This is a genomic window from Pseudomonas sp. GW821-FHT09D08, assembly GCF_059416305.1.
Genome location: NZ_JBWKOX010000013.1, coordinates 1 through 57,671 on the forward strand (window position 1 = coordinate 1; position 57,671 = coordinate 57,671).

General features: G+C 62.2%; 40 protein-coding genes (1 of these 40 running past the window's edge). 11 read left to right on the plus strand and 29 right to left on the minus strand.

Translation table 11 applies throughout. The annotated features are described in order from the left end of the window. From AC07OP_RS20565 to AC07OP_RS20580, 4 genes are all read left to right on the plus strand, one after another. A partial coding sequence (locus AC07OP_RS20565; protein ID WP_495109918.1) for an immunoglobulin-like domain-containing protein occupies positions 1 to 1,259 on the plus strand: 1,259 nt, incomplete at its 5' end. Between the two features lie 292 nt (positions 1,260 to 1,551). Next, on the plus strand, positions 1,552 to 2,793 hold the full coding sequence (locus tag AC07OP_RS20570) for an exonuclease SbcCD subunit D C-terminal domain-containing protein (protein ID WP_495102327.1): 1,242 nt from the start codon (positions 1,552 to 1,554) through the stop codon (positions 2,791 to 2,793). Next, positions 2,790 to 6,428: an AAA family ATPase gene (locus AC07OP_RS20575; protein ID WP_495102328.1), complete on the plus strand. Its 3,639-nt coding sequence runs from the start codon at positions 2,790 to 2,792 to the stop codon at positions 6,426 to 6,428. Before AC07OP_RS20570 ends, AC07OP_RS20575 begins: the two co-directional genes overlap by 4 nt. Then, complete coding sequence (locus AC07OP_RS20580) at positions 6,425 to 7,018, plus strand: glutathione S-transferase (RefSeq protein ID WP_495102329.1); 594 nt, start codon at positions 6,425 to 6,427, stop codon at positions 7,016 to 7,018. Before AC07OP_RS20575 ends, AC07OP_RS20580 begins: the two co-directional genes overlap by 4 nt. On the opposite strand, the gene AC07OP_RS20585 is transcribed toward AC07OP_RS20580, so the two are convergent. The 4 genes from AC07OP_RS20585 to AC07OP_RS20600 form a co-directional block, all read right to left on the minus strand. Beyond that, positions 7,015 to 7,140, minus strand: coding sequence for a hypothetical protein (locus tag AC07OP_RS20585; RefSeq protein WP_256097795.1), 126 nt, complete (start codon positions 7,138 to 7,140; stop codon positions 7,015 to 7,017). The two genes, AC07OP_RS20580 and AC07OP_RS20585, sit on opposite strands and share 4 nt — an antisense overlap. Positions 7,141 to 7,310: 170 nt before the next feature. After that, positions 7,311 to 7,490 carry a hypothetical protein gene (locus tag AC07OP_RS20590; RefSeq protein ID WP_027608577.1) on the minus strand — a complete coding sequence of 60 codons (180 nt, stop codon included), beginning with the start codon at positions 7,488 to 7,490 and terminating at the stop codon, positions 7,311 to 7,313. 156 nt (positions 7,491 to 7,646) lie between these two features. Then, entirely contained in the window at positions 7,647 to 8,822 is a 1,176-nt protein-coding gene (locus AC07OP_RS20595; protein WP_495102330.1) for a lactonase family protein, read from the minus strand. After that, positions 8,809 to 9,099 (minus strand): DUF5629 family protein, encoded by a 291-nt coding sequence (locus AC07OP_RS20600; RefSeq protein WP_027608579.1) that lies wholly within the window; start codon positions 9,097 to 9,099, stop codon positions 8,809 to 8,811. Before AC07OP_RS20600 ends, AC07OP_RS20595 begins: the two co-directional genes overlap by 14 nt. 139 nt (positions 9,100 to 9,238) lie before the next feature. Here AC07OP_RS20600 and AC07OP_RS20605 point away from each other — a divergent pair, with 139 nt between their 5' ends. Both AC07OP_RS20605 and AC07OP_RS20610 read left to right on the plus strand, forming a co-directional pair. Next, the gene (locus tag AC07OP_RS20605; protein WP_495102331.1) at positions 9,239 to 14,095 is read left to right on the plus strand and encodes a hypothetical protein; all 4,857 of its coding nucleotides are present in this window, start codon (positions 9,239 to 9,241) and stop codon (positions 14,093 to 14,095) included. Positions 14,096 to 14,133: 38 nt separating this feature from the next. Next, positions 14,134 to 18,789 (plus strand): dermonecrotic toxin domain-containing protein, encoded by a 4,656-nt coding sequence (locus tag AC07OP_RS20610; protein WP_495102332.1) that lies wholly within the window; start codon positions 14,134 to 14,136, stop codon positions 18,787 to 18,789. Between the two features lie 142 nt (positions 18,790 to 18,931). Here AC07OP_RS20610 and AC07OP_RS20615 read toward each other — a convergent pair whose 3' ends face one another. Next, positions 18,932 to 21,307 (minus strand): efflux RND transporter permease subunit, encoded by a 2,376-nt coding sequence (locus tag AC07OP_RS20615; RefSeq protein WP_495102333.1) that lies wholly within the window; start codon positions 21,305 to 21,307, stop codon positions 18,932 to 18,934. A gap of 15 nt (positions 21,308 to 21,322) precedes the next feature. Beyond that, positions 21,323 to 22,351 carry a WD40/YVTN/BNR-like repeat-containing protein gene (locus tag AC07OP_RS20620; RefSeq protein WP_421534951.1) on the minus strand — a complete coding sequence of 343 codons (1,029 nt, stop codon included), beginning with the start codon at positions 22,349 to 22,351 and terminating at the stop codon, positions 21,323 to 21,325. A gap of 298 nt (positions 22,352 to 22,649) precedes the next feature. On the opposite strand from AC07OP_RS20620, the gene AC07OP_RS20625 reads away from it, so the two are divergent. Further along, positions 22,650 to 23,765 carry a Gfo/Idh/MocA family protein gene (locus tag AC07OP_RS20625; protein WP_495102334.1) on the plus strand — a complete coding sequence of 372 codons (1,116 nt, stop codon included), beginning with the start codon at positions 22,650 to 22,652 and terminating at the stop codon, positions 23,763 to 23,765. 70 nt (positions 23,766 to 23,835) lie between these two features. On the opposite strand, the gene AC07OP_RS20630 is transcribed toward AC07OP_RS20625, so the two are convergent. The 12 genes from AC07OP_RS20630 to AC07OP_RS20685 form a co-directional block, all read right to left on the minus strand. After that, positions 23,836 to 24,660 carry a hypothetical protein gene (locus AC07OP_RS20630; protein ID WP_147296050.1) on the minus strand — a complete coding sequence of 275 codons (825 nt, stop codon included), beginning with the start codon at positions 24,658 to 24,660 and terminating at the stop codon, positions 23,836 to 23,838. A 142-nt stretch (positions 24,661 to 24,802) separates the two neighbouring features. Beyond that, positions 24,803 to 26,506, minus strand: coding sequence for an AMP-binding protein (locus AC07OP_RS20635; protein ID WP_495102335.1), 1,704 nt, complete (start codon positions 26,504 to 26,506; stop codon positions 24,803 to 24,805). Positions 26,507 to 26,537: 31 nt separating this feature from the next. After that, entirely contained in the window at positions 26,538 to 27,836 is a 1,299-nt protein-coding gene (locus tag AC07OP_RS20640) for an acetyl-CoA C-acetyltransferase (protein WP_495102336.1), read from the minus strand. Continuing rightward, a complete protein-coding gene (locus AC07OP_RS20645) occupies positions 27,833 to 28,723 on the minus strand; it encodes a MaoC/PaaZ C-terminal domain-containing protein (protein ID WP_495102337.1) in 891 nt (296 codons plus the stop codon). Before AC07OP_RS20645 ends, AC07OP_RS20640 begins: the two co-directional genes overlap by 4 nt. 3 nt (positions 28,724 to 28,726) lie before the next feature. After that, on the minus strand, positions 28,727 to 30,070 hold the full coding sequence (locus AC07OP_RS20650) for a 3-oxoacyl-ACP reductase (protein ID WP_495102338.1): 1,344 nt from the start codon (positions 30,068 to 30,070) through the stop codon (positions 28,727 to 28,729). A gap of 223 nt (positions 30,071 to 30,293) precedes the next feature. Further along, positions 30,294 to 32,819, minus strand: a complete 2,526-nt coding sequence (locus AC07OP_RS20655; protein WP_495102339.1) for an acyl-CoA dehydrogenase — start codon at positions 32,817 to 32,819, stop codon at positions 30,294 to 30,296. Positions 32,820 to 33,111: 292 nt separating this feature from the next. Next, on the minus strand, positions 33,112 to 34,530 hold the full coding sequence (locus AC07OP_RS20660) for an outer membrane protein transport protein (RefSeq protein ID WP_115488182.1): 1,419 nt from the start codon (positions 34,528 to 34,530) through the stop codon (positions 33,112 to 33,114). A 94-nt stretch (positions 34,531 to 34,624) separates the two neighbouring features. Next, positions 34,625 to 35,125 (minus strand): alkane oxidation protein activator PraB, encoded by a 501-nt coding sequence (praB, locus tag AC07OP_RS20665; RefSeq protein ID WP_413771014.1) that lies wholly within the window; start codon positions 35,123 to 35,125, stop codon positions 34,625 to 34,627. Positions 35,126 to 35,242: 117 nt separating this feature from the next. Continuing rightward, positions 35,243 to 35,767 (minus strand): alkane oxidation protein activator PraB, encoded by a 525-nt coding sequence (gene praB, locus AC07OP_RS20670; RefSeq protein WP_115488183.1) that lies wholly within the window; start codon positions 35,765 to 35,767, stop codon positions 35,243 to 35,245. 125 nt (positions 35,768 to 35,892) lie between these two features. Further along, on the minus strand, positions 35,893 to 36,387 hold the full coding sequence (praA, locus tag AC07OP_RS20675; protein WP_495102340.1) for an alkane oxidation protein activator PraA: 495 nt from the start codon (positions 36,385 to 36,387) through the stop codon (positions 35,893 to 35,895). Positions 36,388 to 36,504: 117 nt separating this feature from the next. Next, on the minus strand, positions 36,505 to 37,785 hold the full coding sequence (locus AC07OP_RS20680; protein ID WP_495102341.1) for an alkane 1-monooxygenase: 1,281 nt from the start codon (positions 37,783 to 37,785) through the stop codon (positions 36,505 to 36,507). A 294-nt stretch (positions 37,786 to 38,079) separates the two neighbouring features. After that, positions 38,080 to 39,078, minus strand: coding sequence for an alpha/beta fold hydrolase (locus tag AC07OP_RS20685; protein ID WP_495102342.1), 999 nt, complete (start codon positions 39,076 to 39,078; stop codon positions 38,080 to 38,082). A 275-nt stretch (positions 39,079 to 39,353) separates the two neighbouring features. Here AC07OP_RS20685 and AC07OP_RS20690 point away from each other — a divergent pair, with 275 nt between their 5' ends. From AC07OP_RS20690 to AC07OP_RS20700, 3 genes are read left to right on the plus strand one after another with little or no spacing between them, the layout of a single operon-like run. Then, positions 39,354 to 40,892 carry a flavin-containing monooxygenase gene (locus tag AC07OP_RS20690; RefSeq protein WP_495102343.1) on the plus strand — a complete coding sequence of 513 codons (1,539 nt, stop codon included), beginning with the start codon at positions 39,354 to 39,356 and terminating at the stop codon, positions 40,890 to 40,892. Continuing rightward, the gene (locus AC07OP_RS20695) at positions 40,889 to 41,779 is read left to right on the plus strand and encodes an SDR family NAD(P)-dependent oxidoreductase (RefSeq protein WP_495102344.1); all 891 of its coding nucleotides are present in this window, start codon (positions 40,889 to 40,891) and stop codon (positions 41,777 to 41,779) included. The genes AC07OP_RS20690 and AC07OP_RS20695 overlap by 4 nt, the downstream gene beginning before the upstream one ends. Positions 41,780 to 41,794: 15 nt before the next feature. After that, the gene (locus tag AC07OP_RS20700) at positions 41,795 to 42,628 is read left to right on the plus strand and encodes a metal-dependent hydrolase (RefSeq protein WP_115488189.1); all 834 of its coding nucleotides are present in this window, start codon (positions 41,795 to 41,797) and stop codon (positions 42,626 to 42,628) included. Here the strand turns inward: AC07OP_RS20700 and AC07OP_RS20705 are convergent. Then, on the minus strand, positions 42,625 to 44,700 hold the full coding sequence (locus AC07OP_RS20705) for an EAL domain-containing protein (protein WP_115488190.1): 2,076 nt from the start codon (positions 44,698 to 44,700) through the stop codon (positions 42,625 to 42,627). The two genes, AC07OP_RS20700 and AC07OP_RS20705, sit on opposite strands and share 4 nt — an antisense overlap. Before the next feature lie 209 nt (positions 44,701 to 44,909). Here AC07OP_RS20705 and AC07OP_RS20710 point away from each other — a divergent pair, with 209 nt between their 5' ends. After that, on the plus strand, positions 44,910 to 45,239 hold the full coding sequence (locus tag AC07OP_RS20710) for a DUF6388 family protein (RefSeq protein WP_281114247.1): 330 nt from the start codon (positions 44,910 to 44,912) through the stop codon (positions 45,237 to 45,239). Here the strand turns inward: AC07OP_RS20710 and AC07OP_RS20715 are convergent. The 10 genes in view from AC07OP_RS20715 to tssH are tightly spaced (at most 42 nt apart) and all read right to left on the minus strand, a layout consistent with a single transcriptional unit that may run on beyond the window. Beyond that, positions 45,215 to 46,090 (minus strand): serine/threonine-protein kinase, encoded by an 876-nt coding sequence (locus AC07OP_RS20715; protein ID WP_495102345.1) that lies wholly within the window; start codon positions 46,088 to 46,090, stop codon positions 45,215 to 45,217. The genes AC07OP_RS20710 and AC07OP_RS20715 overlap by 25 nt on opposite strands. Then, positions 46,087 to 46,815, minus strand: a complete 729-nt coding sequence (locus tag AC07OP_RS20720; RefSeq protein ID WP_495102346.1) for a PP2C family protein-serine/threonine phosphatase — start codon at positions 46,813 to 46,815, stop codon at positions 46,087 to 46,089. Before AC07OP_RS20720 ends, AC07OP_RS20715 begins: the two co-directional genes overlap by 4 nt. Further along, entirely contained in the window at positions 46,812 to 50,183 is a 3,372-nt protein-coding gene (gene tssM, locus AC07OP_RS20725; protein WP_495102347.1) for a type VI secretion system membrane subunit TssM, read from the minus strand. The genes AC07OP_RS20720 and tssM overlap by 4 nt, the downstream gene beginning before the upstream one ends. Positions 50,184 to 50,198: 15 nt before the next feature. Continuing rightward, positions 50,199 to 51,062, minus strand: coding sequence for a type IVB secretion system protein IcmH/DotU (gene icmH / locus AC07OP_RS20730; RefSeq protein WP_495102348.1), 864 nt, complete (start codon positions 51,060 to 51,062; stop codon positions 50,199 to 50,201). Between the two features lie 5 nt (positions 51,063 to 51,067). Beyond that, positions 51,068 to 52,396 carry a type VI secretion system baseplate subunit TssK gene (tssK, locus tag AC07OP_RS20735; protein WP_495102349.1) on the minus strand — a complete coding sequence of 443 codons (1,329 nt, stop codon included), beginning with the start codon at positions 52,394 to 52,396 and terminating at the stop codon, positions 51,068 to 51,070. A gap of 1 nt (position 52,397) precedes the next feature. Further along, complete coding sequence (gene tssJ / locus AC07OP_RS20740) at positions 52,398 to 52,883, minus strand: type VI secretion system lipoprotein TssJ (RefSeq protein WP_065942124.1); 486 nt, start codon at positions 52,881 to 52,883, stop codon at positions 52,398 to 52,400. A 5-nt stretch (positions 52,884 to 52,888) separates the two neighbouring features. Beyond that, a complete protein-coding gene (gene tagH, locus AC07OP_RS20745) occupies positions 52,889 to 54,058 on the minus strand; it encodes a type VI secretion system-associated FHA domain protein TagH (protein ID WP_495102350.1) in 1,170 nt (389 codons plus the stop codon). A gap of 15 nt (positions 54,059 to 54,073) precedes the next feature. Further along, complete coding sequence (locus tag AC07OP_RS20750) at positions 54,074 to 54,205, minus strand: type VI secretion protein (protein ID WP_083236517.1); 132 nt, start codon at positions 54,203 to 54,205, stop codon at positions 54,074 to 54,076. Positions 54,206 to 54,247: 42 nt separating this feature from the next. After that, a complete protein-coding gene (locus AC07OP_RS20755) occupies positions 54,248 to 55,780 on the minus strand; it encodes a sigma-54 interaction domain-containing protein (RefSeq protein ID WP_115488196.1) in 1,533 nt (510 codons plus the stop codon). Beyond that, positions 55,777 to 57,671, minus strand: the 3' portion of a protein-coding gene (gene tssH, locus AC07OP_RS20760) for a type VI secretion system ATPase TssH (RefSeq protein WP_495102351.1). Its footprint extends 673 nt past the window's final position; the window shows 1,895 of its 2,568 coding nt (coding positions 674-2,568); its start codon lies beyond the right edge, outside the window — the gene reads right to left on this strand; the stop codon is at positions 55,777 to 55,779. Before tssH ends, AC07OP_RS20755 begins: the two co-directional genes overlap by 4 nt.

Below are 57,671 nucleotides of genomic sequence, written 5' to 3' on the forward strand. Positions count from 1 at the left end.
TTCCCTCGACGTTGCCGGCCCCGGCGTTCGCCAACCTGGTTGCCCCGACCCTGAGTATTTACCCGCTGGATTACGAGCATAACGCCTCGGTGACGGTGGCCTATACCGGGATGAAGAGCACACAACTGATCACCTTACAGTGGATTTACCCCAACACTACGATGGCCAGCATTCCAGCAAAATATGGTCTGGATGGCGGTCGTGTGGATTTTGCAATCAGCCAGAGGATCCTGGCAGACAGCGTCGGTAAAGCCATTACATTAAGATATGTCGCGGTTATTAATGGTCAAGAGGTGGATTCCTTCACCCAAACATTGAACGTAGAAAATATCCATGCGTCGGACTTGCCTGAACCATTGATCAATAACCTTCCCAACGGCACAACACTGGACCTCAGAACCTTCAGCGGCAACGCCATGATATCGCTGCTCAAATGGCGTTTGAGCCAACAAGGCCAGCGAGTGTGGCTCGAATGCCTCAGTGTCGGCGCCACAAGGATGTTGGTGCTTGATGGTGTTGCCATCACCGCTTCTGAAGCGGCGAATGGGCTGATAAACAAACCGGTCTTAAGGACCTGGCTTAACCAACTACGCAGTGGCGCCGAAGTTATTGTGGTTTGTCGAGTTTCGTTTGATGGCAGTGCCTCCTATGCCACCTCCACCGCTTTTCCGCAAACACGGTACATTGTAGTAGGACAAATACCGCAGCTGGTTATCCCCTCGACGCCAATGGTACTGAATGGAATATCGGTGAGAATAAACTGGCCAAGAACAGGCTTGGAATCCATTAACAATACGGCCACTCGAGTAGCCAGTGGCGGTGTTCCACCTTATAGCTATACAAGCAGTAATTCGGCGATTGCCACCGTCGGCGCCACCACTGGCTTTGTCATCGGCAATGCAAACGGAACAGCGACGATCACTGCCCGCGACCAAAATGGAGCAACAGCTTCGTATGTTGTTCAGGTCAGTAACGTATTCCGTCTCCTTCAAAATAACTTTCCACTTAACTTCGGTGCTGCTGTCAATTGGAGAGCCGCCAACCAAGCAATCCCTATGAATTCCGGCGAGGCTGACATGTTGCGCAGGTATCTTTTCCCATGGCCGGCCGATAGGAACTATTGGTATTGCGACGATAGCGGAGCCGGTTGTGCGCCTTATCACTCTGTGTATTATGACCATAACTATCGCAGCGCACTTTGCATGAACATACTTAACCCTGACGCTTTATTTGGTGCATGGTGTTTGCAAAGGATCTGAACATTAGCCCCCTAAGTTAAACGCACAAACGGGAGAAAAAAGGGCCTGGTCTATTTAGCAATTGACCGGCCCTTTTTTTCACTATGAGTTCGCCACGACCACGGTGACGGATGTATTTGATCGCGCTCTGGGCGACTGGCTGCGACCTGCTGCGCAACCTGCAGGAACCAAGGCCTGAGTGGCAATCTTCAGCAAAGCCCTGGCCAACCGGGCGCTAAATTGCTTGCCCACCGCCCCTTCCAAAAATTTATAGGTAAACTCCCTCCTTTTCATCTTCTCCACGGAGTTCGCCTTGCGTCTGTTTCACACCTCCGACTGGCACCTTGGCCAAAACCTCCACGGCCAGGAACGCGACTTCGAACACGCCTGCTTCCTCGAGTGGCTGCTGCGCCAGATCGCGGCCCAGCACCCCGATGTTCTGTTGATCGCCGGCGATATCTTCGACACGGTCAACCCGCCGCTCAAGGCCCAGGAGCGCCTGTACGATTTCATCATCAGCGCCCACGAACAAAACCCCAAGCTGACCATTGTGATGATCGCCGGCAACCACGACTCCGGCTCGCGGATCGAGCTGCCCGCGCCGTTGATGCGGCGCCTGCGCACCCATGCGCTGGGCCGCGTGCTGTGGCTGGACGACGGCCAGCTGGACGCCGAACGCCTGCTGATTCCCCTGCCGGATGCCAAGGGCAAGGTCGCCGCGTGGTGCCTGGCGCTGCCGTTCCTGCGCCCGGCGGAAGTCACCGGTGCCCACCTGGGTGACGACTACCTGCACGGTATCGGCCAGGTCCATGAATGGCTGATCGCGGCGGCCAACGCCAAACGCAAGAAAGGCCAGGCGTTGATTGCCATCAGCCATGCACACATGGCCGGCGGTTCGGTGTCGGAAGATTCCGAGCGCAGCCTGATCATCGGCAATGCCGAGGCGCTGCCGGCCAAACTGTTCGACAAAAGTGTCGGCTATGTTGCCCTCGGCCATTTGCACAAGCCGCAAAAGGTCAATGGCGAGGAGCGCATTCGCTACAGCGGCTCGCCGATACCGCTGTCGTTTTCCGAAATTGGCTATAAGCACCAGATCCTCGATGTGACGTTCCAGGGCGAACGACTGGTCAGCGTCGAACCGCTGCTGATTCCCCGCTCGGTCAACCTGCAACGCCTGGAAGCCGCGCCCCTGGCGGACATCCTCAAGGCCCTGGAGGCGCTGCCCGACATCGACCTGCTCGCCGAAACCCAGCGCCACCCCTGGCTGGAAGTGCGCGTACGCCTCGACGAACCGCAACCGGACCTGCGCCAACAGATCGAAACCGCCCTGCAAGGCAAGGCCGTGCGCCTGGTGCGCATCGCCGCCGAATACGCCGGCCAAGGCCGTCGCGACGACAGCAACGAAGACGCACTGATCGAACTCGACCAGCTCACGCCCCAGGAATTGTTCAGCCGTGCCTGGCAGGACAGCTACGGCAGTGAAGTGGATGAACAGACCTTGAAGGATTTCGCCGTGCTGCTCCAGGAAGTGCAACAGGCAGGTGAACAGCCATGAAGATTCTTGCCATCCGCCTGAAAAACCTCGCCTCCCTGGCCGGACCGTTCGAGATCGACTTTACCGCCGAGCCCCTGGCCAGTGCCGGGCTGTTCGCGATTACCGGGCCGACCGGCGCCGGTAAAAGCACCCTGCTCGATGCCCTGTGCCTGGCGCTGTTTGGCGCCGTGCCACGCCTGGGCGATACCGGCCAGGCCAAGATGCCGGATGCCGACAGCGATATTTCCATCGGCGATCCACGCACCCTGATCCGGCGCGGCACCGGTGGCGGCTACGCCGAAGTGGACTTTGTCGGTGTCAGCGGCCGTCGCTACCGTGCGCGCTGGGAAGCCAATCGCGCCCGCGACAAGGCCAGCGGCAAGTTGCAGAACAGTCGGCAGAGCCTGATCGACCTGGACAGCAACCAACTGCTGGCCAGCCAGAAGACCGAATACAAGACCCAGCTGGAACTGGCCCTGGGCCTGAACTTCGAGCAGTTCACCCGCGCGGTGTTGCTGGCGCAAAGCGAGTTCAGCGCCTTCCTCAAGGCCAACGACAATGAGCGCAGCGAACTGCTGGAAAAGCTCACCGACACCGCGCTGTACACCCAGCTCGGCCGCCGCGCATTCGACAAGGCCAAGGAGGCCAAGGATACGCACAAATACCTGCAGGACCAGGCCACCGGCGTGGTGCCCCTGGCCCCCGAGGCGCGCGCCGAACTGGACCGGCAATTCGACGCGGCCCAGCAACAGCTCAAGACCCAACAGGCCCAACTCAAGCAATTGGAGTTGCAGCACACCTGGCTCAAGGAACTGCGCGAATGGCAGGACCGCCAGCGCAGTGCCACCGAACAGTTGCAGAGCGCGCAAGCGGAGTGGGACAACCAGGCCACACAGCGCCAGGACCTGAGCCGCCTCGACCAACTGGCACCGCAGCGCCATCAGTTTGCGCGCAGGGCTGAACTGCTCACCTTGCTGACGCCACTGGCCGCGCAGATTCAGCAGTACACCGAGCAACAGGCTGAACTGCAGACCCGCCAGGCGCAACTGCAACAACAGCAGACCGCAGCCCAGACGGCGCTGGTTGACGCACAGCAGCAACAAACTGCCGCCGCGCCCCTGCTACGCCAAGCCTTCGATGCGCAAAACACCCTCGCCCACCTGACCGAGAGCCTGGGCAAATTTGCGTCTGAAAAACAGTTGGCGCAAACCGCCTGCACTGAAGGTCAAGCCAACTTGAATGGCTTGCTCGACAAGCAAAAACAAGTCGACGAGCGCCTGCAACGCCTCGCCGCCGAACTGGAGCGCAGCAGCGCCCTCGCGCCGCTGGGCGATGCCTGGAACGCCTACCGCGATCGCTTGCAACAGTTGATGCTGATCGGTAATCGCCTGAAAAAAGGCCAGGCCGAACTGCCAGACCTTGAACAGCGTGCTACCAGCGCCGCAGAAAAATTTGCCCAGCAACGCGAAGCCCTCGACCTGCTGTATCAAGAAGCCGGCGCCGAACCCCATGCCGTGGCCGAACAGGTGCAACTGCTGGCCAGCCTGTTGCAGGACAATCGCAAGCAGCAGCGCGCCTTCGAAGACCTGTCACGCCTGTGGGACAGCCAGCAGCAGCTGGAGCAGCAAGCGGTTGCCCTCACGCAAAAGCTCGCCGATGCCGCCCGGCAACGCGACCAACTGAACCAGACCGGCCTGCAAACCAAGGCCGAGCTGGCCGTGGCTGAACAGACCCTGACGGTGACCAAGCAACTCTTGGAGCGCCAGCGCCTGGCCCGCAGTGCCAGCGTCGAGGAATTGCGCGAACAATTGCAGGACGGCCAGCCCTGCCCGGTGTGCGGCAGCCACGAGCACCCGTACCACCAGCCCGAAGCCTTGCTGCAGAGCCTCGGGCGCCACGACGACAACGAAGAGGCCACGGCGCAGAAAGCGGTCGATACCCTCAAGGAAAAACTCACCGAATTGCGCGGTGAAGTCGGCGGCCTGATCGCCCAGCAAAAAGAATTCCTGCAACAACAGGAACACCTGGTCACTCAACAGCAGGCGCTCCAGCCCAGCCTGGACGCGCACCCACTGGCAGCCTCGCTGTTCAATCAGGACGCAGCCAAACGCAACCATTGGTTGGCCCAGCAACTCAGCCAACTGAGCCAAAGCATCACCCAGGACGAACAGCGCCAGGGCGCCCTGCTCAACCTGCAGCAAAACGCCGGGCGCTTGCAGCAACAACTGCAAGCCGCCCAGGACGCGAGCCAGCAGGCGCGCCAATTGCTGGTGGACCAGCAGCGCGAGCTGTCCAACGACCGCGAGCGCCTCGACGAAGAACTCAACGCCTTCGCCAGCCTGCTCCCCGCCGACACCCTGGAAGGCCTGCGCAGCGACCCGGCCGCGACCTTTATGCAGTTGGACCAGCAGGTCAGCCAACGCCTTGAACAACTGGGCCATCAGAAGGATGAGCTGGCCGAGCAGCAGGAACGCCAGCAGGCCATCGAGAAAGAACAGACCCATCAACAACATCGCCAACAGCAACTCGAGGCCCTGAACCAGCAATTTACCGAGCTGGCCACGCAGCAGCAGGCCGCCCAGGAAAAACTCGGGGCCTTACTGGGCGAGCACGCCAGCGCCGAACACTGGCAACAGCAACTGGAACAGGCCGTGGAGCAGGCACGCCAGAGCGAGACGGACGCCAACCAGCAGTTGCAGGACATCCGCAACCAACTGATCCAGCTGGCCGCCGACCTCAAGGCCCAGCAGGAGCGCAAGCAAGCTTTCGAAGCCGAACAGCACAGCCTCGATGCCCGCACCACCGAATGGCGCGCCCTGCACCCCGAGCTGGATGACGAGGGCCTTGCGCGTCTGCTGGCGTTCGATGACACACACATCGCCACGCTGCGCGAACATCTGCACAGCAGCGAAAAAGCCGTCGAGCAAGCCAAGGTATTGCTGCTGGAACGCGAACAACGCCTCGCCGAACACCAGGCCCTGCACAACGGCAACCTGGACGCCGAACAACTCGACGGCGCCCTGGCTGCGCTCAATCAACACTTGGCCGACGGCGAAAAACACTGCGCCGAACTGCGCGCGCGCCAGTCCGAAGACCAGCGTCGCCAGGACGCCAACAGTGCCCTGGCCGAACAGATCGCCAAGGCCTATGACGAGTGGCAGCGCTGGGCACGCCTGAATGCACTGATCGGCTCGGCCACCGGCGACACCTTCCGCAAGATCGCCCAGGCCTACAACCTCGACCTGCTGGTGCACCATGCCAACGTGCAACTGCGCCAATTGGTGCGCCGCTACCGTCTCAAGCGCGGCGGCAGCATGTTGGGCCTGCTGGTGATGGACACGGAAATGGGCGATGAACTGCGCTCGGTGCATTCGTTGTCCGGCGGCGAGACGTTCCTGGTGTCCCTGGCCTTGGCCTTGGGCCTGGCATCGATGGCGTCCAGCACCTTGAAGATCGAATCGCTGTTTATCGACGAAGGCTTTGGCAGCCTCGACCCCGAGTCCCTGCAATTGGCCATGGACGCCCTCGACGGCTTGCAGGCCCAGGGGCGCAAGGTGGCGGTGATCTCCCACGTGCAGGAAATGCACGAGCGCATCCCGGTGCAGATCCAGGTCAAGCGCCAGGGCAATGGCCTGAGCACCCTGGAGGTCAAGTGAGCGAGGCGCTGCTGTACTCGTTCCGGCGCTGCCCCTATGCGATGCGCGCACGCCTGGCGCTGCGCTACTCGGGGGTGGCGGTGCGGATTGTCGAGGTGAGCCTCAAGGCCAAGCCGGCGGAGATGCTGGCACTGTCGCCCAAGGGCACGGTGCCGGTGCTGGTGGTGGATGGTGTGGTGATCGACGAGAGCCTGGCAATCATGCAATGGGCCTTGGCCCGGCATGATCCGGATAACTGGTTATTGCAGGGGGATCCGGCGGTACTTGAGCTGATCGCCGAGAACGATTCAACCTTTAAACATCACTTGAATCGATACAAGTACCCCGAACGCTATCCCGAGCAGCCGGTGGAACACTATCGATCCGAAGGCGAGGTGTTCTTGCAGAAGCTCGAGGGGTTGCTGGCCCAGCGCGCCTATCTGCTGGCCGACCACCCTGGCCTGGCGGACATGGCGCTCGCGCCGTTTATACGGCAGTTTGCCCACGTGGACCGCGAATGGTTTGCCGATACGCCGTACAAAGCGTTGCAACGCTGGTTGGAAGACTTCCTGCAATCGCCACTGTTTATCGGCGTGATGGCGAAGGCTTAGCCTTCGATCAGGCTCAACAATCGCTCGCGAGCGATCTCCGGTTCGCCGTCTGTCAACTGCACGGATGACAGGATCGGGGTGGAATAAAGGGCGAGGATAAGTGCGGCGAGTCGAAGTGCCATGCTGTCGATTCCATGAAAGAGCGCGTCAATATTTAAGCGTCAATTTAAACACATGGCAATGCGCCATTACCTCATTTTTTCTTCGACAGCTGCACAAACGCCAAACCACTCGAACGCGCGTTTACGTTCCAGTGGTTTGGCGTCTGCTTGTGTGCAGGGTCAATCAGCGCTCATTGCTGGGTCTTGTGATCCAGGGCGGCGTAGAAGTTGGCGCTTTGTTGCAGGTATTTCTGGGTGTAGGCGCTGGTGCTGGATTTTTTGCCGCTGACTTCCACGCTGGCGGCGGCAGGCAGGGCGACGGTGGCGGAAACGGCGGAGGCGGCGATGACGGAGAAGAGATTCAAGTTCATGTCGGTAACCCTTGTGTTCGTTCGGTTGGATGGCCGGGGAAGGCCTTGGAACCCAACTTACGCCCGAGGGTTGAACCTTAGAAATGCTTTGAAACAGTAGCCGCTATTAATACAATTAATACTAAGGGTCAGGCCCCGCATGGCGGGGCCTGTGGCTTATTGACGCACCAGGAACTTGAGGTCGCTGGGGGCATCGATCGGCAGTTTCTGCACGGTTTTACCCAGCAGGCCGGTCTTGGGGTCACGTTCGACCACCACGATTTCGTTGCTCTTCTGGTTGGCGATCAGCAGGAACTTGCCGCTCGGATCGAGGCTGAACTCCCGCGGGTGGTCGCCTTCGACGCTGCGGCGCTGCAGCTCCGTGAGGTGGGCGGTGGCCGGGTCCACGCCAAATACGATGATCTGGTTGGCGGTGCCGCGATTGCTCACGTACAGGAACTTGCCATCGCTGGAGGCGTGCAGTGCGGCGCCGGCCTTGTCGGATACCGGTTGGCCGGCGGCGAAGTCCACCAGTTGGGTCTGGCTGAGCTTGCCATCGGTGTAATCGAAGACCGCAACCTGGGCGCTCATCTCGGTGGTCAGCCAGGCATGCTTGCCATCGGCGCTGAACAACAGGTGACGCGGGCCGCTGCCCGGTGGCAGTGGCACAAAGGCCGGATCGGCGGGGGTCAGCGGCAGCTCGTGGTTGGCCTTGGGATCGTAGCGATAGGCGAACAGCTTGTCCGCGCCCAGGTCCTGCACAAACACGTACTTGCCATCCGGCGACGACACCACCGAATGCACATGGTTGGAGGCCTGGCGCTCAGGGTTCACGCGACTGGCCGGGTGTGCGCTCAACTGCACCGGGGCTGACAGCTTGCCTTCGGCATCCACCGGCAGCACCGCCAGGCTGCCGCCCGGATCTTCCAGCACCGAATAGTTGGCGACGAACAGGTAGCGCCCATCCGCCGCGACGCTGGAATGGGTCGGCTCGTTGCCCAGGCTCTGCACCTGATTGACCAGGGTGAGCTGATGATTCTTCGGGTCGATGCGGTAGCTGCTGACGCGGCCGATCGGGTCTTGCTGGCCCGGGCCGTTTTCATTGACCACGAACAGGTGCTTCTGGTCTTTGGAGACGGTCAGCCACGAAGGGTTGGCGGACTTCGCCGCCAGTACCGGCTTGCCTTGGAACTGCCCGGTGCGGCTGTCGAATTGCAGGCGATAAATGCCTTCGCTGGAGCCGGCGGTGTAGCTGCCCACCAGCAACTCATAGGTGTCCGCCGGTGCAGCCTGCACCGACATCGCCCCCACACTGCCGGCCATCAGCAGCGGCCAGAATTTACGCATCATCATGCTCGTCTTCCTCGTCGTTATTGTTGCCGGTGAAGGCGGCCATGCACACCAGGCGGTGCTCGCCCGAATCACCGGTGAGGGTCCAGCTTTGCAAGGCGTCATCGAAGGTTGCGGCCTGCACCTGCACCAGGCTGAAGGACCAACGTTTCTCGGCCCGGCCGTCCATGCTCTTGATCAGCAGCTGTTGATCGTCGAGGCTGAAATCAAAGGCATGCAGCCCATCGATTTCGAGCATGTCGCTGGTGTGGAGTTCAGTAAGCAGGGAAGCGGCAGTCATCAGGCTCATTCATCGCTGGAAAAAACGCTGATGATAGGCCAATCCGGCCACGCCGTCGTGTCGCGATAGCGGGCTACCGCACGGCAGCGGCCGGCGCTTGCCATTCTGGGGGCGAACTCCCCACAGAATGGAATCTCCTATGCCAGACACTTCAAACGCCCCGCCGGCGGGGCCGCTGCACTTCGCCCACCGCAGCAACACCCCGGCCCTGGCGGTCGCCCAGCAGTTCGCCACACGCCCGACGTTACGCCAGGTGGTCGAACGGCACCTGCACGAACGCCTGCAGGAACAGTTCCCAGGGCTGCCCCTGGACCTGGCCACCCTCAAGCTGGCCACCCCCAACCAGCGGCGCGGCTGGGACCTCAGGCGCTTGACCGATGTGGTCCTCGAGCACCTGGGCAATGGTACGGCCCTGAACCTGACCCAGGTGGTCGACCAACGCCGCTGCTTCCTGTCCCAGCGCCCGCCCTCACGCTTGACCTATGAGGCCAATGGCCCCCGCGAGCCGGACATGGCGGTGATCGAACGGCTGATCCTGGACCTGGCCTTCACCCTGCCCATCGCTTTTCAGCAAACCCTGGCCACCTATTGGAACGGCGCTGCCGACACCGGTAGCAGCCGCTGGCAATGGCTTGGCGATCTACTGGCGGACACCCTCAAAAGCAGCGCCAGCCTGCTGCCCGCCGGCACGCCGCGAGACATGCTGGACAGCGTGACCCGCCAGCCTGACCGACGTGAACGCCAGGCCGGGGGCACTGGTTTTGTGCATGCTTACTGCCTGGAAGCCTGTGTGATCCGGCAGGGCCGTGAAGCCCGCCTGCTGAGCAGCGACCTGCTGTTGGTGCAAGGCCACCAGGCCTTGCTGTGCCAGGCGTCGGGCAGCGTCGAGCCATTTGCCTCACTGGAAGTCTTCACCCAGGCCTGGGGCCAGCGCCTGAGCCAGCGGTTGCAGGTCGACAAGGTGGTGGTCAGGCGCTACGAGCCCGATGGCAATCTCTTCGATACCCAGGCCGCCCTGTTGCTCAACCAGCAACTGGATGACCTCGAAGCCATCGCCCTGCCCGCCTCCGACGGCGTGCGCAGCCTGGAGCAGCGTTTTGCCCTGGCGACAGACCCCAGCGCCGTCTTTGTCGCTGCGCCGGCACCCGACCCGATACATCAGGACGCCATCCAGACGGCGTTGCCCGCCTGGCTGCAGAGCGCCAATGCCCAGCAGCGTTTCGCCTACCGCCAAGGGCTGTTGGAACAGGCAGGCCTGCAGCGCCAACAGGCCGGGGCGTCGTTCCTGGACGGGGTCGAGAACCTGCCGGCCTTTGCCTCCCGCACCCTGCGCGAGCAGATGCGCCGCGACCACCCTGGCGCCAGCGTGGAACCGGACAACCTGCGGCTGACTTTCCATGTCCCGGTGGGTGACTTGCACAGCGGCTACCTGGCACCGGTGACCCTGGGCCTGACCGAGCTGGCGATCAAGAACCTCGCCGCCGCGCCGCACGGCCGCATGACCTTGCAGGACACGTCCGGGGCCGCCCTCCCGGCCTGGCTGACCGAGGACTATATCCTCGGGGAAAAAAGCCTGGTCCACAGCACGCCCGGCCTGATCCGCCAAGTGGATATCGGCCGGCGCTACCCGCAACAGCTGCGCGACCTGCTGCTGGGCGACAACCCGCAGGTACGCCGGCGTGAGACGCTGTTCGGCCAGGCGCTGACCGTGCAACTGCCGCACCAGGCCCTGGAATTGGCGATTCGAGGGCAACAGGGCTTCAACTTCCTGGGGTATCGCTACGTCAAGGCGGTGCTGCACCCCAGCGCGGCGGGGCGCGTGGTCGACACCCTCGACATCGTGATGCGCCCGCTGGCCTTCGCCCGCAAGCCCGCTGCCGTGCCGGATATCGTCGGCAACATGTTTATCATCGAACCCCGTGACATCGACGCCGGGCCGTCGATTCTCTATCGCCCGCTGTACTCTGACGCGTTGCAGCAATTCGCCAGCCGCGCGGCCCTGTTCGACGCCATCGCCCAGCCCGGTGCACTGCAAGACAGCGTGCTGGCCTGGATGAGCGACAAGGCCCGGCCGATCTACAGCCACGGCGGCTTCCGCAGCCCGCATATCCTGCGCTTCGGCCAGGGCGACGACACGGTGCAGTGGCCGGCGCCGCCGCCCGCGCAGTTGGTACAGGAGTTCAATGGCAGCGAAGTCGAGGGTTCCCTGGCGCAATGCCTGGCCACCGGCAACCTGACCCAGTACCTCTACGGCAGCAACGCCCGGGCGCTGGTGGACCTGGCGGATCGCGACGCGGTGTCCAATGCCGAAAGCCGTTGGGCGGTGTTGCTCGAAGGTGGCTGGCTGCTGTTCAACGCCCTGCTCTTGCCGCTGCTGCGCGGGCCGGCGCTCGTTGCAGGCTGGATGGTGCAACTGGCGGTCAGCCTGCGGCACGATATGGCCGCCCTGCACGGCGACGACGCCGCCGCCCGCGAACTGGCCTGGGTCGACGTGCTGCTCAACATCGGCCTGATCCTGCTGCACATGGCCCCCCGGCAACACCCGACCCTCGAGTTACCCTCGGAGCCCGCCTTACCGGTCACCCTCGCGGCCTTGCAGCGCCCGCCAGGCCTTGCGCCACGTCCGGCCACCCCAGTGGAACTGGGCCCGGTGGGCCTGCCCGCAGAGCCGCCGGCAGGCGACCGCACCCTGGTCGACTTTGTCCATTCCAACGCGCGCGACGCCAGCCGCCGGCGCCTGCTCGAAGCCCTGCGCGAACTGCATGTGCCATGGCCGGTGCCGGCCCCCGAGCCGCTGGACGCCGGTGTGTTCAAAGGGCTGTACCGCATCGACCAGCAATGGCATGCCTCGGTGGGCGGCCTGCTGTTTCGGGTAAACATCGCCGCGGACCTGGGTGAGGTGTGGCTGATCCATCCGCAAAAACCGCAGCATCCAGGCTTCGTGCTGGTGCGCAATGCCCAGGGCCAATGGGGCCTGGACCTGGGCCTGAAACTGCGCGGCGGCGGGCCGAAAAACCGCCTCAAGGCCAAGCTGGCCCACATCGACCAGCAGCGCACCCAAGCGTCGGAGGAGATCAATCGCATCAGTGATGAGGTCAGCGGCCTGATCAAACGCCTGCAGCCTATCGACCAGGTGCTGGATGCCGCCCGGCAGAAGTTCGAGCAGGCCCATAACGCCCTGGGTCTGGCCCGCACCCGCTTGCGCAGCGCACCTGACGACCCGGCGCGGGTGGCCGAGCACCTCGCCAGCGTCGCCCAGCGCTCCCGGGCCAGGGCCGGGTTCCAGGTGTTTCAGGAGCGCTTCGATGCGGCCGCCGCCGAGTTGCTGCAACAACGGCGCGCCTTGATCGAGGCCTACGGGCGGATGAAAGCCGTGGACAGCCGCTTCGACTACGAAGGGCAATGTGTGGAGCAATATCAGTCGATCCTGGCCACCGATGAAATTCGCGTCAGCCAGTTGTCGTCCCTGTACCTGGCCACGTTTGTGTCCGAGCAGGGCGAATCGCTGATCGAGCTGCAAGGCAGCGCCCAGGATGTGCAGGCGCTGCGCTATGTCAACGACCTGCTGGAAACCAACTTTGCCGTGTCCGAGCGCCATGCCCAGGCGATGATTGCCATCGAGGACACCCTGGAGGCGATGGCCGCACGCTTGAAAACCGGCGCGGCCCAGCGCCTGAATTACCTCAACGGGCATCCCAAGCGCCGGTTCTACAACCGCCTCAATGCCACCCTCGAATCCCTGGATGTGCTCACCGAGTTGAGCATCGACCGGACGCTCCCGGCCAGCACCCCGCAGGAGCACTATTTCCTCGCGCGCCATGAGCACCTGCAATCCTCCCTGTCAGCCCTGGAAGACTCCCACCTGGACCTGCTGACCACCGAAGGTTTCACCACGGCCGAACGCAAGGAGGTGCTGACCAACCTGGTCAGGCATTACAACCGGCGCCTGCAGATTTACCAGAGCCTGCTGGAACTCGACTCGCCCCTGGCGCACCCACGCTACATGCCGCTGCTGATCGAGCGGTTGAACACCGTGCGCGACAGCGCCGAGGCCGACCTGGCGGCGCTGCTGCGCGAAGATGAATTCCTGCCGCCGCAACCGGGGGCCTTCAAACCGGTACAGGCTCCGTCAAGAACCAAACGGGTGTTCAAGTCGCGGGACAAGGGCCCCCTGGTGGGTGACCTGGAACCGGCGCAGCGTGACCAGCCCTTCCCCACCATCGTGACCCGCAACCCCATTACCCAGCAGGTCAGCGGGCGCTTTATGGAGCACCCCAACGAGGGTTGGGTGGAAATTGTCGAGGCCAGGCCCAGCCGTCCCGCCGAGCCACCCCAGGCACCGGCGCTGTCCACACTGCGCGCCCAGGCGCAACGGTTGCAGGAAGAAGTGCCGGCCATCGAGCGCTCCATCGACTTCCAGAAACGCAAACTCAGCGACCCGACGCGTCGCGATGACCTCAACCCGCGTGACTGGCACGACATGCTCGCGCACCAGGCCGAGCGCCTCGACAACGTCGCGACAGAATTGTCCAGCCACGCGGCCGACAAGCCGGACGTGCTCCAAACCGTCGAGCGCCTGCGCCTGCGCGCCGAGGATTTGCGCACCCAAGGCCGCCAGCATTGCATCGAGGGTTACAAGGCCCAGCGCCCGCGCCAGGAAAACATCGAATTCCTGCGCGCCCATGCCGCCGTCGACATCGGCCTGGTCCACGGCCCGCAACGCACCGCCGCCAAGGACTATGTGTCGGAGTTCGCCGTGCGCGAGAAAAACCGCCTCACGGTGCTGTGGTATGCGCACTTTCACTACAGCCAGGCCGACAGCCCGCCGGGCGCTTATACGGCGGCCCACCTCAAGCGCCCCGAACAGCGTTTTGTCACCCTCCGGGACCTGATCGCCCAGGCCGGGGCAGATAACCGCAGCATCGTGCGCGACCTGTACAACCCGATCACGGCGCCGCTGGATCAGCGTCTGTTCCTGAGCCTGCTGCCCGCCTGAAACCCCGCTATGCATGGCATCGCCTGAAAAGGATTTTTATGCAACTACCTGACCCTATTGCCCACGCCGTCAGCGCACGCTTCACCCAGCGCCCGGCGCTGGAAACCGTGATTCGCGAGCAACTCGCCACGGCCATCGGCGCCACGTACCCCAGCCTCAGCCTGGACCTGCGCCGCACCCGCCTGGCCCGGCCACAACGCCGCGGCTGGCTGCTGCAACCCTTTATGCCGGTGGTCCACGATGCCCTGGCCAGTGGTGCGCCATTGGATTTCAGCGAGGTCAACGGCTCGCCCTGGTACCTTTCGGACGAGCCACCCAAACGCCTGAAACTGCCCGGCCTGACCGAGGAAAAACTCGACATGCAGGTCATCGCGAAGCAGGTCGGCGAACTGCCGCAAACGCTGCCCATCGCCCTGCAAAATGCGCTGGCGGCGTATTGGGACACCGGCCCCTGGCACTGGCTGGCCGGCGTCTTGCGGGACACCCTGCGCATCGGCGCCCTGGGCCAGACCGGCCTGGACCAACCCGCCAGGGAAACCCTGGAACAATTGATCGACTGCCCTGACCGCGAGGCCCGCCTTGCGCGGCATGGGGTGAATGCGGTGTTTGCCTACGCCCTGCAAGCCACCCTCACCCACGCCGAACGCTCGGTCACACGGATGGGGCCGCAGCTGGCATTGATTCGTGCCGTCAACAGCAAGGTCTCGGTGGTGCTGTGTGACCCGCAGCACACCGCCGAGGTTTTCCCGAGCATGGACGCCCTGATCCAGGCCTGTGGCCAGCGACTGGGCCGCCAGTACCAGGTCGACGACATCCTGATTCAACGCTACGAGCCCGATGGCGATATCTTCGAGCACCAGGCGTCGATGATCCTCGATCGCCAGCTCGAAGACCTCGGCAACCTGCGCCTGCCCACCGGCCAGCCGTTCAGTACCTGGCAGGCGCTGTACGCCGAGATCACCGACCCGGGGCGGTTTTTCCGCGACACGCCAACCGCCCCGCCCCAGATCCTGGACACTCTGCGCCAGCACCTGCCGGCCTGGCTGCGCGACGCCGATGCCGACGACCAGGCCACGTACCGGCGCTACGCCCTCGCCATGGCCGGCGCCAAACGGCGCGCGGCGGGGCGTACGGCCTTCAGCCAGATCGATGACCTGCGCACCTACACCGTCAAGGCGTTGTTGCAGGCCTTGCAGCAGGATGCCGTGACCCTGGGCAGCTCGGCCCTCGCATTGCCTTCCGTCGGCGCCTTGCACCCCGATGACCTGCAACTGACCTTCACCATTGCCGCCGGCTACCCAGGTACGTCAGGGATCATCCGCCATGAACGCATGAGCCTGACCGACCTGGCCATCGACAACTTGTCCAGCCGTCCCAGCGGCAGCGTGACCCTCACCCACCGCCACGGCCTGCCCCTGCCGGCCTGGCTGACCGCCGACTACCTGATGGGAGCCGACGGCCCGGTGGCGCGCGTGGACATCGGCCAGCACTACCCGCGGCTGCTGGAGGCCCACTGGCTGGGGGAAAGCCCCGAGGCACGCCGGCGCGAAACCCTGTTCGCCGAACAACAGGCCGTGCAGTTGCCGTTGCTGGCCCTCGAATTGGCCCTCAAGCAGCAAGCCGGCCTGAGCGCCCGGGGCGCACGCCTGGTGGCGGCACTGATGGAGCCCGAAGCCGCCAACCAGAAGGTCGACCAGCAGCCGGTGGTGATCCGTCACCTGGCCCTGCTGTCGGCACCCGGCGCCCATCCGGACACGGTCAGCGCCATGTACCTGATCGAGCCGCAGGACATCGGCGGCGGCCCCCATGTGTTGTATCGCCCGCTGTACGCCGAGGCGCTGCAGGAATTTGCCAGCCGTGAGGCGCTGCTGGAGGCCATCGCCGAAACCGGGCCGCTGCAGGACAGCGTATTGACCTGGCTGAGTGACAGGGCCCGGCCGATCTACGCCAATGGCGGGTTCCGCGAGCCCCACTCATTGCGCTTTGGCCAGGGCGACGAGTTTGCCCCCTTGCACAGGCCAGCGCCGGCCACCCTGGCCGCCGATGGCATCAATGACGAGTTGCAGCAGTGCCTGGTGACCGGGCGCCTGATGACGTACCTGTACAGTGATCACGCCCGGGCCCTGATCGAACAGGCCAACCGCGAATCGGTGTCCAACAGCGAAAGCCGCTGGCAGGTGCTGCGCGAAGGCAGCAGCCTGTTGTTCGGCAACCTGTTGCTTCCGCTGCTGCGTGGGCCGGCCATGCTGACCGGCTGGCTGTGGGGCCTGATGGCCAGCCTGGGCGAGGACATTCCGGCACTGGCCTCCGAAGACCCACAAGCGCGCGAACTGGCCAGCGTCGACCTGCTGCTCAACCTGGGGTTGCTGTTGTTCGAAGCCGTGCCCGCGATCACCGCCGCGCCCCCCGCGCTGGCGGCGGGGCTCAAGGACCAAGCGTTGCCCCCGCCCCTGGCCCCGTGGGTCGCCGAGCAGTGGCCGCAACCGCCCCCGCCCGCCATCCGCGAAGGCGCGGTTATCCTGCCCGGTGCGCTGGAGCGGGTGGACAACACCGTACTGGACTTGAGTTTTACCCAGGCTCGCTCGCGCCTGACCGCGATCCAGCGCCGCCGCCTGGCCAGCTTCAGCACCCCACGCCCGACGCCCCTGCCCCAACCAGTGTTGAACGGGCCGCGCCGGGGGCTTTACCCCGTCGAAAACCGCTGGCATGCCCTGGTGGACAACCAGTGGCTGCAAGTTGCCCTGGAGCCGGAAGGCGATATCCGCGTGGTGATGCCTGGCGACGCCAGCCTCAGCGGCCCGTACTTGCGCAGCGACGGCAACGGGGAGTGGTCGGTAGACACCCGCCTGCGACTGCGTGGCGGCATGCCGCCGAAACGGATTGCCGCCGAACGCCAGCGCCAGGCGCAACGCATCAGCGAACTGAAGAAGAGTTTCGAACAGTTCATCCAGGGCCAGGTGGCCATGCAGGGACGGCTCGACGTGATCCTGGCGGTGATGACCAGAACCGCCGAAGACTCGCGCTTCAGCGAAGCGCAACACGCCGATAGTCGCCAACGATTCGATACCGCACTGCAGGAACAGACCCAGGGCTACCAGCAGCAACTGGACAGCCTGCCGGAACGCAGCAGGCTGGGGATTGCCCTGCCGCCCCGGTCGGTGGCGAGCCTGTTGGAAAATGTCATCAACAACGTGCGCAAACATGTGGTGGTGGCCGAAAAAGACCGCGCGGCGCTCTACCGCAGCCACCCTCACTTCACTACCAAGGGCGGCCGCCTGGCCGAAGCGGTGCTGACCGATTTCCCGGCCTACCGCCAGTTCATTCGCGCAATGATTGCCATCAATGAGCGCTCGGTGCGCTGGCTCGAACTGCGCGATCGCTACCTCGAGCAGTTGTTCAGCCTCGGCACTGCCAGCGCGGAAGACTACATTCGCCTGACCGCGGAACGCCCCCAGGAAATCAGCGTGCTGGCCGTCAAGGACCTGCTGATGCGCAACTACGAACTGATGACCCATAAACACCCTGGTCATCCCTTGGTGGAGGTGCTGATCGATATCCTCGAGCCGCTCCAGGAACACTTGCGTACCCAGGCCGACCTGAACGACCTGGAACTGTCGGCAGAGGAACGCGTCAACGTGCTGGAAAGCCTGGTGGAGCACTATGGCCGGGGGCTGGACTCGTTGCAGGGGGTTGGGATCGTCAACGCCGATGAGTTCGATGTCGACTATTTCGCCAAGCTGGTCAAGCTGGTGCAGGCGCTGTACGAGGAGGCCGCCAGTCAGTTGGCCAGCGAAATCAAGCCGCTTGCCCTGCCCGCCCCGCGCCCGAGCCGGCGCAGCCCGACGGCGGTGGGGAGACCGCAGAAAAAGGTCATCCGCACCTCGAAAAAAGGCACCTTTATCGGCGAGGTCAAACCGCTGGGTACGCTGGAAACCGTGGAGGTTCGCTCGGAAGTCACGGGCGAGGTGCTGGGCACCTACTCGCAACGGGGCGAACAATGGATCGAATTCAAGGAGTCGCCGCCCTCACCTACCGCGCCGGCTCCCCGCAGCCTGAGCCTGGTCAAGGGGGAAGCGCGCAAACTGCTGGGCATGCTGGAAGAGCACCTGAAACGCGGCGATCAATACAAGAAAATCTCCAGGCATCCGGAAGAGGTCCAGGAGGTGCTGCAGTATGAGTCGGTGCGCTACGACAAGTTGGCGACCGAACTGCATCAGGCCATCCAGGCCCAATCGGCCGAGGCCCGCACGCTCGCGGACCAGAACCTGGAGCGTGACATGCGCCAGGCGGCGGCACGCCTGAGCGAGCGCGGCCTGGCCCTGCGTATTCAACTGTGCCTGGAGCTCCCCCCCACCCACGGCAACCTGGAATTCCTGATCGAACAAAAGCGCGCGAACATGGCGCTGCTGGGCGAACGCATTCAACTGATCGGCGACCGCCGGGACTTTGTCCAGGAATACGCAATCAACGACCAGGGTGGCTACCCCTTGTGGTACGCCCACTTCCACTACCCGGCAGCCGACACGCCCAAGCAGGCCTACGCCGCCGCCCACCTGAAGACCCGCGAACAGCGCCGGGTCAGTTACTACTCGCAACTGGCCAGGGCCCAAAGCCCACAGGCCGTGGTGGATGTGCATCGTGGCTTGATCGGCAAGGCGCTGGCGGAGCGCTGGTTCCTGCCGCTGGCCCGCTAATAAAACTGTGGCGAGGGCGCTTGCTCCCGTTGGACTGCGCGGCAGTCCCGTTCTTTTCAAACAAAGAGCTGGGGCCGCTTCGCGGCCCAACGGGAGCAAGCGCCCTCGCCACAACAGTCCGTCCGCTGTTCTTTAGCCAGGCTCAGTGGGCAAACAACGAGTTACCCTTCTGCCCCGCCAGCTTCTCGGGCTTGATCAGGAAGCGTGCCAGCGCCGGCAGCAGCCACAGTGCACCGAACATGTTCCACAGCAGCATGAAGGTCAGCATCAAGCCCATGTCGGCCTGGAACTTGATGGCCGAGAAGATCCAGGTGCACACGCCGATGGCCAGGCACAGGCCGGTAAACAGCACGGCCTTGCCGGTGGACTTGAGCGTCTGGTAATAGGCTTCCTGCAACGGCAAACCGGCACGCAGGAAACTTTCCAGGCGGCTGTAGATGTAGATGCCGTAGTCCACGCCGATCCCCACCCCCAGGGCCACCACCGGCAAGGTCGCGACCTTGACGCCGATGCCCATGAACGCCATCAGCGCGTTGCCCAGCACCGAGGTCAGCACCAGCGGCAGCACGATGCACAGGGTCGCCGCCCAGGAGCGGAAGGTGATCATGCACATGGTCGCCACGCACAGGTACACCAGGATCAGGATGGTCAACTCCGATTCCTTGATCACCTCGTTGGTGGCCGCCTCGATCCCGGCGTTACCGGCAGCAAGGATGAATTCCAGGCCGTCCTTGTTGTTCTCCTTGGCGAAGTCCTGTACCGCATGCACCGCGCGGTCGAGGGTCTCGGCCTTGTGGTCGTTGAGGAACACCAGCACCGGCGCCAGCGAGCAATTGTTGTTGTACAGGCCATCGGCACGGGCGATGGAGTTGTTCAGCACATCAGGGTTACGCGACAGGGTCTCCCACTTCAGGTTGCCCTCGTTCATGCCCTTGATCATCTGCTTGGACACGGTCACCAGCGAGATGGCCGACTGCACGCCCTCGGTGTTCTGCATCTTCCACATCAACTGGTCGATGGGCGCCATGGCTTCATAGCGCGAGCAGCCTTCGGCCTTGGTCTTGACCATCACCACCAGCACGTCGGAGCTGGTGGAGTAGTTGTTGATGATGAAGTTGTTGTCCTTGTTGTAGCGCGAGTCGGGGCGCAATTCCGGCGCGCCTTGGTCGAGGTCGCCGATCTTCAGGTTCTGGCTGTACCAGAGGCCACCGCCAAAGGCGACCAGCGCGAGCAGGACCGAGACCGGCGCGACTTTGGGGCTGGCGAATTTCGACAGCAGGCGCCAGAACGGATGTTCGCGGTGCGCGTCCTTCTTGCTCCGGGCGATAGCCCGCTTGCTGATACCCGCATAGGAAATCGCCACCGGCAGCAGGATCAGGTTGGTGAACACGATCACCGCCACGCCGATGGACGCGCCGATGGCCAGTTCGCGGATCACGCCGATATCGATGATCAGCAGCGTGATAAAGCCCACGGCATCCGCCAGGATCGCGATCATCCCCGGCAGGAACAGTTGCCGGAAGGTGCGCCGCGCGGCCGTCAAGGCGTTGTCCGCCTCGCTGGATTGCAGGGCGATACCGTTGATCTTCTGCACACCGTGGGAAATCCCGATGGCGAAGATCAGGAACGGCACCAGCATCGAGTACGGGTCCAGCCCGAAGCCGAAGAAGTGCATCAGGCCCAGTTGCCAGACCACCGCCACCAGTGTGGTGCTCAACACGGCGATGGTGCTGCGCAGGCAGTTGGTGAACCACAGCAATAGAACCAGGGTGATGACGAAGGCAACGCCGAAGAACAGCACCACCATCACCAGGCCGTCGATCAGGTCGCCGACCTTCTTGGCGAAGCCGACGATGTGGATCTTGACGTTGGGGTTCTGGGCTTCGAACTTGTCGCGGATCTTGTCTTCGAGTTCATGGGAGAACTTGCGGTAATCCAGGGCCAGCAACTTGCCCTGGTCCTGCGGGTCCGGGTAGGACTCCAGCAGCGGGATGTCGACGATACTCGACTTGAAATCATTAGCCACCAGCCGTCCGACCTGGCCGGACTTGAGCACGTTGTTGCGCAGCTGATCGAGGCTTTGCGTTGAGCCGTTGTAGCTCTGCGGGATCACTTCACCGCCGGCGAAGCCTTCTTCGGTGACTTCGGTCCAGCGTACGCTGGGGCTCCACAGCGATTTAAGGCCCGAGCGGTCGACGCCGGAGATGTAGAACACTTCGTCGTTGATCTGGCGCAGGGTCTCCATGTATTCCTTGGTGAAGATGTCACCGTCCTTGGCCTCCACCGAGATACGCACCGTGTTGCCCAGGTTGGCCAGGTCGTTGCGGTGTTCCATCATCTTTTCGATGAAGGGGTGCTTGAGGGGGATCATCTTTTCAAAGCTGGTGGACGGGCGAATCAACGTCGCCTGCCAGAACAGGAAAATGCTCACCAACAGGCAGATCACGATGACTGCCGGGCGGTTATTGAAGATCAGGCGCTCAAGAAAGGTCGCTTTATCGTTGTGATGACTGCTCATGCGTTCCCCGCCTTCTTATTGTTTTGTCGGTTCGGCGCCAGTGGGTGTGGCGACGCGAACACCACCCTGCCCGACCAGAATCAAGTTGCCGTTGCCTGCCGCCGTGACGGCCGACAATGAAATACGGTCGGGGCGATTGAACACGCTGAAGGTCCGGCCGTCGTCATGGCTGACCACCACGCTGCCGCCATTGCCGACCACCACCAGCGAACCGTCTTCGAGCAAGGTGGCCCCCGACAGGCCGAACTCCAGGGCGCCGCGTGCGGCATTGAGTTCGACCTGTTCCCAGGTGCTGCCGAAATCCGTGGAGCGGTAAAGATTGCCGCGCAAGCCGTAGGCCAGCAGGGTTTGGGGTTGTGCGGTGCTGATCACGCCAAACAGCGAGCCCTCGTAGGGGCCTTCGAGTTTTTCCCAGGTCTGACCGTCGTCGCTGGAGCGGAACATGCTGCCCTGCTCGCCGACGATAAACAGGCCGGCGTCCTTGATCCGGGCGATGGCGTTGAGGTGGAACTGGTCTTCATTGTCGAGGCGGTCGCTGACGTCTTCCCAGGTCTTGCCGCCGTCGGTGGTTTCGATCAGCGCCCCGTAGGCGCCCACGGCCAGGCCGTGGTGGGCATCGTTGAACCACACATCGAGCAACGGCGCTTCGCGCTTGAGGTCTTGATACTGCTGAGTCCAGGTGGCACCGCCGTCGGAACTGGCGAGGATTTGCGCATCATGGCCGACCGCCCAGCCCTGCTTGTCATCGACGAAATACACCGCCGTGAGCAGTTGCCGGGTGGGAACCTTGGCTTGGGTCCAGGTGCTGCCCTGGTCATCGGAATAGAGGATGTGCCCACGATCACCGACCGCCACCAGGCGCTTGCCGGCATGCACGACATCGATCATCAGGCCTTTGGCGGCCTTGGGGGATTCAATCGCAAAAGAGCTATCGCTGGCGGCCTGGACAACGGTCGGCAACGCGACAGTCCCAAACAGCGAGAGCGCTGCGGCCAGCAACGCAACCCTGCGTGCGGCGCGTGGGCGGCAAACAACCCAACCCATGACAGGCTCACTCATAGACCTTTCTCCCATTTATTATTGTTAGGTCGTCTCGCCTTCCCGGGCCCTGAAACCTGCAATCTAGAGCGCCTGGAGGAAGCAGGGGCCATCCTATCGGGCTTTCGAATCGTCTGACAATCGGTGCTACGTTATCTTTTGTTAACTGGCGGCGTTTAGCCATGCCTGAATAGGCGGGTATCAGCCAGGCTGATTAATGAATTTTTATTCCATCTATTGAATTATGGGAATTTTTATTCCATTAATAGCCTTCCTGAAAACAATAATCCAAAGGACCACGGCTATGCGTGAACTCGGAATCGGCTTGATCGGCACAGGCTTCATGGGCCGCGCCCACGCCCTGGCATTCAACAATGCCCGGACGGTATTTGAACTGCCGATACACCTGAAGCTGGCCGCCCTGGCCGATGCCGACACCGAGCGCGCCCAGCGCTGTGCCACGGCCTGGGGGTTTGCCCAGGCCCACGGCGACTGGCAGGCGCTGATCGACGACCCGGCCGTGGATGTGGTGGCCATCACCACGCCGAACCACCTGCACTTTCCCATGGCGATGGCGGCCATTGCAGCGGGCAAGGCGGTGTATTGCGAAAAACCCCTGGCGGTCAGCCTGGAGCAGGCCGATGCCATGCGCCAGGCCGCCCGCGAAGCCGGGGTGGTGACGCGGGTCGGCTACAACTACCAGCACAACCCGATGATCGGCCTGGCGCGGCAACTGATTGCCGAGGGTGACCTCGGCGACATCATCAGCTTCCAGGGCGAGTTCAGCGAAGACTTCATGGCCGACCCGGCGTCACCATGGTCGTGGCGCTGTGAAGTGGGGCATGCCGGTGGCGCCCTGGCGGACCTGGGCAGCCACTTGCTGTCGATGGCGCGTTACCTGGTGGGCGATGTGACCGGCGTGTGTGCCGACACCCAGACCGTCCACGCCCAACGCCCGGCCGTCAAAGGCAGCGCCGAGCAGAAAGCCATCGCCGTGGATGACCAGGTGCACGCCCTGCTGCGCTTTGCCAACGGCGCGCGCGGCACGGTGAGCAGCAGTTGGCTCAAGCACGGTTACAAGAACCACCTGAGTTTCGAGATCAGCGGCACCAAGGGCACCTTGGCGTTCGATCAGGAGCGCTTGAATGAACTGCGCCTGTACCGTGTCGGCCAGGACGGTTTCCAGCGTTTGCTGGCGGGTCCTGCCCTGCCCGGCTACGCGGCGTTCAGCCCGGCGGCGGGGCATCAACTGGGCTACAACGAGCTGAAGACCCTGGAGGTGCAGGAGTTGATCATGGCGGTGGCCGGCCAGGGCGCGGATGGCACCGACTTTGACGCGGCATGGGAGGTGGAACGGCTGGCGACGGCGATTCGTGTGGCTGCCCGTGAAGAGCGCTGGGTCAACCTAAACTCGCTCTGAAGCGCAATGCAAAACCCCGAGTGGGAGGGGCAAGCCCTTCCCACCTTTAGATCACCCGCACACCTCTCAATCAGCGGAAGTGAAGCCTGTCGAGCATTTCGGGACGCCTGAGGAGTTCCTTCGCCAGCCAGGCCTGGCGACCGAAGTAGGGATGCCTGGTAACAGTCCAGTTGGCAACTTCATGCAGTTTTTCGAGGCTGAGGTGGCCGGGCCGCTGCGGGTCCTTGAACAGCTCGACATCACGCATCAGCTCTCGGGTCAACGCGTTGTCATTCTGATTTTCAAACATCGTGATGTTGAGGTTGTTTCGATCGATCAGGCCATCCAGCCCACCGGTGATGTGGTGGCGGTCCATATCATCGACCAGGTCTCCACGCTTCATCAGTTCCCGTGCCAGGAGGATATTCTGGTCTTTGGCATAATCGCCGGTCAGCGGTTTGCCGGCCATATTCTTCAGGCCGTCCTTAGTGATGATCCCCGGATGATGGGGTTCCTTAAAGTCATCGAACCTATCGAGCAGCATGCGTGAAAGTTCTGCGTTGCTCTTGCTGCCGAAACCGTGGCCGGGCCAGCTGGGGATAGGGTCGGGCCTTGGAGGGCGCTGGGCGCCAAAGCAGTGGCGGATGAACTGCTTGAAACTGCCCATCCCACCCTGGGGCCAGTAGTCTGCTTTGATGTGCTGTGCGCGGTCACGCTCCTCGAATCCAGCGGTAACCGCGTTACCGTAAAACCCCGACAACCGTGGGGTATCGCCTAATTGAAAGCTGATTGAGCCGCTCCTTTGCGCGATTGCGGACGAATTCGCCATCGGTTTTGAAGGAGCGGTATTGCCCTGATCCGCCTTCAGGTGCGTGGGTGAGGACATAACAGATTTATCGAAAGCAGGTGCCAACATCGTTTGATGTCTCCAGTCCGGTTTGGCCAAAAAGTGTTCACCTGCCTGTCCAGCGTCGCACCAGGACGCAGGTACACAGCGATAACGCTGGGTTGCAAGTAGTCCTTATGTGGCAAGCCTGTCTGAATCAGTTCCTGCCTTTCTAGCGCAAGGCTCGACGCAGCACTTTCCCCACCGTCGTTTTAGGCAACTCGGTAGTGCGAAACTCCACATACCTGGGCACCTTGTAGCCCGTCAGGTATTCCCGGCAATGGGCGAGGATCTGCTCCTGGGTCAGGTTCGGGTCCTTGCGCACCACGATGATCTTGACCTTTTCCCCCGTCACGCCGTCTTCCACGCCGATGGCCGCCACTTCGCCGACGCCCGGGTGCAGCGCCACCACGTCTTCGATTTCATTGGGGTACACGTTGAAGCCCGAGACCAGGATCATGTCTTTCTTGCGGTCCACCAGGCGGATATAGCCGCGTTCATCCATCACGCCGATATCACCGGTCGACAACCATCCCTCGGCGTCCAGCACTTCGGCGGTGGCGTCCGGACGTTTCCAGTAACCCTGCATCACCTGTGGGCCGCGCACCTGCAGTTCGCCTTGCTCGCCGATATCGGCCAGCTCGCCGTCTTCACGCATAAACCGCACCCAGGTCGACGGCAGCGGCACGCCGATGCTGCCGGTGAATTCCATTTCGCGCATGCGCGCAATGTCGATCGGGCTGATGCTCACCACCGGCGAGCATTCGGTAAGGCCGTAGCCTTCGATGATCGGCAGCCCGGTGACGTCCTTCCAACGCTTGGCCACCGCCGTGTGCGTGGCCATGCCGCCGGCGATCACCATGCGCAGGTCGGAGAAGTCCCGAGCGCAGAACTCCTTATTCTCCAGCAAGCCGTTGAACAGCGTATTGACCCCGGCAATGCCATTGAAGCGCTCCTTGCGCAGGATCATCTGCACCCGCTTCACATCCCGCGGGTTGGCGATGAGGATGTTGCGCCCGCCCAGGCACATGAACATCAGGCAGTTCACCGTCAGGGAAAAGATGTGATACAGCGGCAGCAGGGTGACGTTGGTTTCCTGCTTGTCCTGGTCCAACTGGTCGCCGACCCAGGCTTTGGCCTGCAACAGGTTGGCGATGATATTGCGATGGCTGAGCATCACGCCCTTGGCATCCCCGGTGGTGCCGCCGGTGTATTGCAGGAAGGCCAGGTCGTCGAGGTGCATGTCCACCGGGAAGTGGTTGAGCGCGCGGCCCTGTTTCAGCACCTGGTTGAAACGCACCGAGCCCCTCAGGTTGAACGCCGGCACCTGCTTTTGCACGCGACGCAGGATGAAGTTCATCGCCGCCCCCTTGAAGCTGCCGAGCAGGTCGCCGATGGCGGCCACCACCACGCGCTTGACGCGGCTGCCGGCGATGACTTTTTCCAGGGTGTGGGCGAAGTTTTCGAAGATCACCACGGTTTCGGCGCCGCTGTCCTTGAGCAAGTGCTTGAGCTCATGGGCGGTGTACAACGGGTTGACGTTGACCACCACCGCACCGGCCAGGATCGTGCCCAGCAGGCAGATCGGGTACTGCAAGCAGTTGGGCATCATCAGCGCCACGCGGTCGCCCTTCTGTACGCCCTGGCCCTGCAGCCAGGCGGCGAACGCAATGCCTTGCACCTGCCAGTCGGCGTAGGTCATTTCGGTGCCGATGCTGACGTAGGCGACCCGCTCGCGAAACTTTTCAAGATGCTCCAGGAACACCTCGCGCAACGACGGGTAGTCCTCGATAACGGCATCGATGTCCGCCGGGACGCCGGGCAGGTAAGCGTTCAACCAGACCCGTTCGGTGTGTTCCAGGCTGATAGCGTTCATGGCAGTCTCCTTATTGTTGTTTTTGATGGGGCTACTTTTCGACGATAGCGGTAATGCCCAGCCCGCCCGCCGCGCAGATGGAAATCAGGCCGCGACCGCCGCCGCGCTCGTGGATGGCCTTGGCCAGCGCCGCCAATTGCCGGCCACCGGTGGCGGCAAACGGGTGGCCGCAGCCGAGAGAACCGCCGTTGACGTTCATTTTGGCGCAGTCGATGGCCCCCAGCGGCGCCTCCAGGCCGAGCCGTTCGCGGCAGTAGTCGGCGTCTTCCCAGGCCTTGAGCGTGCACAGCACCTGGGCGGCAAAGGCTTCGTGGATCTCGAAGAAATCGAAGTCGGCGAAACTCAGCCCTTCGCGCTTGAGCATGCGCGGTACCGCATAGGCCGGCGCCATCAGCAGGCCTTCGCTGCCGTCGACAAAATTCACCGCCGCCGTCTCGCCCGTGCGTAGGTAGGCCAACACCGGCCAGCCATGGGCCGCCGCCCAGTCTTCGCTGGCCAGCAGCACCACCGAGGCACCATCCGTCAGTGGCGTGGAGTTGCCCGCCGTGAGGGTACCGTGCTGGCGGTCGTAGGCCGGGGACAGGCCGGCGAGTTTCTCCAGGCTGGCGTCGGCGCGCAGGTTGTTGTCCCGCGCCAGGCCGCGATGGGGGCTGATCAGGTCGTCGAAGAAACCGCGCTGATACGCGGCATCCAGGCGCTGGTGGCTGGTGAGGGCCAACTCGTCCTGGGCCAGGCGCTTGATCTGCCAGCGTTGGGCCATTGCTTCGCAATGTTCGCCCATGGACAAACCGGTACGCGGCTCGCCATTGCGCGGCAACAGCGGCTTGAACAACATCGACGGACGCACCTTCAGCAGTGCCTTCACCTTCTCGCCCATGCCCTTGGCGCGATTGGCCGCGAGCAAGGTGTGGCGCAGGGATTCATTGATGCCGATGGGCGCGTCGGAGGTGGTGTCGGCGCCACCGGCGATGCCCACGTCGATCTGGCCAAGGGCGATCTTATTCGCCACCAGCAAGGCCGCTTCCAGGCCGGTGCCGCAGGCTTGCTGCACATCGTAGGCCGGGGTCTGCGGGGACAAGGTGGTCGACAGCAGCGATTCACGCGCCAGGTTGAAATCCCGCGAATGCTTGATCACCGCGCCGGCGGCAAACTCGCCCAGGCGCTGGCCGTGCAGGTTGTAACGGTCGACCAGGCCTTGCAGCGCCGCCACCAGCAGGTCCTGGTTGCTGTCGTGGGCGTACACCGTGTTGGAACGGGCAAACGGAATGCGGTTGCCGCCGATGATCGCCACGCGGCGGGTCGGGGCCGGGTTGAAGCTGTAGTCACTCATGTAGGGCTCTCATTCCAGACAAATAGTCCGCGCATATGCGGTTTGTCGCCGGCGAAATTGCGCACTTCGAATTCGCGCCGCGGGCCGCTCACGGGGTGTTGCCACAGGGCGACCTGGCCGGGCAGGAAGATCGGCAGCTTGAAGTCGCAATGGGCTTCGGCCTGACCCAGGCCACCGGGGGGTTGTTGAGCGGCCAATGCGCGGCCGAGGGTCCACATGCCATGGGCAATGGCGCGGCGAAAGCCAAACAGCTTCGCACCGATCAGCGACGTATGGATCGGGTTGAAGTCCCCCGAGACCTTGGCAAAACGCCGGCCCAGGTCCGCAGGCAGTATCCAGCGCTGGGTGCGTAACAGGCCCTCTTCCTGCAACGGCAGCGCGTCAGCCCACGGCTCGCCCACGGGGTCTTTCACCGCGCGGCGCAGGTACAGGCTGTCGCTTTCCCACACCAGGCTGCCGCGGCTGTAGGCCCGGGTGGCGATGCTCAGCGCCTGGCCCTTGGCGTGGGCCACCCAACGTTCGCAAAAGACTTCCAGGCGCAGCGCCTGGCCTTCCTGCAGGCGCTGGTGCTGCCGGATGCGGTTGGCCAGGTGCACCATGCCGCTGGCCGGATACGGGAAACTCGGACGGGTCAACAGCATCAGGTGCAGCGGGAATGCCAGCACATGGGGGTAAGACAACGGCACACCCTGCTCGCGGCGAAACCCACAGGCACGGCCATAGGCGGCGATGCCGCTGACGGACAATTCCACCGCCGAGCGCACCAGGCGCTCCCTGGGCAACAGCGGTGCGCCGTCGAGCTTGGGTTTGCGCAGGCCACGTACGCCGTCCAGCAGCAGGCGCGTGTGCGAAGGCGGTGGGTCGATAATCTGCGTCACGTAGTCCATGGCTCAGGCTCCCAGCAGGCTTTGGCCGCACACGCGCACGACCTGGCCGTTGACCCCGCCCGACGCCGGGTGCGCCAGCCAGGCAATGGTTTCGGCCACATCGATCGGCTGCCCGCCCTGGGACATCGAGTTCATGCGCCGCCCGGCCTCGCGAATCATCAGCGGGATCTTGGCGGTCATCTGGGTCTCGATAAATCCAGGTGCCACCGCATTCACCGTTACCTGTTGCGCCGCCGCACGCGGGGCCAGGCCTTGCACCAGGCCGATCACGCCGGCCTTGGAGGTGGCATAGTTGCTTTGCCCGAGGTTGCCGGCAATGCCGGAGATCGACGACACGCACACGATACGCCCACCCGGATTCAGGCCCTGGCTGTCCAACAAGGCATTGCTCAGGTGCAACGGTGCTTCGAGGTTGACCGCCAGCACGCTGCGCCAAGCGGCTTCAGGCATCTTGGCGATGGTCTTGTCGCGGGTGATCCCGGCGTTGTGCACCACCACATCGAAGGCACCGTATTGGCTGACATGGGCATGCAACTGGGCAGCGGCGTCCGCTGCCGTGATGTCCAAAGGCAGCGCCGAACCGTCCACACTCGCGGCCGCCTGTTGCAGCGAGTCCTGGGCCTGGGGCACGTCCACGCAGACCACATGGGCGCCCTCGCGGGCCAGGACCTGGGCGATGGCCAGGCCAATGCCTCGGGAAGCACCGGTGACCAGCGCGCGCCGACCGGCGAAGGGTTTGTCCCAATTGACGGCGACCGGCCCATCCACCGGTTTTTCCAGGCGCACCACCTGCCCCGACACATAGGCCGAACGCCGCGACAGGAAGAAACGCAGGCTGCTGTCCAGTGCGTCTTCCGCTCCCGGCGCCACGTACAACAACTGCACGGTGATCGCCCGGCGCAACTCCTTGGCCAATGAACGTACCAGGCCTTCCAGCGCACGCTGGGCGATGGCCTGGGGCAACTCGGTGCAGTGTTCCGGCGCGGTGCCCAGCACCACAACGCGGCCGTGTTGGCCCAGGCGTCTGGCGTTGGCGTGGAAGAACTCATAGAGCTCGTCCAGTTGCTGCAGGCCGGTTATGTCGCTGGCATCGAACACTGCACCCTGCACCTTGACCGTGGACGGCGCCTTGAGCGTCGCCGGGGTGGCGGTGACCGTGTCGGTGGCGCTGAACACCTGTTGCACCTGCGCAGCCAGGCGCCCTGCCCCGGCGACAATCACCGGGTTGGCCAGGCCTGGCTGGCCGCTGCGATGGCGCTGCAACAGCACGGGCTGCGGTAAACCGACCGCCTGGGCCAGGCGACGGCCCCAGGGGGAATTGACGAACGATAGGTAGCTGTCACTCATATCAGCATTCACTCACAACACATTCTGACCTTGTAAACCCGATCCATGTCGGAGGGGGCAAGCCCTAATGCCAGTCATGTAGGAGCGAGCTTGCTCGCGAAGAAACTCAGGGCCACCACGTTTCTCCAGAATGAACGCGTTGCTTAGACGTTCTTCGCGAGCAAGCTCGCTCCTACATGACTGGCATTGAACCCATCCCCCTCCCACATAGACCGCGTTTGTCCTAGTTGACCGGGGCGTTTTCACCTTGGGCGGTTCGGCGTTTGGGCGCCGGTTCCAACGCCTGCCTGCGCTGCTGCAACGCCGCCAGCAAACCGAAGTCCTGGGGGAAGTCATCCACTTGGATAGCGTGGTCGGCGTATTCCACATAGCGCGCCAGCAAGGCATCTTCGTCGTCGCTGATCAGGTCCAGCGCCCGCGCCTTGACGCGCCAGGCGGTGAAGGCCGTGGCGGCGATCGGCATCGGTTCGAGCAGACCTTGCCTGATGGCCGGCTTGAGCCGGGCGTCGATCAACTCCACCTGCGGCAGCAGGCGGAAGCCCAATTCGCCGTAGGCCAGCTTGTCGATTTCCGGACGTGGAATGTAGGAGTTGGCCAACAGGCGGTCGCGGGTTTCGCCGGGGGTCTGCACCACATCGGCCACCTGGGCCAGCAGCTGATCCGAGGGTTTGCGCAGCGCAATACCGAACGGGAACGTCAAGCCACGCAGCACCGCCGCCGCCGCTGTGGAGGGGTAGTTGTCCAGCACTTCGGCGAGGGCTTCATGGGCACGCAGCAATGCGTCCTGTGCCGCCCAATGCACCAGCGGCAGGTCTGCCTGGGGCCGGCCGTCGTCCTCGAAGCGCTTGAGCACGCAGGACAGGATGTACAGCTGCGACAGAATATCGCCCAAACGCCCGGTGATACTTTCCTTGCGCTTGAGGGCACCGCCCAGCACGCCCATGGAAATATCCGAGATCAGCGCCAGCACCACCGACAGGCGATTGGCCTGGCGATAGTAGGACGCCAGCGCCGGGTCGGTCTTGGCCGGTACGGAAATCAGGCGCCCGCCGGTCAGGGCATGCACCGCCGCACGTACGGTGTTGGCCAATACAAAGCTCACATGGCCGAACATCGCGCTATCAAAGTCTTCCAGCGCCTGGCGCCGGTCCGGGTTGCGCGCCGCTTCCATTTCGCGGAACACATAGGGATGGCAACGAATCAGGCCCTGGCCAAAGATGATCAGGCAGCGCGTCATGATGTTCGCGCCTTCCACCGTGATGGCGATGGGGCTTTGCTGATAGGCACGGGCCAGGAAGTTATTCGGGCCCATGCAGATGCCCTTGCCGGCGACGATGTCCATGCCGTCATTGACGATCATCCGCGCGCGTTCGGTGACGTGGTACTTGGCGATGGCCGAGATCACCGAGGGTTTCTCTCCGGCATCCAGGGACGCCACCGAGACCTTGCGCACCGCATCGCAGGCATACAGGTGCCCGGCCATGCGCGCCAGCGGCGCCTGCACCCCTTCGAACTTGCCGATGGGCAAGCCGAACTGTTTGCGCATCGCCGCGTAGGCCGTGGTGCCGCGCACCGCGACCTTGCCCAGGCCGACATTGGCCGATGGCAGGGAAATCGCGCGGCCGGCGGCCAGGCATTCCATCAGCATGCGCCAGCCGTTGCCGACTTGCTCGCGGCCGCCGATGACCCATTCCAGCGGGATGAACACGTCCTTGCCGGTGGTCGGGCCGTTCTGGAATACGGCGTTGAGCGGCCAGTGCCGGCGACCACTGTTTACGCCGGGATGGGAGGTGGGGATCAGGGCACAGGTGATGCCCAGCGAGCCCTTCGGCCCCAGCAATCCATCCGGATCTTCCGCGCGAAACGCCAGACCGAGCACCGTGGCGATCGGTCCCAGGGTGATATAGCGCTTGTCCCAGGTCACACGAAACCCCAGCACCTCCTGGCCTTCGTGGGTGCCTTTGCAGACGATGCCCACATCGGGAATCGCCCCGGCATCGGAGCCGGCGTACGGGCTGGTCAGGGCAAAGCACGGGATGTCCTCGCCCCGGGCCAAACGTGGCAGGTAGTAATTGCGCTGGGCATCGGTGCCGTAATGCAGCAGCAGTTCTGCCGGGCCCAGGGAGTTGGGCACCATCACCGAAATCGCCGCCGCCGAGCAGCGTGTCGACAGCTTCATCACCACCTGCGAGTGCGCATAGTGGGAGAAGCCTTTGCCGCCGTACTGCTTGGGAATGATCATGCCAAGGAAGCCGGCGTCCTTGGTGTACTGCCAGCCTTCGGGGGACATGTCCTGCCAGACCTGGGTGGTTTCCCAGTCGTTGGCGATGTCGCACAGGGTTTCCACTTCATTGTCGAGAAAGGCTTGCTCCTCGGCGCTCAGGCTCGCCGGGGCCGCTTGCAGCAGGCGCTGCCAATCGGGCTTGCCGCTGAACAGCTCAGCGTCCCACCACACGGTGCCGGACTCGATGGCGGCGCGTTCGGTGTCGGACATCGCCGGCATGATCGTGCGAAACAGATTGAGGGCCTTGCCGGTCAACAGCGCGCGGCGCAGCGGTTTGAGGCTCATCAACAACGCCGGCAATACCACCAGCACTGCCGCGACGGTGGCGCCGAAAGCCGCCACCCCATTGAACAGGTAGCCCGCTGTCAGCCAGATCAGGCCAGCGCCCAACCACAGGAGGGCGGCAGCTTGTCGATACGCCAGGGCAATCGCGGCTGCGACACCCACCAATAACCAGATAACCATGGGGATACCTCTACTCGATTCAGGGCGTGGTTTACGTGCGAAAGGTCGGATCGACCTGCGGCGTAAAGCCACACTACAAACTTGGAAAGCTAAATTCAAATTTTGTTTTGAAATTTTTATTTAATTCTTTAGCCAAAGAAATGTCGACTGAATGATTCAGCCTGATGGTTGAGTGGTTACGAAATCGAAACGGGGCGCGTAGGCGCCCCGTCGATGCATGACCGGTGTGAAACCGTGCAGAAAGATGCGCTGACGGCAGGTTTACACCGGTACTGCACCCGGCAGTGGCGCGTCAGAACTCGTAGGTTAATCCCAGGCTGACCACGTCCCCGTAAGCATCGGCCTTGCCATCCAGAGTTGCCCCACCCAGGCGATCCTGGTTATGCGTTTGCAGCTTGGCCTTCTCTACAAACTGGTGGGAATAGGACCCGTCGATACCCAGGCCGGGGATGGCGCGGATTTTGTAGCCAAAACCCAGGGAGGTGAAAATCCGGTCACCGTCCGGGATACGCGGGTCGCGGGTGGAGTTACGCGTCGGCGTCTGGTCCGTGGCCACACCGGCGCGCAGGGTGAAATCGTCGGTGAGCTTGTAGTCACCGCCGAGGGACACCATCCAGGCATCCTTGTAGTTATAGGGAATGGCGACAATGGTCGTACCCTCAGACTTCAGGGTCAGGTCCTTGAACGACGACCATTGGGTCCAGGTGACGCTGGCGCCGAGGGTGAATCGGTCGGTGAACTGGTGCACCCAGTCAACGGAGGCGTTGGCTGGAACGTCCAGCTGAGCAGAGGCTTTTGCGCCGTTGGAATTAAGCGTAAGTCCCGGGTAGGCCTGAGAGGGAAGCCCGGAATCAATCAATCCCGTGGAAATCGGATCGGCATAAATGCTGTACTTACCCTCCAGTTTGTTTTTGATCTTGGCGTGGTAGTTCAGGCCAATAGTGTCCTTTGGTGTGGGCTTCCACGCCAGGCCTGCGAACCAGCCAACCGAAGTATTGTCGACCTTCACACGCATTAACGTGTACCCCGCACCGGATGGAAATGGCACGCCGATGTTGGGCGAAAGGGCCGCAGCGGAAAGCAGGTCGACGTTCTGACTGACAAACCCTTTTGTATGCTGAACGATGGCGCCGGCGCCTACGGAGAATTCGTCATTGACCTTGAATGACAGGGAGCCGGTCACGCCCACTGTTTCAATCCGAGTATCTACGGCAAAGTCCCGACCGACCCAATCGTCATCCCACGTGGTGCGCGCGCCCATAGGCACGACCTGGCTCAGACCGAAGGCGAAACGGTCACCGAGCGGCATCACCATGAAACCGGTCGGCAACCAGGCGGTGAACCCGCCTTGGCCGCCGTCACCGGTGCGGGGCACAGAGCTTGTCTCACCCGTCACGGGGTCAATGGTCACTTTGGCAGGGTCATTGCCAGCGTAATCTTTGGCGGTGCCTTTATACTTGATGTTGATACGCGCGTAATCGACGTTGAATTGTGCAATGTTGTGATCAATAAACGCCATGGCCGCGGGGTTGTTATAGGCCGATGAAGGATCATCTTTAAACATTGAACCACCACCAAAGGCGCGGCCCCACCCTTCTGCCCCGAACGTGGGTGTCGCAAAACCACCGGCGTGTGCAGAAGTAGCGAACACCAGCCCACCGACTACCGCAAGTCCTAACAAGGTGCGAGCGTGTTGTTTTTTATTATTCATTTACCACTCCTAATTATTGTTATCACCGCGACCAACGGCATGTCTCGAACAACAGGCGTTGCAACGCTTACAACTTCCTTTATGGTGAAACCCACTAAGGAACAATATCCAAATACCAGAACAACACTTCTAATGAGACCAGCGTACAGCTCCCCGACAATACCTGGCTCGAGGCATTCAATTGGCGAAATGAACCCGTCCACCCAGCGGAAAGCGTAGAGGGCCCACAGGCACTTTGAATCACCCCAGGGCCGAATATTGAGAACTGCACATTCGACATTGTCACACCCGCAAGACTGGTGGCTGACAGTGTCCAAGGTGTACTGCCAGTACGCGTGTACTGACATAACGTATTCGCACCTGAAATCACGCTATTAGTAATGCTGACCGTGCCATCCTGCGACACTTGGCCACTCATGCGAATGTCGCACTTGATAGGAATTTGCAATGACGAGGGCGACTTAAGCGTCAGCGTACCCGTAATTGAACCAAATGGTCCCACCGGTGAAAATGTTGCCCCCATGCAGACGGAAGATATTAAAACAACTACCAACATCGATACCGTCTTACAGGCACACCGAATCAGCGCTTGCATAACATCTCCTGTGGACACTTATGGTCACCCACTCTGCTGTTGGGGCCACCCAACAGGCACCTTATTCAAGGTGCCTGTCTTTCAATGGGTGATCAGCCCTTTGTCCTCAAGACTGCCTCAAGGAACAACAACAATAGGCACTCCACCGGCACCCACTACGGTCACGCTCAAGCTTTGAACGGTGCAACTTCCGGACAAAGGCTGGTTGGAGGCCGTCAGCACCTTAGTGGTGTTGTTATACCCAACGGTGATTGTGGACGGGCCACAGTTCGATGGGATAACACCTGAAGCGGTAATGTTGTAACCCACGTTGGTAACGTTGCCCACGGCGGTCGGAGCCGTCAGGCTTGTAGCCGTTAGCGTCCATGGCTTATTGGTGGTCTGCGGCAGGTTACACAGTGAATTACTGCCACCCACGACGACATCGGTGATTTTCCCAAGGCCACTGCCATCGACATTCCCGGTAAAGGTCACACTGCACGTCACTGGAATCTGGATCGACGACGGGGATTTAACCGTGATCGAACCCGTGGCGGTAAAGCCTGTATTAATTGGGCTCAGGCTGACAGCATTCGCCATCGAAGCAGCACCCATGCAAACAGCCAAAGCAGACAACGATACGAGGGTTTTCAAACTTTTCATTGTTTTTCCTCACATGTTATGGCGAATTCATTTCGCCGGGGGGGTAATGGCCATGAACGAGAGGTCACGGTGAAACTGCAGAACTTCCCTTTCCAGCCAAATTTCAATTCAATTACCGCAGCACGTTATTCAACAACTTTGAAGTTCGGCGGCATCTTGATCGACACCGTCTTGATCTTGCAGTCTTCGCCAATGGGCACATTGGCGGCTTCCAACTTGCCGGTGGCGTTATCCCAGGTGCCATCGGCGGTAGAAGGCCCGCACTTGCCGCCCAGGCCGAAGGCGTGAACATCCACACTGATTTTCGACATGGAACCGCTCCTGGTATCTTTGGCAACCAGAATCCACGGCAAGTTGATGGCTTCGACCCGACTGCACTTGAGGCCGCCGTCGAATTCGACTTTGTCGACATTGACCGAGGAACCGTCCGCAGCGACCTTGCCAGCCACCTTGATGGTGCAATCGGCGCTGATCAGCGCGCCTTTGGAGAAGCTGATCGGGCCCTGGGCGGTAAAGGCGCTGCCCGCCGGTTCGATACGCGCGGCCTGGGCCTGGTGATAGGCGATCAGGCCCAGCACGGCCAATACGATATGGGTGGTGAACTTGGCAGGTGATTGCATGGTGGATGTCCTTCCCTTTAATTATTGTTGTTCGGGTCAAAGCACTTTCTCGGGGCGATAAAATCCTGCGCGGCAATCAGGCCCCGAGTACACAACAACACTCAGTGTTACCTCAGATCAAAACGGCTTGGCACTGCCGCTGTACTTCTCCAGGTACTTCAAACGCTGTGAAGGTTGAAGATTGGTCAGGGTGATATCCCCGGCATAATGATTAAGCACTCGATGATCCATGCGCCGCCGCCACAAGTACGGTACATAGGCCCAGACAATCATGCTCGCGTAACCATAAGGCAATTGCGGCGACTCATCGAAGTGGCGCAACGACTGATAACTGCGCGTCGGGTTGGCGTGGTGATCGGAGTGCCGCTGCAGTTGGAACAGAAAGATATTGGTGACAATTCGATTACTGTTCCAGGAGTGCCGAGGCGAACACCGTTCATAACGACCGTTGGGCAACTTCTGGCGTTTAAGGCCGTAGTGCTCCACATAGTTCACCACTTCCAGCAACGAGAAGCCGTAGATGCCCTGGATAACCAGGAACGGAATCACCGCTGCCCCCAGCCAGGCAATCATCGCCCCCCACAACACCACGCTGTACATCCAGGCGCTGAGTACAGCATTTTTCCGATGCCAGGCCGGCAGGCCGAGTTTGCGCAGGCGCTCGCGCTCCAGGTTCCAGGCCGAGCGAGCACTGAACCACACCGAGCGTGGCAGGAAAGCCCAGAAACTCTCACCCAGCCGCGAGCTGGCCGGGTCTTCCGGCGTGGCGACGCGCACATGATGGCCGCGGTTGTGCTCGGTATAAAAGTGCCCGTAAAACGTCGGCGCCAGGGTGACCTTGGCGAGGAACACTTCCAGGGCATTGGGCTTGTGCCCCAATTCATGGGCCGTGTTGATCGCAATTCCAGTGGCAGCCCCCGTGGACATGGCCATGCCCAGGTAGGTAAACCAGCTTGGTTGACCATGCAGTTGCGCACGCTCAGTGATGTAGCCGGCGACGTGGGCCAACCAGCTGGAAGGTTCGAGGTTGGCGGTGGCGTGCAGCAGGCCGCCCCGGATGATCCAGTCGATGCCGTCGGCGGCCAGCCATCCGGTAATCACCACCGACGAGATGACGAACAGCACGCCGGTGTAGACGATCCAACGGTAATAACTTTGGGATTCAAGGTGGTTGACGGCGGATTCGGGCGGGTTGCTGATGTCTTCGCCGAGCAGCCCGTCGATCAGGGGGATCAGGCCAAAGATCACCAGTACACCGACCCACCACAGTTGCTGGATGCCAGTGGCAATGGCGAGTGCGCCGGACAACAGAGGGGTGGCCAATGGCAGGATGCCCAACCACCACAGGTGGCGCTTGCCGTCGGTCCAAATGCTTGGCGCTGCCAGAGTCTGATTCATGGCAGCCTCCTTGGCAGGCAGGCGGTAAACAGGTTCAGGGAGCGCTGGATGCTCCGGGAAATCAACCATGCGATAAAAGACGTTTTTTTCATTTTTATTCGCTCTTAGGCATTTCAAAAATCATTTCAAAATAAATATTGAAATATTTTTTTAAATAAATAGCGCGGAATCGTTAGGTCGTCAACTACTTTTTCGAGGCCTTTTTTACGTGACTGAACAGTCTGTTTTTCAGCTGTTTGGTCAGGTCTCTAGGGCAGGCATTTGCGACGTTCGACCCGGCGATGAGGGCCACGATTATTTGTTCGCCAAGGCAAACGGCGGATGCAGGACCGTGGCCGTTTCCACCGGGCGCACGCGCTTGGCCACGTGCAGCACGGCCTCGACCACCCGCGCCGTGGCGGTGATCGGCAGCATGTGGCCGCGCCCTTCCACCACTTGCAGCTTGAGGCCGGGCACTTTATCGGCGAGGGCCTGGCCATGCCGGCGAAAGTCCAGCACCTTGTCCCGCGCGCCATAGATCAGGCCGATGGGCAGGGTCAGTTGGGGGTAGCGCTTGACCATCCCGGGCAGGCAGTCGTTGACCAGCGCAATCTCGCTGGAGGCAGCGTAAAAGTTATCGGGGCGCATCCCCAGCAAGCCGCCGCCCCGGGTGGCGAAGTCCTCGGGAGCGGCGTCCGGCGCAAACACGCCCTTGACCACCGAACGTCGAGTCAACAGGCCCATGGGCACGGTGAGGGTATTGGCCACAAAACGTCGCAACCAGGCCGGTCGCACCGCCAGCGACCAGAACACCAGCGGCAACCTGGGTTGGGGATGGGTCAACGGTGCCACCAGCACCAGCCCCGATACAGCCTCGGGATGATCGAGGGCCAGGGCCAGGGAAATCGCTCCGCCGAGGGAATGCCCGAGCACCAGGGGTTTGTCCAGGCCAAGCTGGTTGATGAAGGCCGCGACTTGCCGCGCCTGGGCCGGCAAGTCCGCAGCGGTACCTTTATGCCGCGTGGAATACCCCGACCCGGGACGGTCGAGGGTGATCACCCGGAAGTGCTCACGCAACTGGCCGGACAAGGCATAGGTCAGGTTGCGACTGCTGCCCATCAGCCCGTGGATCATCACCAGGGGTGGTCCCTTGCCCTCTTCCACATAATGAAAGCGCTCGCCATTCACCTCCACGAAGCGCCCGTTGATCGGAACGGCGGCTTCGATGCGCCGTGTCATCCAGGCGCTGAAACCCCATAGCACCGCACTCGCCCCCACCAGCACACCTGCAGCAATCACCCATTGCACAGCCATAGCTCGTCCTCAGCTTCCCTGTGACCGGCGACCTGACCGGAATTGATCAAGGCCTCGGCCAACGTCCACACCCTGGACCTGAACGGCGTGCGTACCACGCTCGTCCGTCGGACAAGTCGCACATAAGGCACAAGGTCCTAGCGTAGGCGCTATTTTCAGGTAGATTATTTAAAATCTTTTTTAAAATAATTAATTCAATTTTTCTTTGCAATGGTGTTCTATCTAAAAGACACAACAAAAACAGGAGCCCATCCGATGCCCATGAAGGACCGCCTATGAATGCCCACAGTGATTCCATCGACATCGCCATCATCGGTTCAGGTTTTGCCGGCCTGTGCATGGCGATCAAGCTCAAGGAAGCGGGGTTCACCGACTTCTTTATCGCCGAGCAGGCCGACACCCTCGGCGGCACCTGGCGGGACAACCATTACCCAGGTTGCGCCTGCGATGTGCAGTCCCATGTGTATTCGTTTTCCTTTGCGCCCAACCCGGACTGGACACGTCAGTTCGCGCCGCAAGCGGAAATCCGCGCCTACCTGGAACACTGCGCGGTGGGCTTCGGATTGGCGCCCTACCTGCGTTTCGGCATGGGCCTCAAGCGCGCGGTGTTCGATGAACAGCTACAACGCTGGCAGTTGAGCTTCAGCGATGGCCGCCACGTCAGTGCGCGGGTGCTGGTGTCGGGCATGGGCGCCCTGGCACGCCCGGCGCTGCCGGAGATTCCAGGGCTGGACACCTTCAAGGGCAAGCGCTTCCACTCCCAGCAGTGGGATCACGCATACGCCTTGAAGGGCAAGCGCGTGGCGGTGATCGGCACGGGGGCCAGTGCCATCCAGTTCGTGCCGCAGATTGCGCCGCAGGTGGCGCACCTGGATCTGTTTCAGCGCACTCCACCGTGGATCATGCCCAAGCCGGATCGCGGGATTTCAGCGTTCGAACGCTGGCTGTTCAAGCACCTGCCTGTTACCCAGCGCCTGGTGCGTGGCGCCTTCTACTGGGCACTGGAAGGCCGTGTGCTGGGGTTTGCGCTGCATCCGCGGCTGATGAAAATGGTGCAGAAAGTCGCCCTGCGCCACCTTCGCAAACAAGTGCCGCGCCCTTCCCTGCGCAAGGCTCTGACGCCGGACTACACCATAGGATGCAAGCGTGTGCTGATCTCCAATGACTACTACCCGGCGCTGTCGCGCAGCAATGTCGAGGTGGTGACCGACAAAATCCTGCGTATCGAAGCCGACGGCGTGATCACCGCCGACGGTATCAAGCACCCGGCCGACTGCCTGATTTTCGGCACCGGCTTCCAGGCCACTGACCCGCTGCCCCGGGACTGCATCATCGGTCGCGACGGTGTGGACCTGATGGACACCTGGCGCGACGGTGCACACGCCTATAAGGGCACCACGGTGCCGGGCTATCCCAACCTGTTTCTGATCATCGGGCCCAACACCGGCCTGGGCCATAACTCGATGATCCTGATGATCGAGGCGCAGGTGACCTACATCCTCGACGCGCTCAGGCAGATGCAGCGCCATCGCATCGCCACGGTGGACGTCAAACCGACGGTGGAACAGGCCTACAACCGTCAATTGCAAGACCAACTCAAGCGCACCATCTGGAACACCGGCGGTTGCCAGAGCTGGTACCTGGACCCACGTACCGGCAAAAACACCACCCTGTGGCCCGCTTCGACATGGCGCTTCAAGCGAGTCACCCGGCAGTTCGCACTCAAGGACTATGCGGTCGACCTGTTGCCCCTCACTGTTCCCCCCCGCCCGGCCACGGCGCCCCACTCCACCGCAGAAGGCAGCCTCTCATGAAGTCATTCAACGGCCGCGTGGCGGCGATTACCGGCGCGGCATCCGGCATGGGCCGCGCATTGGCCCTGGCACTCGCGCGCGAAGGTTGCCACCTGGCACTGGCGGACAAAAACACCCAGGGCCTGGAGCAGACCCTGGCACTGATCAAGACCTCAACCCTGGCGCCGGTGACGATTACCACCCAGGTGCTGGATGTGTCCGACCGCCAGGCCATGGAGGCTTGGGCGGCGCGCTGCGTGGCCGAGCATGGCCAGGTCAACCTGGTGTTCAACAACGCCGGCGTGGCCCTGTCGAGTACGGTCGAAGGCGTGGACTACGCCGACCTGGAGTGGATAGTCGGCATCAACTTCTGGGGCGTAGTCCACGGCACCAAGGCGTTCCTGCCGCACCTCAAGGCCAGTGGCGACGGCCATGTGATCAACACGTCCAGCGTGTTCGGCCTGTTTGCCCAGCCCGGCATGAGCGGTTACAACGCGACCAAATTCGCCGTGCGCGGTTTTACCGAAGCCTTGCGCCAGGAGCTGGACCTGCAACGCTGCGGCGTCTCGGCCACCTGCGTGCACCCCGGCGGCATCCGCACCGATATCTGCCGCAGCAGCCGCATCGACGCGAACATGACCGGTTTCCTGATCCACAGCGAACAGCAGGCCCGCGCCGACTTCGAAAAACTCTTCATCACCGATGCCGACCAGGCCGCCAAGGTGATCCTGCAAGGCGTGCGCAACAACAAGCGTCGCGTGCTGATTGGCCGCGATGCGTATTTCCTCGACCTGCTCGCCCGTTGCCTGCCGGCGGCCTATCAAGCGCTGGTGGTGCTGGCCACCAAGCGCATGGCCCCTAAGCAACGCAGGCCAGTGTTTGAAACCAACGACAAGCCCCGTCTCTGAACAGGAGCACGAATCATGTTGCCGATCCGCCGCGACCTCCATTTTGCCCTGCCCGCCGAACGCATCACCGACTGGCACGAACAGGGCCCGTTCATCACGCATTTCTTCAATGCCTTGTCGCTGCTGTTTCCCCAGGGCGAACTGTTTTTCATGGACAGCGTGCGTCACTACCGCCAACGCATCGACGACCCGGCGCTAAAGAAACAGATCCAGGGATTTATCGGCCAGGAGGCCATGCACAGCCGCGAACATGTGGCCTATAACGACCTGATGCAAGCAGCCGGGCTTCCGGCGCACACCCTGGACCGTCGGCTTAAATTCATCCTCGATCTGCAGAAGAAACACTTCGCACCGTCGTTCAACCTGGCGATCACCATTGCCCTTGAGCACTATACGGCGATGCTCGCGGAGATCCTGCTGAGCGACCCGTCGCGCTTTGGCGACTCACTCAAGGGCTATCAGCAGATGTGGTATTGGCACGCTCTGGAAGAGACCGAACACAAGGCCGTGGCCTTCGACGTATGGAACACGGTGATCAAACCCGGGCCCAAGCGTTACCTGCTGCGCACCGGGACCATGCTGACCACCACGGTGTTTTTCTGGCTGGTGGTGCTGGATTTTCATGTGCGTCTGTTGATTGCCGACCGCAAGGCGGGTGGGCACCTCAAAGGCTTCTGGCGCATGTTGAAATTTCTTTATGGCCCCAAGGGCGTTTTCCCGCGCATGCTGCGGCCGTGGTTGCACTATTTCAAACCCGGCTTTCACCCCTGGGATCACGACAACCGTGCACGCCTGACGGGTATCGATCGCTTGGTCGAGGAGATCGAACAAACCCAACGCGGCTACTAGACCTGCGCCATGGCCACACGTTGGCGCACAAAGCTTTCCAACTGGTCTCCCGGCAGTGCCTTGCTGAAATACCAGCCCTGGATAATCAGCTCGTCGCCAGTGTTCAAGAAGGCCAACTGCTCGGCGGTTTCCACGCCCTCCACCACCACGCCCAGGTTCAGCGCTTCGCAGAAACGCAGCATGCCAGTCAGGACCTGGGCGCCCTTGGGATCGTGCTGCGCCACCACGAAACTGCGGTCGATCTTGATGAAGTCCACCGGGAACTGGTGCAGGTAACTCAAGGCCGAAAACCCGGTGCCAAAATCATCGATATAGACCTTGGCGCCGATGGCCTGCAATTTCTGGATGTTCTGGCGCGTGGCCGGGATATCACTGACCAGTGCATCTTCGGTGATCTCCACCGACACCTGGCCGTGGGCCTGGGCGAGGATCGCCACCAGGCGCTCGCCGTAGGCGGCGTCGGTCAGGGTGGCGCTGGAAATATTGATCGTCATCGGCAGGGTAAAGCCGAGTTTCTGCCATTTCTGGTACTGGCGAATCGCCTGGGATGCCACCCACATATCCACGTCCGGCATCAACCGCGCCTGGGCCAGCCATTGCAGGAACTCCCAAGGCGAATGCACCGTACCGTGGGCGTCGCGGGCACGCATCAGCGCTTCGCAACCGGTGCACAGCCCGGTGCGGGTCGAGACCTGCGGTTGGTATTCAAGATAGAACTCATAGTCGCTGATCTGCTGGATGCGACTCAGTTCATTGGCCTGGCGCAACTGGATCCGGTGCGACGCCAACACGGGGTCAAGCTCGCGCAGCCGACCTTTTTCTTCCAGGCCGTGGAAGGTCATGTCCAGGGACTTGAGGTACACCGTACCGCCTTCGGCGGGTTGGCGATGGATCGCGCGCACATAGGGCGCATACACCAGCGTGCCCAGGCCCAATAACCCCAGTTGCAGCACCACCGCCGCCAGGTCGCCATGGGTACTGAGGTAGGCATTGAGCAGTATCGGTGCGGTGAACGGTACACTGGCGACCGCCGGCGACACCCAACCCACCTGCACCACCGTCAACGCCACCATGGCATTGATGGCGGGCACTAACAGAAACGGTAGGAACAAGCGCGGGTTGAGAATGATCGGCAAGCCGAACAGCAGCACCTCGCTGACGTTGAACAACGAGAGCGGCAAACTCGCCATCGCCACCAGGCGCATGGACTGGCTCTTGGAAAACAGCAGGATCGCCAGCAGCAGGCACAACGCACCGCCCGAGCCGCCGATAAAAGCAAAGCTGCCCAGCAAGCCGCTGTTCAATACATACCTGATCGGCTCGCCCGCCGCCGACGCTGCACTATTGAGCACCACGGCCTGGTCCAGTACATCGAACAGCGGCTGCATGGCGTACACACCGTGGATCCCGAAAAACCACAGCAATGAGTTCATCAGGGTCACGAACAAACCGCTGCCATAGGGCGACTCCAGGGCATCCAGTACCTGAGGCCCCTGAAGCTGCGCCACATACGGAACCTGCAACAGCGAGGACAACACCGCCACCAGCAACAGGGCCGTGATGAGGCCTGGCACCACCATATTGATCGTGCCCCTGAGGTTGTGCCCCACCAGGTCCTCGTTGACCAGGCGGGTCCAACGGAAACGGTGCAGCCAGGCAATGGCCGGCACATTGAGCAACGGTGAGGCGATAGCGATGAACAGCACGAACGTCGCCGAGGCCCGAGGGTATTCGCGCAGGATAAACGTCGCCACCACCACATGGGCTAGGCACAGGAATGCCACCGGCAGTTGTGGCAGGCGGTGCTGGATAGCCAGCATGTAACCGATGGAAGCGGCGACCAGCAGCGGGATCACTGAGCTGATCTGGTTGTGCAGCCCGGCCAGGAATGTCACCACCTGTGGGGCGAAGCCCAGTGCTCGGGCGCACTCGGACAGGATCAGAAACCCTGCCGACACCAGCAGGCAGGGCAGGATCCACAGCAGCCCTTCACGGATGGCACGCAATGACTCGGTACTGGCCAAGGCCGCCAGGCGCTGAGTAAGGAAAAGTTTGAATAGCGTTTGCGCCATGCCCCATCCCTCTGCCATCGCTCTCTGCCCCCAAGGGGCAGGCCCAAAAAACCCTTGTCACGCTACACGCCCTGATGCCGTGAGCGAAAGACTTTTGCCACACTACCCGTCATTATTCCAAATCAATTTAGGCCCTTGTGGACGATTGGCGTCCCGACGCCGAGAACCCGCCGAGAGCCCCGATACCGTTCCCTTTCAGGAGTAAACCTTTGACCCCACCTGGCGATAACCACCAGCGCGCCCTGGATAGATTCCTGAGCGAACATCCGGACGTGGCTCTTGAACTCAACACCCTCAACCCGCTTGCGGCCCAAGCCAAGGGCGAAACCCTGGCGCAGTACCGCGATGAACGCCTGCATGAAGCCTTCGAAGCCGAAGCAGAGCGCCAGGGCCTGTTTGCCTGGGAATTGACCCTCAAGCTGACTGCGGACTCCCATGAAGCCTTTGAGGCCCAGCGTGTTGAAGTACACAAGGAAGTGGCGCAGATGGCCGGCCTGAGCTGGGTCGAGTACTGTCAATTGCATGACTTGCCCGGATGAAACCCCAACGGCAGGCACCAGTACCGCCGCCGGCCATCCAGTGCCTCGCGCAATTCGGCAACGGAAACGCTGCGCCGCTGCGGATCCATGGCCAACGCGGAGTGCAGCGCCGACCAGCAATGCCTGGGCAATCGGCGCGGCCGCGGCAGTGGTCGATCGGGCTGGCGCTCACCCAGGCGCTGGCCCTGGGCCAATTCATAGATCACGCAGGCCGCGCCATACAAATCGGCGCCCGCTGACAAGCCCCCACCCGCCATCAGTTCCGGCGCTGCATACGCGGGCGTCCAGGCGTTCAAACGGCTGCGGTTCAAGCCCGGCAGCCCGGCTGTCTGCTGCATTTTCGACCGGCCCAGGCCGAAATCGAACAAACGCAGTCCCTGCTCACCCACGATGATATTGGCGGGCTTCACATCGCCATGAAGAATGCCCTGCTGGTGGGTGTACGCCAGCGCGTCCAACAGCTGCAAGGCCATGGGCTGCAGTTCCTGCCAGGACACTCCTTGTGGACATTCCATCAGCAGCCGATCGAGGGTCATGCCGTGCAGCAACTCCATGGTGAAGAATGCCACCTGGTGCAGCGTGTCGACTTCGAAGGAAAACACCCGCACCACATGCTCATGCCGCAAACGGCGTGTGAGGGCAAACTCGCTGTACAGCAGTACAGGGGCGTCAGGGCACGCAGAAAATGTTTCGTCCAAGCGTTTCAGGGCCACGCTGGAGGCGGGCTCACCGAACGTCTCGTGCAGCAGGTCCCGGGCGCGATAGACCACTCCCATGCCGCCTGTGCCCAGCTTGCGTTCAAGCTGATAGCGCCCGGCAAGCAAGTTCGGCGAGCTTGCCTCCTCGCTCATGGCTGGATCACGACGGCCGTAAGGTCATCCCGCGCCGGCCCGCGTAACACGTCGTTGAACAAACGCTCCACCACCCGCCACGGTGTGCCTACGCTCATGGCGCTGCCCAGCTCGCCATGGCTGAGGCCCTGGTACAGGCCGTCGCTGCACAACAAAAATACATCCCCGGGTTGAGTACTGAGCTCCAGTACCTCCAGACTCAGTGCCTGTCGGGCGCCGATCGCACGGGTCAAGGCCCTCGCGCCCGGATAGACCCGGGCCTGTTCCAGGCTCAACTGCTGCGTATCCATCAGTTGCTGCAACACGGTATGGTCACGGGACAGCTGGTACAGCCGCTGCCCGCGCCATAGATAGCAACGGCTGTCGCCCACCCAAATGCAGGCCGCACGCTGGTCTTCGAGCAACAGTGCAACCACGGTACTGCCCATGATGCCCGCCGGACCGTCGGCCGGCGCAGTCGGCACCTGCCCCAGCTGGCTGTCGAGCCCGCGCAGGCAGCGCCGGACGGCCTCGACACGCTGATCAAAACTGCCCTGATCCGGCAGCGATGCAAGACTGCTGATTACCCATCGGCTGGCCACATCCCCGGCCTGATGGCCTCCCATTCCATCGGCGACCGCCCAGCACCCACGCTGGGGGCAATCGAGAAACGCATCCTCGTTGCGCGAACGCAACTTGCCTTGAACCGTGCGCCCGGCGCTGCGCCAGGTGTGCGCCGTGTTCACAGTTGCTCCGGCAGGCGGAAGGTGCGCCATGCCGCCATCTGGAACGGGCTCGGGTTGCGCTGGCTGGTGAGCAGGTAATTGGCGCGCAGCCCGGCCAGGTCGGCCTTGAGAATGTGCGCATCCCTGCCATTTGCCGGCTCACTCTGCATCAGGTCGAAGAAGCGGAACAACGACCACTCGCCGCTGTTTTTTTCGATCCCCAGCGGTCGCTCGGCACCCCGTTCCAGCACCAGGCTGCTGCGGCTGCCAGGCGTCTCGCCTGGCCAGTGGAAGGCCACAGGCACAATCGGCCCATGACGGTATTCCAAGTGTTGGTCACCCACTCGCAGGATCGCCCGGCTGACGGCTTGATCGAGACTGTAGGGCGCCAAGGTGAATCGAACGGCCCATTCACCCTGTTCCTCGGTGAAAAAACCTTGCCGAATCATCTGGGCCCTGGCCAGTTGGTCCAACAGCGAGCGCGATATCGGCAGGCTGCGACCGTCCAGGCCCCGCAGTCGATACCGGTTGCCATCAGCGCTGATAAAAGGTCGCAGGTACGTTTCATAAAAGCGCGCCATGGAACCTCGAGGTTTAAAAAACGTCTGGAAATCGCCCAGGGCAACGTCACTGGTAGCATGCGCATTGAACGGGTAGCGACGCTGGATGGCCCTGGCGTAAAAACCATAGAGCTCGCTTTGGTAACGCTGGTTCACGTAGACATAGGTGCCATCAAGCAGATGACGCCAGGCGTGGTCGGCAATGTCTTCGAGCCAGCCCTTGAGCGGCAGCGGCAGGCGGGCGGCGGCATTACGCAGGTTGGCCAGAAGAGGCTGCTGCCCTTCCATGCGCTGCTTGACCCATGTAAACGCTGCCTGCTCCGGGGAACTCTCCCGGCTCAGCGACGACAATTGCAGGTGTAATTCATCGAGCAGCCGCAATGCCTGGGTCAGTTCAGCACCCGGGTTCTGTTCTTCATCAAGTAGCAGGTGCAGTGGTTCGAAGCGGCGCTGCAACGCACGCCGGGCCGTGTCAGGCAGCATCTGGCCCTGTAACGGTTTGACCAACGCACCGGACACCGTTGCACTTGACTCGCCGGCCTGCTGGCTCAGCGCCTCGACCCGATCATGGATCGATAACAGCCGGGTGTTTTCGCGAACCTGCTGCAACAGACGCATCAACGCCGACTGGGCGGATATCAGGCTCGCCAGTTGGTCGGCGCTGTGCCGCAGACTGTCACTTTCCTGCAGGCGGACACGACCGAGGGCGTCACTCCAGGCATCGGCGTACTCACTCAAATAACGCTGTTCCAGTGCCTGCAGCAACCGGCGCATATCCATGGCGCTGAGGTCGGTACCTTCCCCAAGTACCCAGTTATCCTGGGCAATGGCATTGACCAGTGCAGGGCCCTGCTTTTCGAAATACTGCTGGTACCTTTTGGTGTAGAAACCGGGTATGGGCGGCTCAAGGTTGGCGAACACGCCGCCATCGGCCAGTCGCAGAGGCTCCAGGCTGCGGGCTTGTTCACGCAGTGCACGGTAGACCACCTCTGCCAGCGACTCGCCGCGTAATGCCTGGCGGGCCTGGGCCACCAGTGTATCGTTCAACGGGGCTGCGAACGGTTGCTCCAGTAATCGCCCAAGGTGTTCGTTCAAACGCGTCTGCGTCGAAGTGTCCCCCGCATAACGCGCAGACCAATGGCCTGCCATGTACTCCGCCAACCACGCGTTATCACGCCGTTCGCGCAGGTTGAGCATCAGGTACGCCCGCAAGCTGTCCAGCAACCGCTCGCGCTCGCCAAGGCTGGCCTGCACCTGTTCTTCAAGCAGGGTTGCCACGTGCGGCAGTAACTGATGGCGCAGGCTCTCGTGATAGGCATCGGTCAATAACGGACGACTCACCTGCCCTTGATACAAGCCGGCTCGATCAACCCAGCGGACCTCAGTGACCGGTGGAAACACGCGGGTCGCTGCCAGACGACTGTCCAGCAGCGCCAGCAATGCCCGGCTCTCGTCCGCATCAGCTTGGGCAGGCGCCGGCGTGTTCAGCGCCTGCAACTGCATCAGACGCTGATGATTGAATGAATAACTGTGCCCCCATAACCACCCCGCCATACCGATGACCAGCGCCGTGGCCAGCGCCAGCCCTCCTTGGCGTCGATGCAGGCGGCGGCGCTCGGGGGTATGCAGCCCGGCAAGATCGGCCTCGGCGAAGATCACCCGGCGGAACAAGCCCTGGACAAACTGCGAGCGCGTATCGCCCACGTTCGCACACGTCAGGTAGAACCCTCGCAGGCCATTGATACGCTGATAGCGCTGAGCGGAAAAAGCCGTCTCGACAAACAGGCCCAGGCGGTCGCCCAGGCGTGCGACCTGCCTAGGAAAATCCAGCATGCGATCGCGGCGCTCGCCGCTACGCTCCTGATGCAAGCGTGGGATCAGCTCCGCCCCCAGGCGTTGGAGCAGCGCCTCGAAGGCCTCGCGCACCTGGGCAATGTCGGTTCCGGACGTGCCCGCCACCAGGTGCCCGCCCAATATGTCTTCCGTGCCGTCGCCCTGCTGCGCATCAAAGAACTCGGCGAACCCTGACAAACGGTCGGCCCGGGTCAACACCAGATAAACCGGCACATCCACATGCAGCGTCTGCTGGATGTCCTGCAAGCGGGTATGGACATGACGCGCGTGGAGTTCCAGGTCATGCTCATTGCCCCCCCAAAGCGTATCCACCGACAACGTCACTACAACGCCGTTGAGCGGGCGAGCCCGACGGCGCGACCTGAGCAGACCGAGCAGCGTCGACCATCCCGCCGCATCCACCGTACGGTCAGGCTGGTCCAGGTAACGTCCGGCAGTCTCCAGCAGCACGGCGTCATCGGCGAAGTACCAGTCGCAGTAGGCCGTTGCACCTGGCGTTGGCGACTCGGCCCGATCGAGTGGGAACTGCAATCCATTGGCGGCCAGCAGATGGGTCTTGCCACTGCCTTGGTGGCCGATCAACAGGTACCAGGGCAGCGCATTGCGCCAACGCTCACTGCGTTCACCGTAGCGGCGGGAGGTTTTCAGGGTTTGCAGCGCCTCCTTGAATCGCCCGCGTACCTGACTCTGCTCATCGTGGATCAGCCCCTGGCGCTGATGATGCGCCTGGTGTTCCGGCTGGTTGAGCCGCGTGGCGCGCCGTGCGCCGACCACCACCATTGCCAGTCCCCACAGCAGGAACAAGCCGCAGATGGTCAGCAAGCGAGCCGTCGCGCTTTGCCAGAACCGATGGTCATCCACCGCCAGCAATGGTCCGAAAAACCACACCAGCAATGCGCTGGACAGCACCAGCAACAGGCTCCATAACCAAATCTTGCGCAGCATCGTGCCCGCGCCCTTGAAGAATGCGTTCATTCATTGCTCCCAGCGTTACAAGGGCGTCCGAGCCTGGTCCGACGCCAACGATTGAAAAGGTTGCAGCACCGTCATGCGCTCCGTGCCCAGCACCCAGGCAAACCCTGAGTACATCGCCAGCAAACAGGCCAGTCCAACAGCAATGAGCCACTTGGCACAGAGCATGCGCACCGGCACGGCGCGGACTTTGCCTGCCTCCGATGGCGCGGCCATCGAGAGCCGATCGCCCCGCACATGCCTGATCTGCCGGTACAGCGCGTCGCGTACCCCTTCCAGCTGAGCACCTCCCCGCTCCATCACGCGGTATTGGCCTTCGAACCCCAGCGACAGGCACAGGTACATCAGTTCCAGCATGGCCACGTGCTTGACAGGGTCGCGGGACAATCGCTCCAGCAGCAGGAAAAACTTCTCGCCGCCAAAGGTTTCGTTGTGAAAGCGACTCAACAGGCTGGACCTGGACCAGTCGCTGCAGCGGCCCCACGCGGTGGTGACCACCGCCTCGTCAATGACGCTGCACAGCACATAGCGCGCCGACATCACCTGACCTTCCTCACCCCCCAGGTGCAGGGCGTGCGCTTCAAACGTCGTGATGCCCGAAGACAACCGGTCGTTGAGGGTCTGCAGGCTTTCACGGCCGGAGCTGCCCTTGAGCTGCACCACCTGCGACAACAGGTCCCAAGCCGCCGCCACCAGGATGTTGGGACCCACAGTCAGACTCTGCGCGCTGTGCAGCCGGGCGGTATAGATCATCCTGTCCTCCAACTGCTCGAAACGCGGCGGCGATGGGAAGTCCGTCACCGCCCCCTGCGCCGGACCGCGTCCCTCGCGGTCAAGCAAGACGGTTTTTTCGTCCTGCGGGTATTCACTGTCCATCCTCATAGGGTTCAGTTCCTGATAGCCCAGAAGTTGAGTTCCAGCTCGTTAAACTCGCCGCTGGCATGCAGGGCGAATCCACCTGACTGCTCCAACTGCGCGATGTCCTGGGCGCTGAGCTCGAGCATGAAATAGGTCTTGCCCGCGTGGAACGGAATCTGTCGCGGCGCTACTGGCAACGGTTTGATCCTGATGCCGGTGAGGTGCAAGTTGACCAACTCGCGGATGCGCTCCACCGGTCCAATCTTGAGATGCGCCGGCAGCCGGTGACGCAGCGTTTCCGAATCACACTGGGCGGTTGCCGCCAGGATGAACGTCGCCGTCCCCAGCAACTTGAGGTCACTCACCGGGCATACCAGCACACCGTACTGACGGGGTTGCAGCGTCAACTCAATGGCATGCTGCTCCAGCACCATCGACAGCACCGCGCGCAGGCGCTCCATCAATCCGCGAAAGCTCGCGCCTTGATCACCATGCTGGTAACGCACCTCCAATTGGGCGCGCTTGCTGTCGGTGGCGAACGTGGCCAATTCCCCAAGGATCGACAGCAGCTCGCGATACAACGTTTCCGGGCGCACCTGGGCCTGGCTCATAAAGTGGCGCAACATCAATTCAGCGCGATTGATCAGTTGCAGCATCAGAAGATCGCCCACCTGCGCACCGGCCGACGCGCCATTACCCTGGATGCGCGCGGCAATCGCGTCTCCACGGCTGGCCAACAGACTGATGACCTCCTTGACGCACGACGACACATACCCGGCGCCCTGCAAAAAGATGAATGTCGGCACAAAATCGGTATCCAGTCGCACGCCGCCTTCACGGGTGCAGTCCAGCACCTGAGCGACCTGCAGCTTCACATGGAACGGATCACCGGAGTGCTCCCCCAGCATCAGGCGCAGGTCCGGACGCGCACAGCTGATCTGGCAACGGGCATCGACACCGGCATTGGAGTCCCCGATCTCCATTTCACAGGCAACATAGCGCGCCAGGATTTCGTGTTGCTCCGGCCTGCGCACCTCAATCTGATTGTCGGTAACCAGCGGCAACGCCAGGTACACGGCTTGCCGACCGACGTTGGCAGGCACTTGCAATACCAGAGGTTCCATCGCGCCATTGAGTTCGAACAGGCTACCGTCCGGCAATAGGCCGCTGGCCTGGTTGACGACCACCTTGCCCAGGTTGAGGTACTGCACATCGATGTCCAGGGTCAGGAACCCCCAGGCGTCGCTGCCCAGCAAGCGCGTTCGGTTGAGCTGCTGATGATAGTAGCGGTCGTTGTGCTGCAAGTGCTGGGGCCGCAGCAACATGCCTTCCTGCCAGATAACGTTATGGATGTGCATCTCAATCCTCCGTCCGACCGGTCTGCGGGGCGGCCATGCGAATACCGTTCTGGTCCAGCATTATTCTGGCCCGCGTCCGTTGCTGGGGGGCAACAGGCAGCACCAGTCGCCATTGCACATGGGGCAGGTCGCGATAGGCCGCCAGTACGCCGACATAGCGGCTTTGGGGCTCGACACTGAGTTTGAGCATCAACCGTTCACCGGGTCGCAGCTCCAGCTCTTCGCTGCTGACCCAGTCCTTGGGCAGGGCCTGCTCGGCCCGTCCATAGAGGCTGAAAAAGTCGGCATTCTCGAATGCCACGGGGTGCCGCAGCGCAAGCAAATGCACCACCACCGGTGAAGGACGGCCATGAAGGTCGGGGTTGACCTCGTCACTGGCCATCAACGCCAGGTCCAGCTTGGTCAAGGTCGAAAAGGGTGAAACGCTGCTGCAGCCGGTCAACATGCCCAGTGCCAGCAGTGTTGATGCAACGGTGGTTAGATACATGAACGTCATCCCGGGTAAGCCGCATGCAGGCTGGAGACCAGGCGCACCTGCTCTTCGTAGGCCTTGCAAAAGTCGTTGCGTAATAATTGATCGCCCAACGACGCCTCGTCGGTCAGCCGTCGGTAATAGCGCTGGTACGCCCGCCAATGAGCGCCATCGGTGAGGAGCCTGGGCGGCTTGCCCTCGCGTTCGAAGCACAGCAGCAGATGACCTGGAGCAAAGGCCGCCAGCGCGCTGCGAACGACGGCACGGCAGGCCACCACCAAGGCCAACTGATGAATCTGCAGGTCCCGGCAGGCGTGGGCCACCGCCCGTTCGGGCGGCAGATGCCCCAACTCACCGTCCCCCAACAGCGCCGTCAAGGCCGTCTGGACGTCTGGACAATCCACCAACGGGTTCTGCCGCGTAAGCGCCGGGGAGGTCCAACCCAGGTGCACCTCACTGCTCAGCTCGTCGCGAGTTCGCAGGCTTTGCTGCAAACCTTCGATGGCTTGCCTGAACAACCCGGCCACCTTGATCGCAAGGGCTTCGCGACCCGACGTATCGAGCGCCCCCACCTCCATGCCCAACGCCTCGCCGAACTGCGCCCAGAACGTCTCAGGGGCTGCGGATGCAGCCACAACGGGCTGTGCAGGTGCTACGTCACTGACAGGCTCAGCCCATTGCGGTACGACCAGGTGGTCCTGGTCCACGGTTCCCGGAGAGAACGCTTGGGCGGTCGATTCCGCCAACGTGTTCAATGCCTCCAGCTCTTGCGACGACTCGCCGCGTCGTTGTTCGCGATCCAGTGCCTGAATCGGGTCCAGCCCCAGGAAAGCATCGTCTGGAATCACCTCGCTCCGCCCGAGCGGCGGTCGTTGATGCTCAATCAGTCGGGCACGAATTTCCAACGCCCCCAGTTGGTATACGTCTGCATCACTGATCTGCCGCGCGTGCCCCTTGCGCAAGCGCTCCAGGCTGCCGGATACGCCGATACCGTTGCTGCTGATATCCGTCAAAAAGTAATGGCCGCCGCGAAAACTGACCAAGCCATGGTGGCTGGATATCAAGCGTGCGGTGTCGGGGATGACCCAGTCACACGCCGTCCCACGGCCGATCACACCGCCGACACCATCAAAGGTTTTACGGGCTGGCGGCTCGCCACTGGCGGAGCACACTTCAAGCACTAACTGCATGGCAAGGCTCCCTGTTCAATGGCCACGACGGCTCGCCTGGGGGTCACCCAGTGGACGGTAGTCAGCATCGTCAAAGACATAATTGGCGTTACAGCCACCCAGCAAACACAGCACAAGCGCCACGGCTTGCCACGGACGAAGAGGCATCAGGAATCTCCCATGAAAGTAAGGTGTCCACGCATACGCTATTCAGCATTCCTCTCGAACATCGCCAACCGGGATCTTCAAGCGTGCCAGGCGGTAGAGCAGCGTGCGTCGTGCGACACCCAACTCCCGCGCGGTACGGGTACGATTGCCACGGTTCTTGTGCAGGCAATCAATCAGGAACACCCGCTCCACTCGCTCCAGGCGTTGACGCAACGTTGCATCGACAGCATCGTTGGCGGGTGCCGGTGACAGGGGCAGGTGCGCCGGCAGGATCACACCGTCGTCACAGAGCAGTACCGCGCGCTCCACCAGGCATTTGAGTTCTCGCACATTGCCGGGGAAGCCATGGCTGGACAGTTGGTCCAACGCCGCACTTGACCAGGCCACCGCTACGCGACCCAGCGCAACGCAGGCCTTTTGCGCAAAATGCCGAGCCAACAGCAACGCATCGCCATCACGTTCACGCAAGGCCGGTAACTCAATGGGAAACTGCGCGAGCCGGTAATACAGGTCCTCGCGAAAGCTGCCCTCGGCGACCATCGCGGGAAGATCACGGTGCGTCGCGGCAATAATGCGTACATCGACCTTATGGGCCGTACTGGCACCCAATGGGCGAATCTCGCCCTCCTGTAAAACCCGCAATAACTTGGCCTGCAACGACAACGGCATATCGCCGATTTCATCGAGTAACAATGTGCCGCCGTGAGCGGTGTCGAACAAACCGGTGTAGTTGCGTTCAGCCCCCGTGAACGCCCCCTTGCGATAGCCGAACAGTTCGCTTTCCAGCAACCCTTCGGGAAAGGCTGCACAATTTTGCACCACGAAGGCTTTACCACTGCGTGGGCCGGCGGTATGGATGGCGCGCGCTACCACCTCTTTGCCGGTACCGGTCTCGCCATGCAGCAGCACGGTGTAGGGCGTATTCAGCACCTTGCCGATCAAGCGGCACGTTTCATCCATGGCCTTGCTGTTGCCGATCAATCCGAACCTGGCACAGGATCCCGGCGTGCGACATGTAGGCGGCGTGACATTCACCCCAGGACTCAGACGCTGCATCAGTGCAAGCTGCCTCAAGGCAAAGCTGCCCAGTTGAGTCAATGAGCGGGTGTAGTGCTCCAATTGTTTCGGACGCCGGCTGGCGCACAGCAACACGCCCGCGAGAGTCCTGTGCCGACCGAACAACGGCATGCACGTCAACGATTGCCAAGGCGTCGCCATCGCCGGAAGGAACTGGCTTTCATAGACGCTGTTTTCCAGGTCCTCAAGACTCAAGGCTGTGCGCTGACTGAGCACATACTGCAACAGCTGCTCATGTTGGAAATCCACGCCTGAAGCCAGCTCGCCGGATGGCAGCTCCTCTGGCAAATGCTGAGCAATCAGTGCAAGCCGACCCGTCGCCTCGTCGCGCCAATACAACTGGCTGAGTTCGCACTGACTCAATTGGGCTACCGCCGCGACACACAGGTCCGGCAAGGTTGTCGCGTCACCATCGATCCCCAGGCGGGTGAACCAACCCAGCATCGCGTCGGCGTACCCCGAAGGATGGGGCAACCGGTTGAAAGCATCTTCCGTCATTGGCTGACCTCACAGACAGGGCAACCGCTGCCATCCAGGCCGGCATGCACCCGGGACAGCGATTCGCCCCCGGCCATGGCCTCCAGCAAACGATCCGTCACCTGCGCCAGCAAGTGTGCGTCGATCCATTGATCGATAGAGCGGGCACCGCTGTCACCGTCAGCGCAACGCTCGGCGACACAGGCAACCAGTTCGGGCGTATAGCTGAAGGTGAGCTTGCGCAGTTGCAGCCTTTGCCCCAGGTGCTCCAGCTTGAGCCTTGCCAGGTCATGCAGGACTTCGCCCGTGATCGGGTAATACGGCACGACATGCATTCGCGCCAATAAGGCAGGCTTGAAGTGCTTGCGCAGCAACGGACGAATGGCTTCTTGCAGGACCTCCTCAGCAGGTCGCCGGTCACCTGCGCATAATTGACCGATGCACTCGCTGCCCAGGTTGGAGGTCATCAGGATCAGCGTGTTGCGAAAATCGATTTCCCGCCCTTCCCCGTCATTGGCCAGTCCCTTGTCGAAAATCTGATAGAACAGGTTCACTACTTCCGGATCGGCCTTCTCGACCTCGTCCAGCAGCACGACCGAATACGGGCGTTGGCGCACGGCCTCCGTCAACACGCCGCCCTCGCCAAAGCCGATATAACCGGGTGGAGCGCCAATCAGCCGGGAAAGGGAATGCTTTTCCTGGAACTCCGACATGTTAAGGGTGGTGACAAAACGCCGACCGCCGTACAGCAGGTCGCCGAGGGCCAAGGCCGTCTCGGTCTTGCCCACACCACTTGGGCCAACCAGCAGGAATACGCCGACCGGGGCATCCGCCTTATTGAGCCCGGTGGCAGCCGCGCGCAGGTTGCGTTCAAGTATCTGCACGGCGTGCTCCTGACCGAGGATGCGCGACCGCAATGCATCGGCAAAGCCCAACACCCTTTCACTGCTTTCCAGGGCCAGTCGTTCGACAGGAATACCCGTCCAGGCGCTGACGACCTGTGCCACCAGACGTGGACAAACCTCAAGGCTGGCCAATGGCTGGCCGTTTTGTTGCGCGTGCAGTACCTGGCGCTGTTGGGCCAAGGCATGTTCAAGGGTGTCGGTGTTCTGCCCTGCACCACGAGCAGCATCCAATTGCTGGCGCAGCGCGAGCACCTGCTGCGCCGATGCTCGCTGTTCCAACCAGTGTTGCTCCAGATGTTCACGCTCGCGCTCCACGGTCTCCAGGCGCAGGTTCAACGCGTGCAAGGCCTGCTCGTCCACCGGCAGCCCGGCGTCCCTGTCGCGATTCAACGCCTGGCGCTGTCGCGCGCCTTCCGCCTGCTCGGCGTAAAGGCGTTGCAATGCCTCGGGCGCCGTCTCCCAGCTGGTTCTCATGCGGGCGCAGGCGGTGTCCAGCACATCCACCGCCTTGTCGGGCAACTGCCGCCCAGCCAGGTAGCGCGCGCTCATGTGGGCTGCCGTGACAATGGCATCATCCCGCACATACACGCCATGGCTGCGCTCATACGCCGGAACCAGGCCGCGCAGGATCGAAACCGTCTGTTCAACACTGGGTTCGCCGACCTGCACGGGCTGGAAACGCCGCGCCAATGCCGGGTCTTTTTCGAAGTACTTCTTATATTCCGACCACGTGGTGGCGGCGATAGTGCGCAACTCGCCACGGGCCAGGGCGGGCTTGAGCAGATTGGCAGCATCGGACCCACCTGCCTGGGCGCCTGCGCCCACCAGTGTATGCGCCTCGTCGATAAACAGGATCACCGGGGTTGGCGAGGCGTTGACTTCATCGATCACGCCTTTGAGGCGCCGTTCGAATTCCCCCTTGATCCCGGTGCCGGCCTGGAGCAGGCCCATATCCAGGGTCAACACCTGTACGTGTTTGAGCGGCTCGGGCACCTCTGCGCTGGCGA

Bases quoted from the DNA above. Each gene is read 5' to 3' on its own strand.
- AC07OP_RS20695 (WP_495102344.1), top strand. From the start codon at position 40,889: ATGAAGTCATTCAACGGCCGCGTGGCGGCGATTACCGGCGCGGCATCC.
- AC07OP_RS20655 (WP_495102339.1), bottom strand. From the start codon at position 32,819: ATGGTTATCTGGTTATTGGTGGGTGTCGCAGCCGCGATTGCCCTGGCG.
- AC07OP_RS20595 (WP_495102330.1), bottom strand. From the start codon at position 8,822: ATGATGATGCGTAAATTCTGGCCGCTGCTGATGGCCGGCAGTGTGGGG.
- AC07OP_RS20625 (WP_495102334.1), top strand. From the start codon at position 22,650: ATGCGTGAACTCGGAATCGGCTTGATCGGCACAGGCTTCATGGGCCGC.
- AC07OP_RS20690 (WP_495102343.1), top strand. From the start codon at position 39,354: ATGAATGCCCACAGTGATTCCATCGACATCGCCATCATCGGTTCAGGT.
- AC07OP_RS20600 (WP_027608579.1), bottom strand. From the start codon at position 9,099: ATGACTGCCGCTTCCCTGCTTACTGAACTCCACACCAGCGACATGCTC.
- tssM (WP_495102347.1), bottom strand. From the start codon at position 50,183: ATGAACGCATTCTTCAAGGGCGCGGGCACGATGCTGCGCAAGATTTGG.
- tagH (WP_495102350.1), bottom strand. From the start codon at position 54,058: ATGCAGTTAGTGCTTGAAGTGTGCTCCGCCAGTGGCGAGCCGCCAGCC.
- AC07OP_RS20705 (WP_115488190.1), bottom strand. From the start codon at position 44,700: ATGGCGCAAACGCTATTCAAACTTTTCCTTACTCAGCGCCTGGCGGCC.
- AC07OP_RS20755 (WP_115488196.1), bottom strand. From the start codon at position 55,780: ATGACGGAAGATGCTTTCAACCGGTTGCCCCATCCTTCGGGGTACGCC.
- praA (WP_495102340.1), bottom strand. From the start codon at position 36,387: ATGCAATCACCTGCCAAGTTCACCACCCATATCGTATTGGCCGTGCTG.
- AC07OP_RS20660 (WP_115488182.1), bottom strand. From the start codon at position 34,530: ATGAATAATAAAAAACAACACGCTCGCACCTTGTTAGGACTTGCGGTA.
- praB (WP_115488183.1), bottom strand. From the start codon at position 35,767: ATGAAAAGTTTGAAAACCCTCGTATCGTTGTCTGCTTTGGCTGTTTGC.
- AC07OP_RS20645 (WP_495102337.1), bottom strand. From the start codon at position 28,723: ATGGACTACGTGACGCAGATTATCGACCCACCGCCTTCGCACACGCGC.
- AC07OP_RS20750 (WP_083236517.1), bottom strand. From the start codon at position 54,205: ATGCCTCTTCGTCCGTGGCAAGCCGTGGCGCTTGTGCTGTGTTTGCTG.
- AC07OP_RS20605 (WP_495102331.1), top strand. From the start codon at position 9,239: ATGCCAGACACTTCAAACGCCCCGCCGGCGGGGCCGCTGCACTTCGCC.
- praB (WP_413771014.1), bottom strand. From the start codon at position 35,125: ATGCAAGCGCTGATTCGGTGTGCCTGTAAGACGGTATCGATGTTGGTA.
- AC07OP_RS20635 (WP_495102335.1), bottom strand. From the start codon at position 26,506: ATGAACGCTATCAGCCTGGAACACACCGAACGGGTCTGGTTGAACGCT.
- AC07OP_RS20575 (WP_495102328.1), top strand. From the start codon at position 2,790: ATGAAGATTCTTGCCATCCGCCTGAAAAACCTCGCCTCCCTGGCCGGA.
- AC07OP_RS20680 (WP_495102341.1), bottom strand. From the start codon at position 37,785: ATGAATCAGACTCTGGCAGCGCCAAGCATTTGGACCGACGGCAAGCGC.
- AC07OP_RS20715 (WP_495102345.1), bottom strand. From the start codon at position 46,090: ATGAGCGAGGAGGCAAGCTCGCCGAACTTGCTTGCCGGGCGCTATCAG.
- tssK (WP_495102349.1), bottom strand. From the start codon at position 52,396: ATGCACATCCATAACGTTATCTGGCAGGAAGGCATGTTGCTGCGGCCC.
- AC07OP_RS20700 (WP_115488189.1), top strand. From the start codon at position 41,795: ATGTTGCCGATCCGCCGCGACCTCCATTTTGCCCTGCCCGCCGAACGC.
- tssJ (WP_065942124.1), bottom strand. From the start codon at position 52,883: ATGTATCTAACCACCGTTGCATCAACACTGCTGGCACTGGGCATGTTG.
- AC07OP_RS20585 (WP_256097795.1), bottom strand. From the start codon at position 7,140: ATGGCACTTCGACTCGCCGCACTTATCCTCGCCCTTTATTCCACCCCG.
- AC07OP_RS20610 (WP_495102332.1), top strand. From the start codon at position 14,134: ATGCAACTACCTGACCCTATTGCCCACGCCGTCAGCGCACGCTTCACC.
- AC07OP_RS20650 (WP_495102338.1), bottom strand. From the start codon at position 30,070: ATGAGTGACAGCTACCTATCGTTCGTCAATTCCCCCTGGGGCCGTCGC.
- icmH (WP_495102348.1), bottom strand. From the start codon at position 51,062: ATGAGGATGGACAGTGAATACCCGCAGGACGAAAAAACCGTCTTGCTT.
- AC07OP_RS20640 (WP_495102336.1), bottom strand. From the start codon at position 27,836: ATGAGTGACTACAGCTTCAACCCGGCCCCGACCCGCCGCGTGGCGATC.
- AC07OP_RS20620 (WP_421534951.1), bottom strand. From the start codon at position 22,351: ATGGGTTGGGTTGTTTGCCGCCCACGCGCCGCACGCAGGGTTGCGTTG.
- AC07OP_RS20630 (WP_147296050.1), bottom strand. From the start codon at position 24,660: ATGTTGGCACCTGCTTTCGATAAATCTGTTATGTCCTCACCCACGCAC.
- AC07OP_RS20615 (WP_495102333.1), bottom strand. From the start codon at position 21,307: ATGAGCAGTCATCACAACGATAAAGCGACCTTTCTTGAGCGCCTGATC.
- AC07OP_RS20685 (WP_495102342.1), bottom strand. From the start codon at position 39,078: ATGGCTGTGCAATGGGTGATTGCTGCAGGTGTGCTGGTGGGGGCGAGT.
- AC07OP_RS20590 (WP_027608577.1), bottom strand. From the start codon at position 7,490: ATGAACTTGAATCTCTTCTCCGTCATCGCCGCCTCCGCCGTTTCCGCC.